The 50,359-nt window shown below is 65.0% G+C and carries 47 protein-coding genes; 20 read left to right on the top strand and 27 right to left on the bottom strand.

Annotated elements, in window-relative coordinates; genetic code table 11:
• The 4 genes from Y882_RS04350 to Y882_RS04335 form a co-directional block, all read left to right on the top strand.
• A partial coding sequence (locus tag Y882_RS04350; protein ID WP_046970664.1) for an efflux RND transporter periplasmic adaptor subunit occupies positions 1-1,027 on the top strand: 1,027 nt, incomplete at its 5' end.
• 270 nt (positions 1,028-1,297) lie between these two features.
• Positions 1,298-4,498, top strand: coding sequence for a multidrug efflux RND transporter permease subunit (locus tag Y882_RS04345; RefSeq protein ID WP_046970663.1), 3,201 nt, complete (start codon positions 1,298-1,300; stop codon positions 4,496-4,498).
• Between the two features lie 199 nt (positions 4,499-4,697).
• A complete protein-coding gene (locus tag Y882_RS04340) occupies positions 4,698-6,086 on the top strand; it encodes an efflux transporter outer membrane subunit (protein WP_046970670.1) in 1,389 nt (462 codons plus the stop codon).
• 71 nt (positions 6,087-6,157) lie between these two features.
• Positions 6,158-6,847 (top strand): SDR family NAD(P)-dependent oxidoreductase, encoded by a 690-nt coding sequence (locus Y882_RS04335; RefSeq protein ID WP_244466217.1) that lies wholly within the window; start codon positions 6,158-6,160, stop codon positions 6,845-6,847.
• 57 nt (positions 6,848-6,904) lie between these two features.
• Here Y882_RS04335 and Y882_RS04330 read toward each other — a convergent pair whose 3' ends face one another.
• A complete protein-coding gene (locus Y882_RS04330; protein WP_046970661.1) occupies positions 6,905-9,019 on the bottom strand; it encodes a phosphocholine-specific phospholipase C in 2,115 nt (704 codons plus the stop codon).
• A 415-nt stretch (positions 9,020-9,434) separates the two neighbouring features.
• Between Y882_RS04330 and Y882_RS04325 the strand changes: the two genes are divergently transcribed.
• The 4 genes from Y882_RS04325 to Y882_RS04310 all read left to right on the top strand — a co-directional run bounded on the left by Y882_RS04325 (position 9,435) and on the right by Y882_RS04310 (position 13,360).
• Positions 9,435-10,292, top strand: coding sequence for a TolB-like translocation protein (locus Y882_RS04325; RefSeq protein WP_162207388.1), 858 nt, complete (start codon positions 9,435-9,437; stop codon positions 10,290-10,292).
• A gap of 121 nt (positions 10,293-10,413) precedes the next feature.
• Entirely contained in the window at positions 10,414-11,490 is a 1,077-nt protein-coding gene (locus Y882_RS04320) for a sensor histidine kinase (RefSeq protein WP_046970668.1), read from the top strand.
• On the top strand, positions 11,487-12,254 hold the full coding sequence (locus Y882_RS04315) for a LytR/AlgR family response regulator transcription factor (protein ID WP_046970660.1): 768 nt from the start codon (positions 11,487-11,489) through the stop codon (positions 12,252-12,254). The genes Y882_RS04320 and Y882_RS04315 overlap by 4 nt, the downstream gene beginning before the upstream one ends.
• A 128-nt stretch (positions 12,255-12,382) precedes the next feature.
• Positions 12,383-13,360 carry a TolB family protein gene (locus tag Y882_RS04310; protein ID WP_046970659.1) on the top strand — a complete coding sequence of 326 codons (978 nt, stop codon included), beginning with the start codon at positions 12,383-12,385 and terminating at the stop codon, positions 13,358-13,360.
• Here Y882_RS04310 and Y882_RS18750 read toward each other — a convergent pair.
• The 13 genes from Y882_RS18750 to Y882_RS04245 all read right to left on the bottom strand — a co-directional run bounded on the left by Y882_RS18750 (position 13,354) and on the right by Y882_RS04245 (position 22,102).
• Positions 13,354-14,277, bottom strand: coding sequence for an alpha/beta hydrolase family protein (locus Y882_RS18750; RefSeq protein ID WP_052949669.1), 924 nt, complete (start codon positions 14,275-14,277; stop codon positions 13,354-13,356). The genes Y882_RS04310 and Y882_RS18750 overlap by 7 nt on opposite strands.
• A 34-nt stretch (positions 14,278-14,311) precedes the next feature.
• Positions 14,312-14,773: a GNAT family N-acetyltransferase gene (locus tag Y882_RS04300; protein WP_046970658.1), complete on the bottom strand. Its 462-nt coding sequence runs from the start codon at positions 14,771-14,773 to the stop codon at positions 14,312-14,314.
• Positions 14,770-15,861 (bottom strand): AI-2E family transporter, encoded by a 1,092-nt coding sequence (locus Y882_RS04295; RefSeq protein ID WP_244466219.1) that lies wholly within the window; start codon positions 15,859-15,861, stop codon positions 14,770-14,772. The genes Y882_RS04300 and Y882_RS04295 overlap by 4 nt, the downstream gene beginning before the upstream one ends.
• A 71-nt stretch (positions 15,862-15,932) precedes the next feature.
• Positions 15,933-16,244: a hypothetical protein gene (locus Y882_RS04290; RefSeq protein ID WP_046970656.1), complete on the bottom strand. Its 312-nt coding sequence runs from the start codon at positions 16,242-16,244 to the stop codon at positions 15,933-15,935.
• Positions 16,241-16,702 (bottom strand): ABC transporter ATP-binding protein, encoded by a 462-nt coding sequence (locus Y882_RS04285; protein WP_046970655.1) that lies wholly within the window; start codon positions 16,700-16,702, stop codon positions 16,241-16,243. Before Y882_RS04285 ends, Y882_RS04290 begins: the two co-directional genes overlap by 4 nt.
• A gap of 20 nt (positions 16,703-16,722) precedes the next feature.
• Complete coding sequence (locus Y882_RS04280) at positions 16,723-17,088, bottom strand: ElaB/YgaM/YqjD family protein (protein WP_046970654.1); 366 nt, start codon at positions 17,086-17,088, stop codon at positions 16,723-16,725.
• A gap of 84 nt (positions 17,089-17,172) precedes the next feature.
• A complete protein-coding gene (locus tag Y882_RS19140) occupies positions 17,173-17,328 on the bottom strand; it encodes a DUF1328 domain-containing protein (protein WP_046970653.1) in 156 nt (51 codons plus the stop codon).
• A 130-nt stretch (positions 17,329-17,458) separates the two neighbouring features.
• Positions 17,459-18,079, bottom strand: coding sequence for a YbhB/YbcL family Raf kinase inhibitor-like protein (locus Y882_RS04270; RefSeq protein WP_046970652.1), 621 nt, complete (start codon positions 18,077-18,079; stop codon positions 17,459-17,461).
• Between the two features lie 54 nt (positions 18,080-18,133).
• Complete coding sequence (locus Y882_RS04265) at positions 18,134-19,228, bottom strand: PQQ-dependent sugar dehydrogenase (protein WP_046970651.1); 1,095 nt, start codon at positions 19,226-19,228, stop codon at positions 18,134-18,136.
• Between the two features lie 58 nt (positions 19,229-19,286).
• Positions 19,287-19,676, bottom strand: coding sequence for a DUF3224 domain-containing protein (locus Y882_RS04260; protein ID WP_046970650.1), 390 nt, complete (start codon positions 19,674-19,676; stop codon positions 19,287-19,289).
• Between the two features lie 75 nt (positions 19,677-19,751).
• Positions 19,752-20,759: a YheT family hydrolase gene (locus Y882_RS04255; RefSeq protein ID WP_046970649.1), complete on the bottom strand. Its 1,008-nt coding sequence runs from the start codon at positions 20,757-20,759 to the stop codon at positions 19,752-19,754.
• Complete coding sequence (locus Y882_RS04250; RefSeq protein ID WP_046970648.1) at positions 20,756-21,574, bottom strand: lysophospholipid acyltransferase family protein; 819 nt, start codon at positions 21,572-21,574, stop codon at positions 20,756-20,758. Before Y882_RS04250 ends, Y882_RS04255 begins: the two co-directional genes overlap by 4 nt.
• Before the next feature lie 51 nt (positions 21,575-21,625).
• Positions 21,626-22,102, bottom strand: a complete 477-nt coding sequence (locus Y882_RS04245; protein ID WP_046970647.1) for an Lrp/AsnC family transcriptional regulator — start codon at positions 22,100-22,102, stop codon at positions 21,626-21,628.
• Between the two features lie 145 nt (positions 22,103-22,247).
• Here Y882_RS04245 and phhA point away from each other — a divergent pair, with 145 nt between their 5' ends.
• Both phhA and Y882_RS04235 read left to right on the top strand, forming a co-directional pair.
• Positions 22,248-23,138: a phenylalanine 4-monooxygenase gene (phhA, locus tag Y882_RS04240; protein ID WP_046970646.1), complete on the top strand. Its 891-nt coding sequence runs from the start codon at positions 22,248-22,250 to the stop codon at positions 23,136-23,138.
• Positions 23,139-23,303: 165 nt separating this feature from the next.
• Positions 23,304-23,921 carry an OmpW/AlkL family protein gene (locus tag Y882_RS04235; RefSeq protein WP_046970645.1) on the top strand — a complete coding sequence of 206 codons (618 nt, stop codon included), beginning with the start codon at positions 23,304-23,306 and terminating at the stop codon, positions 23,919-23,921.
• Between the two features lie 82 nt (positions 23,922-24,003).
• Here Y882_RS04235 and Y882_RS04230 read toward each other — a convergent pair whose 3' ends face one another.
• Positions 24,004-24,687, bottom strand: a complete 684-nt coding sequence (locus Y882_RS04230; RefSeq protein ID WP_046970644.1) for an RES family NAD+ phosphorylase — start codon at positions 24,685-24,687, stop codon at positions 24,004-24,006.
• Between the two features lie 162 nt (positions 24,688-24,849).
• Positions 24,850-25,242: an MbcA/ParS/Xre antitoxin family protein gene (locus Y882_RS04225; protein ID WP_046970643.1), complete on the bottom strand. Its 393-nt coding sequence runs from the start codon at positions 25,240-25,242 to the stop codon at positions 24,850-24,852.
• A 142-nt stretch (positions 25,243-25,384) separates the two neighbouring features.
• On the opposite strand from Y882_RS04225, the gene Y882_RS04220 reads away from it, so the two are divergent.
• Positions 25,385-25,927 carry an SRPBCC family protein gene (locus Y882_RS04220; protein ID WP_046970642.1) on the top strand — a complete coding sequence of 181 codons (543 nt, stop codon included), beginning with the start codon at positions 25,385-25,387 and terminating at the stop codon, positions 25,925-25,927.
• Positions 25,928-25,972: 45 nt separating this feature from the next.
• Here Y882_RS04220 and Y882_RS04215 read toward each other — a convergent pair whose 3' ends face one another.
• From Y882_RS04215 to Y882_RS04185, 7 genes are all read right to left on the bottom strand, one after another.
• On the bottom strand, positions 25,973-27,763 hold the full coding sequence (locus tag Y882_RS04215) for a DUF885 domain-containing protein (protein ID WP_046970641.1): 1,791 nt from the start codon (positions 27,761-27,763) through the stop codon (positions 25,973-25,975).
• The gene (locus tag Y882_RS04210; protein WP_046970640.1) at positions 27,760-29,430 is read right to left on the bottom strand and encodes a SulP family inorganic anion transporter; all 1,671 of its coding nucleotides are present in this window, start codon (positions 29,428-29,430) and stop codon (positions 27,760-27,762) included. Before Y882_RS04210 ends, Y882_RS04215 begins: the two co-directional genes overlap by 4 nt.
• Before the next feature lie 572 nt (positions 29,431-30,002).
• Positions 30,003-30,710, bottom strand: coding sequence for a helix-turn-helix transcriptional regulator (locus Y882_RS04205; RefSeq protein ID WP_046970639.1), 708 nt, complete (start codon positions 30,708-30,710; stop codon positions 30,003-30,005).
• A gap of 127 nt (positions 30,711-30,837) precedes the next feature.
• Positions 30,838-31,467, bottom strand: a complete 630-nt coding sequence (locus Y882_RS04200; RefSeq protein WP_046970638.1) for a glutathione S-transferase family protein — start codon at positions 31,465-31,467, stop codon at positions 30,838-30,840.
• Positions 31,468-31,491: 24 nt separating this feature from the next.
• Positions 31,492-31,896: a GFA family protein gene (locus tag Y882_RS04195; RefSeq protein ID WP_046970637.1), complete on the bottom strand. Its 405-nt coding sequence runs from the start codon at positions 31,894-31,896 to the stop codon at positions 31,492-31,494.
• On the bottom strand, positions 31,893-32,087 hold the full coding sequence (locus Y882_RS04190) for a hypothetical protein (RefSeq protein ID WP_046970636.1): 195 nt from the start codon (positions 32,085-32,087) through the stop codon (positions 31,893-31,895). Before Y882_RS04190 ends, Y882_RS04195 begins: the two co-directional genes overlap by 4 nt.
• Positions 32,088-32,110: 23 nt before the next feature.
• The gene (locus Y882_RS04185) at positions 32,111-32,728 is read right to left on the bottom strand and encodes a DJ-1/PfpI family protein (RefSeq protein WP_046970635.1); all 618 of its coding nucleotides are present in this window, start codon (positions 32,726-32,728) and stop codon (positions 32,111-32,113) included.
• Positions 32,729-33,057: 329 nt separating this feature from the next.
• On the opposite strand from Y882_RS04185, the gene Y882_RS04180 reads away from it, so the two are divergent.
• From Y882_RS04180 to Y882_RS04150, 7 genes are all read left to right on the top strand, one after another.
• Positions 33,058-34,071, top strand: coding sequence for a class 1 fructose-bisphosphatase (locus Y882_RS04180; RefSeq protein ID WP_046970634.1), 1,014 nt, complete (start codon positions 33,058-33,060; stop codon positions 34,069-34,071).
• A gap of 192 nt (positions 34,072-34,263) precedes the next feature.
• Positions 34,264-35,223 (top strand): patatin-like phospholipase family protein, encoded by a 960-nt coding sequence (locus Y882_RS04175; protein WP_244466215.1) that lies wholly within the window; start codon positions 34,264-34,266, stop codon positions 35,221-35,223.
• A gap of 101 nt (positions 35,224-35,324) precedes the next feature.
• Positions 35,325-35,843 carry a hypothetical protein gene (locus tag Y882_RS04170; protein ID WP_046970633.1) on the top strand — a complete coding sequence of 173 codons (519 nt, stop codon included), beginning with the start codon at positions 35,325-35,327 and terminating at the stop codon, positions 35,841-35,843.
• A 67-nt stretch (positions 35,844-35,910) separates the two neighbouring features.
• Positions 35,911-37,938 (top strand): S9 family peptidase, encoded by a 2,028-nt coding sequence (locus Y882_RS04165; protein ID WP_046970632.1) that lies wholly within the window; start codon positions 35,911-35,913, stop codon positions 37,936-37,938.
• Between the two features lie 115 nt (positions 37,939-38,053).
• On the top strand, positions 38,054-38,437 hold the full coding sequence (locus Y882_RS04160; protein WP_046970631.1) for a GntR family transcriptional regulator: 384 nt from the start codon (positions 38,054-38,056) through the stop codon (positions 38,435-38,437).
• A gap of 87 nt (positions 38,438-38,524) precedes the next feature.
• Complete coding sequence (locus Y882_RS04155) at positions 38,525-39,421, top strand: ABC transporter ATP-binding protein (protein ID WP_046970630.1); 897 nt, start codon at positions 38,525-38,527, stop codon at positions 39,419-39,421.
• Positions 39,418-40,908, top strand: a complete 1,491-nt coding sequence (locus tag Y882_RS04150) for a hypothetical protein (protein ID WP_046970629.1) — start codon at positions 39,418-39,420, stop codon at positions 40,906-40,908. The genes Y882_RS04155 and Y882_RS04150 overlap by 4 nt, the downstream gene beginning before the upstream one ends.
• Before the next feature lie 27 nt (positions 40,909-40,935).
• On the opposite strand, the gene Y882_RS04145 is transcribed toward Y882_RS04150, so the two are convergent.
• Both Y882_RS04145 and Y882_RS04140 read right to left on the bottom strand, forming a co-directional pair.
• Positions 40,936-42,027: a PA0069 family radical SAM protein gene (locus Y882_RS04145; RefSeq protein ID WP_082120912.1), complete on the bottom strand. Its 1,092-nt coding sequence runs from the start codon at positions 42,025-42,027 to the stop codon at positions 40,936-40,938.
• An 86-nt stretch (positions 42,028-42,113) separates the two neighbouring features.
• Positions 42,114-44,321 carry a hypothetical protein gene (locus tag Y882_RS04140; protein ID WP_046970628.1) on the bottom strand — a complete coding sequence of 736 codons (2,208 nt, stop codon included), beginning with the start codon at positions 44,319-44,321 and terminating at the stop codon, positions 42,114-42,116.
• Between the two features lie 191 nt (positions 44,322-44,512).
• On the opposite strand from Y882_RS04140, the gene Y882_RS04135 reads away from it, so the two are divergent.
• Positions 44,513-44,773: a GlsB/YeaQ/YmgE family stress response membrane protein gene (locus Y882_RS04135; protein ID WP_046970627.1), complete on the top strand. Its 261-nt coding sequence runs from the start codon at positions 44,513-44,515 to the stop codon at positions 44,771-44,773.
• Positions 44,774-44,834: 61 nt separating this feature from the next.
• Here Y882_RS04135 and Y882_RS04130 read toward each other — a convergent pair whose 3' ends face one another.
• Both Y882_RS04130 and Y882_RS04125 read right to left on the bottom strand, forming a co-directional pair.
• A complete protein-coding gene (locus Y882_RS04130; protein ID WP_046970626.1) occupies positions 44,835-46,493 on the bottom strand; it encodes an MFS transporter in 1,659 nt (552 codons plus the stop codon).
• Between the two features lie 173 nt (positions 46,494-46,666).
• On the bottom strand, positions 46,667-48,172 hold the full coding sequence (locus Y882_RS04125; RefSeq protein WP_046970625.1) for a carbohydrate porin: 1,506 nt from the start codon (positions 48,170-48,172) through the stop codon (positions 46,667-46,669).
• Positions 48,173-48,389: 217 nt separating this feature from the next.
• Between Y882_RS04125 and acs the strand changes: the two genes are divergently transcribed.
• Positions 48,390-50,330: an acetate--CoA ligase gene (acs, locus tag Y882_RS04120; protein WP_046970624.1), complete on the top strand. Its 1,941-nt coding sequence runs from the start codon at positions 48,390-48,392 to the stop codon at positions 50,328-50,330.
• Positions 50,331-50,359 lie beyond the last annotated feature (29 nt).

The raw sequence follows: 50,359 nt of genomic DNA, 5'->3' as shown, positions 1-50,359 counted from the left end.
CGGCCGCCTGCAGGCGGTCGACACCATCCAGCTGCGGCCCCGCGTCAGCGGATATGTGGACTCGGTGCACTTCAAGGAAGGGGCGATCGTGCGAAAAGGCGATCTTCTTTTCCGCATCGACCCGCGCCCGTACCAGGCTGAAGTCGATCGCCTGAGCGCCAACCTCGGTCAGGCCAAGGCCGAGCAGGTGCTGGCCCAGTCCAATGGCGAGCGTGCCCTGCGCCTGCTCGACCAGCATGCGATCTCCAAGGAAGAGTCCGACCGCCAGCAGACCGCCGCGCAGAGCGCCAAGGCCCAGGTCGCTTCGACCAACGCCGCACTCGACGCCGCCAAGCTCAACCTCGGCTTCACCGAAGTACGCGCGCCGATCGATGGTCGCGTGAGCAATGCCTTGGTGACGCCGGGCAACCTGGTGACCAGCAACGACGTGCTGACCAGCGTGGTAAGCGTCAATCCGATCTATGCGTACTTTGACGTCGACGAGCACAGCTATCTGAAATTCGACCGCCAGCGCCGCGAGCATGGCGCCTCGCCGCAGATCTCGATGGCACTCGCTGATGAAAAAGGGTTTCCCCACACCGGCCGCGTCGACTTCGTCGACAACCAGCTACGCGCCGGCAGCGGCACGATCCGCCTGCGCGCCGTGTTCGACAACGCCGACGCCAGCTACACGCCCGGCCTCTACGTCCGCATCCAGCTACGCAGCGACAGCCGCCAGCCGCGTGCCCTCGTGGACGACCGCGCGGTCGGCGCCGACCTTGGCAACAAGTACGTGTACGTGGTCGACAAGGACCGCAAAGTCGAATACCGCCGCGTCGTCACCGGCCCGCTACTGGACGGCCTGCGCGTGGTTACCGAAGGTCTGGACGCCAAGGACACAGTGATCGTGGCCGGCATCCAGCATGTGCGCCCGGGTGTGGAAGTGAATCCGACCAAGGTGGCGATGGAGACGCGCAGTCTGGATCCGAGCAAGCAGGTTGCGATGGCGGGTGGTGCGAGCGGAAACAAGGCCGCGCAGTCGCCGTAATGCTTTAGCTCGTCATTCCTGCGAGGCGCTTTTCAACAGCCGAAGGCTGGTCACGCAGGAATCCAGTGACTCTGCTCTGACCGCACAAAAGGCACTGGATCCCTGCCTTCGCAGGGATGACGAGTAGGAAAGGCAACGAGTAACTCATGAACGCCCTCGCTCTTTTGAGCCGAGGGCCAGGGACGCTTTGTCTCGCATCACGCAAGCAAAGCGCCGGAAGTCCCCGCCTCGCGCGGGCATTGGTGCCAGCGAGCAACCAGGACGAATGCAATGAAAATCGCACAATTCTTCGTGGACAGGCCGATTCTGGCCGGCGTCCTCTCCGTGCTGATCCTCATCGCGGGCAGCATTTCGCTGTTCAAGCTGCCGATCAGTGAATACCCCGAAGTCGTACCGCCCACCGTGGTGGTGCGTGCTTCCTATCCCGGCGCCAACCCCAAGGTGATCGCCGAAACCGTCGCCACGCCGCTGGAAGAACAGATCAACGGCGTGGAAGGCATGCTGTACACCAGCTCGCAGTCCACCAGCGACGGCGCGATGACGCTGACCGTCACCTTTGCACTGGGCACGGATCTGGACAACGCCCAGGTGCAGGTGCAGAACCGCGTCGCGCAGGCGCAGCCGCGCCTGCCTGAGGAAGTGCAGCGTCTTGGCGTGACCACGCAGAAGAGCTCGCCCGACCTCACCATGGTGGTGCATCTGATCTCGCCGGATCAGCGCTACGACATGCTGTATCTGTCCAACTATGCGCGCCTGCACATCAAGGATCAGCTCGCCCGCCTCGATGGCGTCGGCGACGTGCAGATCTTCGGTGCCGGCGAATACTCCATGCGCGTGTGGCTCGATCCGCAGCGACTGGCCTCGCGCCAGCTCACCACGGGCGACGTGGTGCATGCGATCCAGGAACAGAACATCACCGTCGCTGCCGGTGCACTGAATGCACCGCCGGGCCCGACCAACTCGGCCTTCCAGCTCAACATCAATACGCAGGGCCGACTGATCACCGAGGAAGACTTCCTCAACATCATCGTGCGCAAGGATGCCGATGGCTCCTTCACGCATCTGCGCGATGTGGCCCGCGTGGAACTGGGTTCGAACAACTACGCGCTGCGCAGCCTGCTCAACAACCAGCCGGCGGTGGCGCTGCCGATCTTCCAGCGTCCGGGTTCCAACGCCATCCAGATTTCCGATGAAGTCCGCGGCCTGATGGCGGACCTGAAGAAGGATTTCCCGCAGGGCGTGGATTACCAGATCGTCTACGATCCCACCGTGTTCGTGCGCGGCTCGATCGAAGCGGTGGTGCATACGCTGTTCGAAGCCATCGCGCTGGTGGTGCTGGTGGTGATCCTGTTCCTGCAGACGTGGCGTGCCTCGATCATCCCGCTGGTCGCCGTGCCGGTGTCGCTGATCGGTACGTTCGCGGTGATGCTGATGGCGGGCTTCTCGCTCAACGCACTGTCGTTGTTCGGCCTGGTGCTCGCGATCGGCATCGTGGTGGATGACGCCATCGTGGTGGTGGAGAACGTCGAGCGACATATCGAGCACGGCTTGTCGCCGAAGGAAGCAACGCGCAAGGCCATGAACGAAGTGACCGGGCCCATCGTGGCCACGGCGCTGGTGCTGTGCGCGGTGTTCGTGCCGGCGGCCTTCATCAGCGGCCTGACCGGTCAGTTCTATCGCCAGTTCGCGCTGACCATCGCGATCTCGACCGTCATCTCCGCCTTCAACTCGCTCACCTTGAGCCCGGCGCTTGCTGCGCTGCTGCTGAAGGATCGCGATGCGCCGAAGGACAAGCTGAGCCGCTGGATCGACCGCGGCTTCGGCTGGCTGTTCCGTCCGTTCAACCGTCTGTTCATCAGCAGTGCGAACCGTTACGTCGGTGGCGTGAAGCGCATCCTGCGTTCGGGCTCGATCGCGCTGGTCATCTATGGCGGCCTGGTGTTGCTGGGTCTGTTCGGCTTCGCCCACGTACCGACCGGCTTCGTGCCGCCGCAGGACAAGCAGTACCTGGTGTCGTTCGCGCAGTTGCCGGATGCCGCATCGCTCGACCGCTCGGAAGACGTGATCCGCCGCATGAGCGATATCGCGCTCAAGCAGCCGGGCGTGGAAAGCGCGGTGGCGTTCCCAGGTCTGTCGATCAACGGCTTCACCAACAGCACCAACTCCGGCATCGTGTTCGTGACGCTCAAGCCGTTCGAGGAACGTCGTGATGCGTCGTTGTCGGCCGGTGCGATCACCGCAGCCCTGCAGCAGAAGTACGCCGGCATCCAGGACGCTTACATCGCGATCTTCCCGCCGCCGCCGGTCAACGGCCTGGGCACGATCGGTGGTTTCCGCCTGCAGGTGGAAGATCGTTCCGATGCGGGCTTTGAGGAGTTGTACAAGCAGACGCAGAACCTGATCCAGGCAAGCACCAAAGTGCCGACGCTGGCTGGCCTGTTCTCCAGCTACCAGGTGAGCGTGCCGCAGATCGATGCGAACGTGGACCGCGAAAAGGCCAAGGCCGAAGGCGTGGATCTGGCCGATGTCTACCAGACCATGCAGGCGTACCTGGGCTCGCTCTATGTCAACGACTTCAACCGCTTCGGCCGCACCTATCAGGTGAACGTTTCCGCCGAGCCGGGCTTCCGTCATGAGCCGCAGGACATCCTGGGCCTGAAGACGCGCAGCTCGACCGGCGAGATGATCCCGCTGGGTTCGTTCCTCACGGTGAACCAGACGGTCGGCCCGGATCGCGTGCAGCACTACAACGGTTATCCGACCGCCGAAATCAACGGTGGTCCGGCGCCGGGCTTCAGCAGCGGTCAGGCCCAGGCGGCGATCGAAAAGCTCGCCAAGGACAACCTGCCCAACGGCATGACGTTCGAGTGGACCGAGCTGACCTATCAGCAGATCCTCGCCGGCAATACCGCGGTACTGGTGTTCCCCTTGTGCGTGCTGCTGGTGTTCCTGGTGCTGGCCTCGCTGTATGAAAGCTTGCTGCTGCCGCTGGCGGTGATCCTGATCGTGCCGATGGTGCTGCTGTCTGCCATCTCCGGCGTGTGGATGACGGGTGGCGACAACAACATCTTCACCCAGATCGGTTTGATCGTGCTGGTGGGCCTGGCGTGCAAGAACGCGATCTTGATCGTCGAGTTTGCCCGCGAAGCACAGATCATCGAAGGCATGGACCGCACGCAGGCAGTGTTGGAAGCCGCTCGCCTGCGACTGCGCCCGATCCTGATGACCTCGTTCGCTTTCATCATGGGCGTGGTGCCGCTGGTGACCTCGCACGGCGCCGGTGCGGAGATGCGTCACGCGATGGGTGTGGCGGTATTCGCCGGCATGCTGGGCGTCACCTTCTTCGGCCTGATCTTTACGCCGCTGTTCTATGTGCTGGTACGCGGCTGGGGCGAACGCATGAGCGAACGCCGCCGCGCCCGCAAGGCTGCACGCCTTGCGCAGGGCAGCAACCTTATCGAGGAGCATTGATATGTCGACTTTCAAGAACCTCATTGCATCACTTCTCCCTCTCCCCTCCGGGGAGAGGGCCGGGGTGAGGGGCCGCTCTAGCGACACCCTTGGTTCGGGCGCAGGCCATATGGACTTCGCGCTCGCCGATGACTGCGCCTGCGAACCCGCCTCCCGCCGCGGCACCGCAAAGAAAGTCACCGCCATCGCCGCCGCCATCATGCTGTCCGGCTGCGTGAGCGTTGGCCCCGACTATCACGCACCGCAGGAAAAGCCGGTGGCCCTGCAAGGCATCAACGCGCAGGAATCCACCCAGACATTCCAGGCCCAGTGGTGGAAGCAGTTCAACGACCCCACCCTGGATGCACTGATCCAGCGCGCGGCGGCGAACAGCCCCGACCTGAAGATCGCGTATGCACGCCTGCGTGAATCGCGCGCCCTGCTCGGCGTGGCGAAGTCGCAGCAGATTCCCGATGTGGAAACCGTCGCCAACTATTCGCGTGCCCGCGAACAGCAGCCCGGCTTCACCGAGCAGCGCACCACCATCACCAGCTACCAGGCCGGTTTTGATGCCAGCTGGGAGATCGATCTGTTCGGCGGCGTGCGTCGCTCGGTGGAAGCCGCGCGTGCCGATGCCGGCGCCAGCGAAGCCTCGCTGCAGGATGCGCAGGTGACGTTGTTTGCGGAAGTCGCGCGTTACTACTTCGATCTGCGTGGCGTGCAGCTGCGCATCGACGTGGCCAATCGTGACATCGAGAACCAACGCGAATCGCTGCGCCTGATCCACGCCCGCTCCGATATCGGCACCGGCTCGGAACAGGACGTGGCGAGCGCCACTGCCCGCCTGAACTTCGTCGAAGCACAGCTGCCCACGCTGCAAACGCTGGCGCAGAACGACACCTCGCGTCTGGCCGTACTGCTGGGCGAACGTCCGGGTGAGCTGGATATCGATGTCTCGCCGAAGGGCTTCAAACCGATCGATGTGGCGCTGGATATCGGCAACGCGGGCGACGTGCTGCAACGCCGCCCGGATATCCGCATCGCCGAACGCGAACTGGCCGCCGCCAATGCGCGCATCGGCGTGGCCAAGGCCGATTACTACCCGCATATCCAGCTGGGTGGTTTCCTCGGCTTCCTCGCCGGTCGCAGCAATGACTTCGGCGGAGCGCAGTCGCGCGCGTGGTCGATCGCGCCCAGCATCAGCTGGTCGGGTCTCAATGTGCAGCGCGTGCGTTCCAACGTGAAGGCCAGCGAGGCACGTTCCGACGCCGCCCTGGCGAGCTATCAGCGCACCGTGCTGCAGGCGGTGGAAGACGTGGACAACGCCATCGTCGGCTACAACCTGCAGCGCGATCGCGTGCTCAAGCTGCAGGATCAGGTGACCAACAGCCGCCATGCCGCCGATCTTGCCCGCATCCGCTACAACGAAGGTGCCGCCGACTTCCTGCTGTTGCTCGATGCCGAGCGCACGCAGCTGGAAGCGGAGGACTCGCTGGCCGATGCGCAGGCCGCGATCAACCTGCGTGCCGTGTCGGTCTACAAGACCTTGGGCGGTGGCTGGCAGGCTTGCGCCACCGAGCGCTGCGACCAGCTGGCCGCGACGCCATGAACGCGGTGGCGTTTCCGGGGAGGCCTTCACGACGTCGCGCGGCGGCGGCCGACCCGGAGCCGTCACAGCGCGTGGCGCTGATCAGCGGCGCCAATCGCGGGCTAGGCTTTGAAGTCTCGCGTCAGCTCGCCGCCGAAGGCGTCACGGTGCTGTTGGGTGCACGCCGCCCACTGGCCGGTGAAAAGGCGGCGCGGCAATTGCGGCGCGAAGGCGGCACGGTGGTATCCGTGCCGCTGGATGTCACCTCCATCGAGTGTGTGCGCGAACTGGCCGCGCGCATCGAGGGCGAATACGGCCGGCTGGATATCCTGATCAACAACGCCGGCGCGTATTTCGATGTCGACAACCAGGCATCGTCGGTCGATCTGAGCCTGGTACGGCAGGCGCTGGAAACCAATCTGATCGGTGCCTGGCAATTGACCGAGGCGATGCTGCCGTTGATGCAGCGGCATGGTTACGGTCGCATCGTCAATGTCTCCAGCGGCTGCGGCGCCATCGACAGCGACGGCGCGAGCTGTCCCGCCTATCGCGTATCCAAGGCCGCGCTCAACAGCCACACGCGCATGCTCGCGGCAGAACTCGCCGGCAGCGGCATCCTGGTCAACGCGGTATGCCCCGGCTGGGTCGCCACCGACATGGGTGGCCACGGTGGACGTCCCGTCGCCGATGGTGCCGCCGGCATTGTCTGGGCCGCCATGCTGCCGTCGCGACCGGCCGTCAACGGTGGTTTCTTCCGCGACAGGCAACGCATCGACTGGTAGGCATCTGCGAGCGATCAGCGAACCGTGTACGGTTCGCGCCGGTACTGCCGTGTGAGTTCAGGCCGCTGCGGGGTCGCTGAAGCTCGGCGCGCCAGTCTCTATGCGTCCGGCCATGCGTTGCTCCATGGCTGCTGTTTTCACGGTGATGTCGTACCAGAATCCGTGCTCCTGCGCCGGCCAAGTCGGCTGCGCGGTCTCCTGCGCAGCCACCACCAGCGTCCAGGCGTCGCGTTGAAGATAAGCATTGGGCTGGAACACGATCGTTACCGGGCTGCCTCCAAGATTGGCAACCTTCACGCCAGCCCATCCTTCGCGCACATTGTGGGTCAGCTCGAGCGCAAGACCCGTCTCGACGTGATCAGCGGTGCGCCCCTTGAACATGCGATAGAAGCCATTGGGCCCGAACACCTCCAAGTGGAAGTGACCATCGGTCGCCGTGTTCTCCCAGTAGTCATCGTCGAGCTGGCGACCGGATTGTACGGTGTAGCGCCTTGGCAGCTGTTGGAGTCGGTCGCGATCGTACACATGGAAGACCGCGCCCTGTGCGCCATCATTGCAGAACGTCAGCATCACCCGATCACGCTTGCCCGTCATTCGCACATCGAGGGCGTAAGGCAGTGCGCGGGAATAGCGTATCCCCGGTTCCTGGAAAAGCGGTTGTGGTACATCCGGGGCCTTGGCCGGTGGCATGGCGGTGGCACGCCGCTCGATCAGCGCATAGTCACTCGTGTCGGGTAGCGATATCTGCGGCGACCGATTCGGATTGGCAAAGTCGAAGGCTGAGGTGAGATCGCCGCTGACGGCGCGATGCCACGCGCTGATGGCATCGATCGTGATGCCAAAGCGCCGCTCAAGGAACATCCCTACCGAGGTGTGATCGAACACCTGTGAATTGACCCAGCCGCCGCGACTCCACGGCGAAATCACGTACATGGGCACCCGCGGCCCCATCCCCCAAGGGCGCAGATCGCTGCTGACCCGATCGGACGGATGAAGATGCTTCGATGGATCGGCCACGAAGTACATGCCGTTGACGTCGAGGGTGGATTTTCCCGCCAGGCTGCCATCACGGTAGATCGATGGCACTGCCGGCGGCGGAACGTGGTCAAAAAAGCCGTCGTTCTCGTCGAAGGTCACCAAAAAAACCGTCCTGCTCCAGACGGCCGGATTCGCCGTCAGCGCCTGCAGGATCTGTTCCACATAGTTGCCTCCCTGGGCAGCGCTCGACGGTGCGCCAGGATGTTCCGACTTCAGCGGCGGAGGAAGTATCCAGCTGACCGACGGTAGACGGCCAGCGAGCACGTCGGACTCAAGATCTCCCAGCGAATGATGGCGCATACCCTTTTCATACAGCGGCGAGCCTGGACGCGCATCGCGGAATCGGCTGGAGGCGAGTGCGCCGTGCATCAAGCCGCTCCAGTTTTCATTGGGATCCTGGTAGATCTTCCAGCTGATGCCTTCCGATTCGAGCAGTTCGGGGATCGTGGGCCAATGGAATGGCTCACCCGTGTATTGGTATCCGGGCTCTGGCATTTGCCCCGATATCACCGTGCGCAGATTGGCGACTTCCGCAGATCGTTCATCGCAATTGATGCCGCGATCGCGCAACGACGGATCGGCGTGGGTGCCGGACCAGAACACGATACGGTTGGGCCCGGTCGAACTGTGCAGCGAGCAATGGTAGGCGTCGCAAATGGTGAACGCGTCCGCCAGCGCATACTGGAAGGGCGCTTCCTTGCGGGTGTAGTAGCCCATCGATGCGTCCGTCTTGAACTGCGGCCAGGAGCTCAGCTGGCCTTGTCCCCATGCGGCTTGTGCATCGCAGAACGTGTGCGGCAACGAGGCCACGAGCGCAGCGTTCATGGTGTCGCCATCCAGATGAAACGGTGGGACCTCTTTTTCGCCGTTCCATTGAGACCAAACCGGCTTGCCACTCGCTGCGGGTATCGGAAATCTGTCCTTGAAACCCCGCACGCCGCGCAGCGTTCCAAAGTAGTGATCGAATGACCGGTTTTCCTGCATGAGAATGACGACATGCTGGACATCTTGAATACCGCCGCTGTCGACCTGCGCAGGGATGGCGAGTGCCCTTCTTATGCTGGTCGGCATGGCGACGAAACCAGCGGCAGCCGCGGCGCTGCCAGCCATCTTGATGAAGTCCCGCCGATTCATGTCGTCCCTGCTTGCGCTTTCTTGTCGTCGAACCACGAATGATCGATGTCCGAAATCACCGATCGATGACAGTGCTGTCCTTTCACTTACGACAGGACGTTCGAATGAGCGAAAACGGAAATGGGCAGCGCAAAAGAGGCTTTTGTGAACTGCATGCTTTCGCAAAACTGAAGTCATCCGCTAAACAGAACGCACATGCCACTCGTGGCGCCAGCGCTACCGGTTGTCACAAAAGCGGCGACACCTCCGATGCCTTGGCTTACGTTTCGCACTGTTCTTGCTGAGGCGACCTGGGATGGCCACGATGTGGCAGCAGATGATTTGCGTCGTGTTGATCGCGATATCGCCGTTGATGACGTCGTCGCCAACTGACTCTGCTCACGCGCCCTCGCCGTTCGTGCCAGGCGGCGATCTCATGGCCGCTGATGACGCCTCGCCTGCATTCACGCCGGATGGAAACACCGTGTACTTCATGCGGGGCACGGAGCGCGGCGCCGCGGTGATGGAATCGCGTCGCGTCGATGGCCAATGGAGCGCGCCGATGGTGGCGCCGTTCTCAGGGCGATGGCGCGACGGCGATCCCGCGATGGCGCCTGATCGCTCCTTCCTGGTATTCGCATCCAACCGTCCAGCCAGCGGCGTTGGCCAGGCATTGGATACGGTCCGCGGGGGTAAGCGGCTGGCCGGTCAAGGCATGAACCTATGGCAGGTGGAGCGCAGGGCCGATGGCTGGGGCGAACCCGTTCGCCTGCCCGACATCGTCAACACGTGCAACAGCACCTTTGCGCCCAGCATCGCCGCGGATCACAGCATCTATTACATCGGCTGCTCACCCGACGGCGTGCTCAGGCCGCTGCGCTCGGTATTCGAGCATGGCCAATACCAGCCGCCGTATCTGGTGACGGTGGGCGACAAGAATGCGCAGATCCGCGATGTGGCGATTGCACCTGATCGTTCGTTCATGGTCTTCAGTATCAAGCACGAGCCCTCGCAGCCGTATCGACTGGCCATTGCCTTCCACACCGACGACAACTGGAGCACACCGCAGGACCTGGGTGATACGGTCAACGGCGGCACGCACAACATGGGCTCTCAGCTGGGCTGCGACCATCGCACGCTGTATTTCTCCAGCGATCGCGCCCTGCCTGCGGCCCTCTCAGGGAAAACCTCGAAGGCCAACGCCGACCATATGTGGCGCGTCTCGCTCGCCCCGTGGCTGGCCCGATTGGGCGATCGCCTGGTGGCGGCTGCCGCGTCCTGCATGGCGGGTTGAGGATGCCTGAGCGCGGCGCACTAACGATGTCTTCAGGCACTGTTGCCGTACATTACGGGCGTCCAGACTGGGGGAGTTCACTGCAGCGGCTCGTGCCTGCGAGGTTCCGGTGTCCGACCTGATGACTGCGCCACGCTGGAAGATCTGGGCACTCGTGTTCGTCTTCTGGACCCTGCTCGGCCTGTCCTACACCGCCAGCTCGGTGATCTCGATGATCAGCGAGGGCGAGGTGTTCACTTGGACGCGCCCGTTCACCTGGAATCTCACCAACGCCTACCTGTGGATGCTGCTCACGACCGTCGTGGCATGGCTGGGAAACATGGGCGGTCGCGGCAGCTGGCGTCGCTTCTGGGCCGTGCACCTGCCCGCCAGCATCGTGCTCGCGACGCTGCAGGTGATGCTGGTGCTGTGCATCTACTGGACGGTGTGCGGCCCGCCCAGCTCGCGGCCCAACATCAGTTTCGGCGCGTTCTCGCGCATGCAGTTCGCCTATAACTTCCACCTGAGCTGGCTTACCTACGGCGTGATCCTGGTGGTGTTGCGCGCCATCGATTCGCAGCGCCGGCTGCGCGACGAACGCCTGCGCAATTCGCAGCTGGAAACGCAGCTGGTGCAATCGCAGCTGCAGACCTTGCGCGTGCAGCTGCAGCCGCATTTCCTGTTCAACACGCTCAATGCGATTTCAGCGCTGGCGCTGGCCAACCCGGTACAGGCGCGGCAGATGATCGCGCGGCTGAGCGATTTTCTTCGCCTCACCCTGGAGGAGCGGCACGCACAACAGGTGCCGCTGTCGCGCGAGGTGGAATTCCTCACCTGCTATCTCGGCATCCAGCAGGTGCGCTTCCAGGATCGCCTGAGCACCCATATCGATGTTTCCGCCGACACCCTGCGGGCACTGGTGCCCAACATGATCCTGCAGCCGCTGGTGGAGAACGCGCTGCGCCACGGGCTGCTGGAGAAGACGGAGCGCGGCACACTGCATATTTCCACGCGCCGCGATGGCGACAATCTCCTGCTGCGCGTGGATGACGACGGTATCGGCCTGCCACCCGACGGTCCCAAGGACGGGCTGGGCCTGGGCAATACGCGCACGCGGCTGGACATGCTGTTCGGCCACGACGCGACGTTGGAATTGCAGCGCAAGCCCGAAGGCGGCACACGCGTGGAACTGCGCTTTCCGTTCCGGGAGGCGGCATGAACGCGCCGCCCATCCGCACGCTGATCGTGGATGACGAGGTACTGGCGCGGCTGGCCATCCGGCAGGCGCTGGCATCGCATGCGGACGTGGCCATTGTGGGCGAGTGCGGGAACGCAAACGAGGCGCGGCAGGCCATCGAAGCGCTGGAACCGGACCTGATGTTCCTCGACATCCGTATGCCGGGCATGGACGGCTTCCGGCTGTTGCATGGACTCAAGCGCGACAGCCTGCCGATGGTGGTGTTCGCCACCGCGTACGGCCAGCATGCCTTGCGCGCCTTCGACGCCAACGCGATCGACTACGTGCTCAAGCCGATCGACCAGGAGCGCTTTGACCAGGCGATGGCGCGCGTGCGGCGCCATTGGCAGGGACTGCAGGCCCTGGCTGTCCCGGTCACGGCGGCCGCTGTGGCGCAGGCGCCCGCATCGCCTTATCTGCAGCGGCTGAGCGTGCAGCATGGCGAACATATCCGCGTGATCGCCGCCAGCGATATCGACTGGATCCGCGCCGATGGCAACTACGTGCATATCCATGCCGGCAGCGCGACGTATCTTCATCGCGAGTCGCTGCGCCATCTGCTTGCGGTGCTCGATCCCAGCTGTTTCCTGCGCATCCACCGCGGCATCGTGGTGAACGTGGAACGCATACGCGAAGTGCATCCGCTGTTCCAGGGCAGCGCCGAGGTGGTGCTGCAGGATGGCACGCGACTTAGCCTCAGCCGTCGCTTCCGCCTGCATGCGCGTCGCGCCCTGGGCATGGCCTGACCGCCGAAGCGTCCGCGCCGACCGCTCGTCACGTCGCTCTCGCCGCCAGTCACAAACCAGCTGCAGCTTGAACATGGGTGCCTCATGGTGGGGGCTGTCCACCGTCCCCCTCTGCTGGAGCATCGTGCATGGCGTCGAAGCTGTTGATCCCCGCCGGCTTGTTGGCGCTCGCCCTGATAGCCGCCAAGGCCGTTGCGGGCGAGCTGGTAGGACCAGGCGTCATCTCCACCGGCTTGCAGGAAACGTCGGCCGCCGTCAGTCCCGATGGCAAGACGCTGTATTTCATGCGCTCGGATTTTGCCGAGAAAGACGACACCATCCTCGTCTCGCATCGGCGCGGCCAGAGCTGGAGCACGCCTGAGGTCGTGTCGTTCTCCGGCCAGTGGCACGATTCGGAACCGGCGCTGTCACCGGACGGCAAGCGCCTTTATTTTGTCTCCAACCGGCCTGTGCATGATGGCGACGTGCCGGTGATGGCCGAGATGGGCGGCCAGACGTTCGCCGGCACCAACCTCTGGTACGTCGAGCAGCAGGCGGACGGCGGTTGGGGCAAGCCCGTGCATGTGGATGGCGCGCTCAACGATGGCGCGATGATCTACAACCCTTCGGTGGCGTCCAATGGCGACATCTACTTCTCGGCCCATCGCGAGGATTCGGGCAAGGCGTATCAGATCTACGTGGCCCACCGCACCGCCAACGGGTATGCGCAGCCGCAACGTGTCGAGCTGGGCGATCCGGATCACAACCGCATGGATCCCTGCGTCGATCCGGAACAACGTTTTCTCATCTATGCCGGCAACGAAGGCGATAGCCTGGGCAGCGCGGACTTGTACATCGCCTTTCGCGAGCCCGATGGACGCTGGGGCAAGCCGCTGCATCTGGCTGGCGAAGTCAACAGCAGCGCGCTGGAGAATGCGCCATCGCTGGGTCGTCAATTCGGCGAGCTATATGTCTCCAGCAGCCGGCAGAACGCGGTGAACTTTCCCAAGCCGAAGGACGATATCGCCTCACTCCAGCACCGGCTCGGCGAGCCGCTCAATGGTTCGCGCAACCTGTGGCTGTTCGACATCAGCGATGTGCTGAAGGCGCATGGCATCGATCATTGAGTCGGCGCGGAAGCGATGTCCATGAACCATGCGCCTACGGCCTTGCGTACCATCGCCAGCGAGGCAGCATCAGCGGACCATTGGTGCGACATGCCGGTCAGCTGGCGACACTGCAATCGTGATGTCTGCTCGCCATACAGAGGTTTGAGCTTTTCGCACAACGCCGGCACCGCTTGCGTATCGAGCACCGAGTCGTTTGCTCCCTGCAGGAACAGCAATGCTGGAAGATGTCGCGCGATATCGCCGGCGTGCGCGGCAGCATCAGTCTGACGGGCCAATTCACGCGACGCGGGCGACCACGCGTAGGTCCGCCCGGTCGCCTGTTCATAGGCCTGGACCGAGTCGTTCAGACCCGTGGATGGATTGAGCAGCACCGCCGCATCGATCTTCACCTTGCCTTGCGCCATTGCGTAAAGGGCCGCCGCGCCGCCAGCGGAAAAACCGACCACGCGCACTGGGCTGCCAGCCTTCATGCAGCCATGCTGTGCCAGCGCCGCGACCACATCGGACAGCTCATCCGCGGCGCCAGCGACCACGGGTTTGAAGACCTCGAGGCCGACATCCTCGCCCTGGCGACGCGCCAATTCCTTCATGCCGCCGGCGGGTGCGCGTGCGCCGAACAGTGGCAGGCCCAGATACACCTTCACCGCATCGACATCATCGAGCGGCAGCGCCTCCATCATGGCGCTCTCGCTGGCCGGCGGACCGAAGCCATGCCAGAGGATGATTGGCGCCTTGGTGATATGCGCGGGTATGCGCAGGATGGCGGGCACGCCGTTGAGTGTCGTGTGCGTGACCGTCGGAGTGGCCGCACGGGCCACCTCGCATCCCTGGTTTGTGTCGACCACCGACGTGGCGTCAACCCTGCCAGCAAGTAGCAGCGCCGCGGCGCCGAGGATCGCCCATGAAACGCGCATAGCGCCTACCCGCTTCGGTGAGTCAGCGGCCACGCTACAACGGCTTGCGGTAGACAATAAACCCTGACTTCTCGGCTAGCTGGTCGTAAAGCTGCATGGCCGTCGTATTGGTTTCGTGGGTTTGCCAGTACACGCGCGCTGCACCGGCGTCGCGTGCCCGGCTATACACCGCTTCGATCAAGGCGCGTCCGATGCCCATGCCACGCGACGCTGGCACCGTGAACAGATCCTGCAAATAGCAGCTGTTCGCGCGGTTGATGGTGCTGCGATGGAACAGGTAGTGCGCCAGGCCCAGCAACTGGCCATCGCACTCGGCGACCACTGCGTGCATCGGCTCATCGGCCGCGAGGAAACGCGACCAGGTCTCGCGTGTGATGTCTTCGGCCAACGCGGTTTCGCCGCTGCGGCCGTAGAACGCGTTATAGCCATCCCACAACGGCTTCCACGCACTGAAATCGCGCGCATCGACGGCGCGGATCACGTAGCCAGTCGTCAACGCTGCACCATCCGCGCGAACCAGCGCCAGCCGCGTACACGTTCGGCCACCAGCTTGGCGCTGGTGAGCATCGGCACCGCCAGCAGCGCACCCGGGATGCCCCACAACCAGCCCCAGAACAGCAGCCACAGCAGGATCGCGATCGGGCTCAGCCGCATGCGATGCCCCTGGATCAGCGGCGTCACCAGGTTGCCTTCGAAGGCCGTGATGCCGGCGAAGGTCAGCGCCGGTAGCAGGGCCGCGCCCGGCTCGTTGAAGTTGAGCAGGCCCACCACCGCAAGCACGGTCGTGGTGCTGATCGCGCCCACATAGGGAATGAAGTTGGCCAGCATGGCCACCGTGCCCCACAACAGGGGGTCGGGCATGTGGTACAGCCACAGCATGCCGGCGGTGACTGCGCCCAGGCCGAAGTTGATCAGCGTGGCGGTGAGGATGTAGCGCGACACTTCGTACTGGATGCCGCGCACCACGTGCACGGCATGTCGCTTGTAGCCAAAGTTGGGCGAGGCCTCGACCAGTCGTCGCAGCATCAGGTCGCCGTAAACCAGGAAGAAGAACACCAGCAAGACCACGGTGAGGACGCCGGCCAATACCTTCGGCGTGGTCGCCACGATGTCCCATACGGTGATGGAGAGCGGCGACTGCGCCGAGGCCTGCACCTTCGTGGGACCGGTGAGGCCCTGGGTAGCGCGGTTGGCCGCCTCGAGCGGTTGGGTAAAGGTGCGCAGCTTGGGAATAAAGCTGCGTATCGCCGTCGGCGCTTCGTGCACCCAGCCCAGGGCGGGCTGGGTCAGCGCGCTGACGCCAAAGCCGATGGCCGTGATCAGGCCGATCATCAGCACGCTGGCCGCCAGCCAGCGCGGTATGCCGATACTCTTGCAGCGCGCCACCACCGGATTGAGCGCCAGGCCGATGAACGAGGCGAGCACCAGCGGTATCAGGAGCTGCTTGGTGATGGTCACCGTATACATCAGCGCCAACGCCAGGAAGATATTGAGCACCACGCGGATGCCGCGCAAATGGCGTCGCGCACTCTGCGTGCGCTGCACGTGCAGCAGATTCAGCCGGGGCTCGCGGCTGGGCACCATCGCATCGACGGGTACCTCCGGTGGCGCCGCGTCACTTTCAGCGACGGGCGGCAGCGATGAGATCGGCGTGTTCATGTGAAGTCGCCGGTGTCCTGGGTGACATCGCCGGCGTTCTGCGAGAACTCGGCCACCAGCCGCATCGCCTGGCCGACGACTTCGGCGGCGGTGCCGCTCAACAGCGCGCCCAGGCCCGGTACTCGCAGCGGATGCACGTTGAGCTTGCCCAGCACGAAGCCCGCGCCCGCGGCCAGGCCCACGGTCGTGAGCGGATGGCGTTGTCCACGCGCCAGCAGGGCCTGGGCCGGTATGGCCAGCTCCTCGCGGGCATCCTGTGCACGGTCCTTCGCCACACGCACCGCATGCATTTGCTTGAAGAGGCTCACGGCACGTCCTCCGGGTTACTGCCCTGCGGACCAGGACGGCGCAGGGTTTCACGCATCATCGCACTCCACTCGCCCCGCGTGGCGGGCAAGGTCATCCAGTGCATGCAGCGGCGGAACAACAGCATCGCGCCAGCGAGAAACAGCAGCTCCACCAGCGACAGCGCGGCCAGGGCCCAGGCCCACGAGCCGAACCATTGCGCCAGCAGCCAGCCGATCAGGCCCAGCAGGGTCAAGCCCATGCCTACCGCGGCGACGGTGGCGACCAGGCCGGCGATCAGCAGCCAATGGACGGCGCTACGCGCCAGCCCCAGTTCCGCGGACAACAGCTTCAGCTGCGCCCCGAACAACCTTTGAAAAGCCCGACCGAGGCGGCCGATATCGTCCAGCAGGCCCGGTGGCGCAGGAGGTGGCGTTTCGTCAGGCGCGACGGGCGCGTCTTCGCGTCCGGTCTGGTCCATCCCCTGTCCTCAGTCGTGTATCAGCGACGGAGTATGCGGCCAAGCAGCCAGCCGGCGCCAAGGGCGATGGCTACGGACTGCACGGGCTTCTCGCGCACATAGTCGCGGGCACGGTCCAGCCATTCGTCGGCACGGTCGACGGCTTCGTCGTAGACCTCGCGACCACGCTGGCGATATTCATCGGCTTTCTCGGTGGCGCGGGTGGCGGTATCGGCCGCCTTGTCGGTGGCGCGATGCAGGCTGTCCTCGACCTTGTCGGCCGCACGATCCACCGCTTCCTTGGTGTTGGTCACGGCGCTGGTGGTCGCCTGCTTGATGCGCTCGGCGCGTTCCTCGATGCGCTCGGCCGCGGTGTTTTCCTCGTGCGCCTGGACTTGCTTGTTCATGACGTTCTCCGTTGAAGCGGACATGCAATGGTCTCAATCGGTCCCGCGAAGCGCATCGGGGTGGATGCCCCGATGCGCGCTCGCTCAGCTCGCGCGCCTGAAGAAGGCGATCACGGCCAGGATCAGGAAGACGATAAACAGGATCTTCGCGATACTGGCAGCGGTACCTGCGATGCCGGTGAAACCGAACAAGGCAGCAATGATGGCGATGACCAGGAATACCAGGGCGTAATGCAGCATGGGGCGATCCTCTCAGCGGACATGACATCGTCCTGCCGACCATTCACCCACAGCCCATGCCTTGCGAGCGTGAAAATGATCTCAGCTCCGGCCGCCCTTTGGTCGCCGTTCACGCTGGCGGCAAAGTCGTCTATACGGCTGCGGGATTGATCGTATAGCTGCCCATCAGCTCGGCTTCGGCCAGCACATGGCCGTCCATCGCCGTGCGCAGTTCGTTCACGGTGAAACCATCGGCCAGCTTGAGGCTTTCCACATCCAACGCATACAGGCGGAAGTGGTAGTGATGCACGATGGAATCGTTCCACGGCGGGCACGGACCGTCGTAGCCGAGGTATTGCCCGCGCATGTCGGCGTCGCCGGCGAACCAGCCGGTGTAGTCGTTCACACCTTGCACGCTGCCCGGCGGGCCATACGGCGCGCGCTTGCCGCGCGGCACGATGCCGTCGCTGCAGGCGCCTTCGGCCAGCTCGCCGCACTCGACCGGGATATTGGCCATCAGCCAGTGCACGAATTCCACGCGCGGAAGATCGGCCGGCACCGTGCGCCCTTCCTGGTTCACATCGTCCGGCTTGCTGGGCACGTCGAAATCGAACACCGCCAGCACGAAGGAACGCGTCGCATGCGGTGCATCCTTCCACGCCAGATGAGGACTGAGGTTGTCCGACAACGCGAAGGGCTCGCCGCGTTTGCCGAAAGCCAGCCGGGTCGGCATCGCCTGACCGTGTTCGAAACTGTCGCTACGCAATTGCAAGGTCGTTCTCCAAGTTCCAAGCGAGTGGGTGCAGCGTCGCGCAACCGCGCCGCGTCAGGGGTTTTGGTAAGTCACGCGGTAAATCGCGCCGGCCAGATCGTCGCTCACCAGCAGGCTGCCATCGGGTAGCGGCTGCACGTCGGCCGGGCGTCCCCAGGCTTGTTCGTTCTGCGCGAATCCGTCGAGCAGCGGCTCATAGGCGGTGACCTTGTCGCCGTTGAGGTGTACGGACATCACGCGATAGCCGGATTTCCTGGTGCGATTCCACGAACCATGCTCGGCCACGATGATCGCGCCCCGGTAGCTGGCCGGGAACTGCGAACCCTCGTAAAAGCGCATGCCCAGCGCCGCCACGTGCGGTCCGAGCTTATAGACCGGCGCGGTGTAATCCTTGCAGTTCTTGCCCTGGCCGAATTCCGGATCCAGCGTATCGCCCTGGTGGCAATAGGGATAACCGAAGTGCTCACCCACGCGCGCGATGCGGTTCAATTCATCGCTGGGCATGTCGTCGCCCATCAGGTCGCGACCGTTGTCGGTGAACCACAGCTGCCGGGTCTTGGGCTGCCAGTCGAAACCCACCGTGTTGCGAATGCCGAAGGCGACATCTTCCAGGCCGCTGCCATCGGCGTTCATGCGCGTGAGCTTGGCGTAGTTCTTGTCCTTGTCGCAGATATTGCACGGTGCACCGATCGGCACGTAGAGCTTGCCGTCGGGACCGAACGCGATGAATTTCCAGCCGTGGTGCGTCTCGGTGGGAAACTTGTCGTAGATCACTTCGGGCTTGGGTGGATCGTCGAGATGGTTCTCGATGTCGCGCAGCACCAGGATCTTGCTCACCGCCGAGATGTACAGGTCGCCATTTTTGAAGGCGACGCCCACCGGCAACTTCAAGCCGCTGGCGATCACGCGCACCTTGTCCGCGTGACCGTCGTGCTTGCTGTCGGTGAGTGCGTACACCTTGCCCGCGCTGTTGGAGCCGACAAACACCGTGCCCTTGGCGCCCAGTGCGATCTCGCGCGCGTTGGGCACCTGGTCCGAGTACACGGCGACATGGAAGCCCTTGGGCAAGGTGAGCTTGTCCAGCTGGGGTGCTGCCGCGGCCGTGCAGGCCACCAGACATCCCAACAAACCCAGCATCAACTTGCGCATGACGGCACTCCGGCGGGAGTGTGGAAGCGTAGCGCCATCGTGGCGACGGGGAAACGTTTCACGTCAGGCTGTAGTGGAGGTCGTAGGAATGCGCTCCGTTGGCGACGGTGATGGTGAGCGCGCCTTCGATGCCTGCCAGGTCGTCAGTGCCCGAATCGGGCACGATGGTTACCGACAGCTGCGGCGAGCCGCGATGCATGCTGCCTGAGTGTTGCAGTGCGAAACGGCCGTGACGCCCCTGCAGGCTGCCTTCCACCCATTCCATCGCCACATAGCCGGCCGAACCGTCGATCGGCGTGCCGACCGCAAGCATCGTTCCCCTGCTATGGCCCTGCAGATCGCCCTGGAAGTGCTTGGCTATCACCAGGCGACCGATGCCGGGATCGTCCACTCCGTCCTGCGGCGGCTGCGGCGTGATCTTCACTTCGAACGTGCCCTTGGCATGCATAGCCGGATCTCCAGGCAGAACGTGGGTGGGGCGGATGATGGAATGCCCCTGTGACAGCCACAAGGCCGCGCCGCTTTAGCGCTGCGCCACCACGGCATTGAAGCGTGCAGCGATGTACTCGTCAGTGAAGCTGGTCATGTCCCAGCCGCGGATATAGCCGCAATGGCCGCCGTAGTCGGAGATGTCCAGCTCCACGTTCGCCGGCAGATCGAGTCGCTCGAATGCCGCCACAGGAATGACCGGATCGTCGCGCGCAGTGAGGATGGTGCACGGCACATGCATGCCTTCCAGTGCGCGACCGGCCACGGAATAGCCGTCCAGATAGGCTTCGAGCGAACCGAAATCGGTATGACGCGAAACCAAGGAAGCGGTCAGTCCGCGCAGACTCTGCTTGAGTTCGGCCAGTTCGAAATACTGCACATGCGGAAACGCCGCCTGCTTGGCCTGCAGCGAGCGCCGCCACTTGTGCATGAAATACGCCTGGTAGAACCACGGCGCTTGGCCTTCCAGCGAAAACAGGCCTTCGCCCGGATCGATGATCGGACACACCGCCAGCGCATAGCTCAACGGCAGGCCGGCTGCCGGCGCGTGCATGGCCGCGCGCAGTGCAAAGTTGCCGCCGAGCGAGAAACCCGCCAGCACCATCGGTCGCGACGGAAAACGCTGCGCGATGTCGCCCAGCGCATGCACCACTTCGTCGATGCGGCAGGAATGGAACAGCGCTTCGTTGAGATGATGGCTGTCGCCGTGGTCGCGAAAATTCAGTCGAAACACGTCCCAGCCATCGGCCAGCAGGCGGCTGCCGGTCTGCAGCACATAGGTGGAATCGACGCTGCCTTCCCAGCCGTGGAACAGCACCGCCAGGCCACGCGACGGCGAGCCGGTCTTCTGCATGGTGTAAGCGCCGGTGAGGCGCACGCCATCACCGCCATCGACCACCATCGGCTGGGAGTCCTGCAACACCGTCTGCGCCGCCTTGGGCAGCATCAGGCGCCGCACGCCGCTGGAAGACAGCATGGTCTGGATATGGCCACTGCGCAGCGGCCACGGTGGCTGAAAATCCTTACCCCGGGGCAGCGTCATGCGTGTTTTTCGTGTTCCGGCTTGTCTTCCAGCGCCAACGCAATGCGCTCGCGCGAGGTTTCGGCCATGCGGCGGCGCGCATCGGGCGCGGCCGGTACGGGTTCAAGGAAATGCACTTCGGCGTCGAGCGGCGCCTCGCCCAGCAGGCGCAGGAAGTTCTGCATGAAATTCTCGTGCTCGCGGAAACCCGCATCCAGCACGCGGCGACCGTCGCGTGCAAAACGCAGCGCCACCGGCTGCACCGGCACTTCGGCGTCAAGCGCCGCCTGGAAAATGCGCGCGTGGAAAACACGCAGCACGCCGTTGTGCCCGGTGCCGCCTTCGGGGAAGACCGCCACCGAACGCCCGGCGCGCAGCCGATCGACCATCACCTGCATCACCGCCGCCAGCGAATGGTTGCTGCCGCGCCGATGGAAAATCGTGCCGCCGGCCGAGGCCAGCCAGCCCACCAGCGGCCAGCTGGCGATTTCCGCCTTGGCCACGAAGCAGGCGGCGCGCTGGCTGTGCAGCAGCTCGATATCGATCCACGAGGTGTGATTGGCGACGAACAGCACCGGGTCGGCCAGCGGCTGGCCCACGCGCACCGAGCGCAGACCGAAGATCCGCAGCAAGGCCGTCGACCACCAGCGGATGGTGCGATGCGCAAAGGGCTCGCGACCGTTCTTCATCACCACGTCACGGCGCCAGGTCAGCACCAGGGCACACAGCAGCACGCCCAACACGATGTGCAGCAGCAGCAGCGGCACGCGCCAGAGGTAGCGCAGGGGCCGGATGACGTCCCGGCGGGCTGGGGCGGAGAGGGATTGGCTATTCATCAGTCCGGTTAGTTTAGCGTTAGTCGACCCCTGCGTCCCCGCGTCGCAGCATCAATGTTCCAGCTGCGAGAGGGGCAGCGCCGAGGACCGCTTCACGGTCCGCAGCACGAAGCTGGAATTGACATCGGCCACGCCTGAAGCGTTCAGCAGGCGATCCAGCAGGAAGCGCGAAAAATCCTGCAGGTCAGCCACATAGACATGCAGGAGATAGTCCATGTCGCCGGTCAGCGCATAACAGGACACCACTTCGGGCCAGCCGTTCACCAGTTCCACGAAGCGCTCCACGGCGACGCTCTCATGCTTGGTCAGCTGCACGCGGACGAAGGCCTGCAGGCCCAGCCCGACGGCCTGGGGATCCACCTGGGCGGTGTAACCGGTCAGCACGCCATCGCTCTCCAGGCGCTGGAGGCGGCGCAGACAGGCCGAGGGCGACAGGCTGACCTTCTCGGCCAGCTCGGCATTGGTGATGCGGCCGTCGGACTGCAGCACGGCCAGAATCCGCAGATCGGTGCGGTCCAGAGTAGCCATGGCAATAAATCTCCATAGATACGAAAGGGGGAACACGATTATTGCGCAAGCGAGCTGAATCAATGCAACAAAACAAGCATCGTGCGCGGCAATCGCCCTATGCTGAGCCGTCAAAGCACGATGGCCTTGTTGCCAGGAGTACGCCATGAACACCCCTCCCCGCCGCGTTGAACACCATCAGACCGACCGCGGCTATGTGCCGGTGTATGCCACCGGCGTGGTGGAGCAGCCGTGGGCCGAGTACTCCGCCACCGACCACCAGGTATGGGACACGCTCTACCAGCGCCAGCGTGATCTGCTGCCCGGCCGTGCCTGCCAGGAATTCATGGACGGCGTGGCCCGCTTCGGCCTGGGCGACGGCGGCATCCCGAAGTTCTCCGAGCTCAACAAGGTGCTGGGCGCCGCCACCGGCTGGGAGCTGGTCGCGGTCGAAGGCCTGCTGCCGGACGAGGTGTTCTTCGACCATCTCGCCCACCGCCGCTTTCCGGTCAGCTGGTGGATCCGCAAGCCGGACCAGCTCGACTACCTGAGCGAGCCGGACCTGTTCCACGACTTGTTCGGCCACGTGCCGCTGCTGCTCAACCCGGTCTTCGCCGACTACATGCAGGCTTACGGCCGCGGCGGCATGAAGGCCTTCGCGATCGGCCCCGAAGCGCTGATGAACCTCACGCGCCTGTACTGGTACACGGTGGAGTTCGGCCTGATCAACACCAAGGATGGCATGCGCATCTACGGCGCCGGCATCGTGAGCTCCAAGGGCGAGTCGATCTACTCGCTGGATTCGGCCTCGCCCAATCGCATCGGCTTTGGTCTGGAGCGCGTGATGAGCACGCGTTACCGCATCGACACGTTCCAGCAGACGTACTTCGTGATCGACAGTTTTGAACAGCTGTTCGAGGCGACGCGTCCTGACTTCACGCCGATCTACGCCAGCCTGCGCGAGCAGCCGGCGCACGCGGCCGGTGACGTGCTTGAGGTCGATCGCGTCTTCACGCGCGGCAACCGCGAAGGCTGGGCGACCAACGCCGACACCTGATCGTCGGCTCATCGATGAACACAAGCAAAGGCCCGCCCAGTGCGGGCCTTTCTCTTGCGCGCCTGCGTCCGAATGCCCTACGGGCGCATGACCTGGATCAACAGCGAGCAACGACTTCCTAACGACCATGACGTTGTCCCCACGAAAACATGATGGAACAACGCCATGAAAGTCCTGCTTCCCTTCGTCATCGCCGCTGCACTGGGCACGCTCGCCGCTCCGATCGTCCACGCCGAAGGCACTGATTCGTGGGTGCTGCGCGTCGGTGGCGCCGTGGTCGCGCCCAAGGACAACAACGGCACCCTGGCCGGTGCACGCGCGACCGTGAGCAGCAGCGCGCGACCCACCATCGACCTCGAATACATGTTCACCCCGAACTGGGGCGTGGACGCGCTGGGCGCGTGGCCGTTCCTGCATGACGTCAAGCTCGCCGGCCTGGGCACGGTGGCGCGCACCAAGCAATTGCCGCCGACCTTCGGCATCAACTATCACTTCATGCCCGATGCGGCCTGGTCGCCGTTCCTGGGCGTGGGCGTCAACTACACCAACTTCTTCGGCACCCACGCCACCGGCGCGCTGTACGGCAACAGCGTGAGCATCGCCAACAGCTGGGGCGCCGCCGTACGCGCGGGCTTCGACCTGAGGATCTCGGACAAGTGGCTGGCCACGGTGGACGTGCGCTGGGCTGATATTGAGAGCGACGTGAAGGTCAACAACACCAAGGTGGGCACCGCCAAGATCGATCCGGTGGTGTTCGGCGCCAGCGTCGGCTATCGCTTCTGAGGAAGATCAGCAAGGGGAGACCAGTCGGCAAGGAAGCCGCGCGGGCCCTTCGCAAGAGGGGCCCTGTTTTTTGCGCGAGCGCTCAGCCGCGCTTCCACTCATCCACGGTGAGCACCTGGCCGATGCGCTTGCCGTCCCAGCGATACATCAGGTGCTGCGCCTGCACGCAGGGCGCCACGCGATCGGGATAGAACACGGCGACGCATTCGCCGCCGGCATGCCGCACGCTGTCGTAGACCAGCCCGTCGGAACCTTGCTCGCGCAGCTTGCGCGCCAGCGCGACGCCTGCGGCGTAGTTGTCCGGATCGTGCTCCGGCTTCCAGCCGCCACGCAGGTCGTGCAGCTTCGCCTGGATGCTGGTGCTGTAGCAGCGCATCTCGATGTCGCACGGCGGCTCGGCCGTCGCCGCGAGAAACAGCTCGCGGTGATAGACCGTCTCTTCGACCGCCGTGGCCACGCTGTGCGCGGCATAGAACACGCCCCAGCTGCCATCCGAAAAACGGCTGCCTTCGGGGTTGAGATGGGTGAACGCGGCCATCACCGGCGTGCTTCCGGGACCGCTGATGCGCCGCTCCGGCGGAACCAGGTGCAGGTCGCCGATATCGTTGCGCAGACGCGGATTGGTCATCGCCTCGATCGCGTACAGCGCTTCCAGGTCGCCCGGATCGGCAATGCGATCGAACACGCCGATCGGCGGAAAGCGGCTGGGCACGATGCGATAAGCGTGACCCCAGCGGACGCGTTTGAGCGGTGGAATGTCGGCCATGACGTGAAGCTCTCGCGCGGTCTGCCAGAGGGAGGAAGTATGGCCTGACTGTGTATCGGGGGTTGCGACGTGGGGCGCAGGGCTTTGGCTTGGCTAGATGACTGAGGAAGACCGCAGCGCTGCGGTCGCGCACAGGGTGCGCTCCTACAACAGGGGTTGGGGTCAGCCGCGTTGGGCGTCCAGGTACTGGCGCACCACATAGAGATCGGCGACGTTGCCCGAAAGCATGCGTTCCAGCGCCGACCGGCCGCCGAACAGGCTGGCGCGGTTGGCCCGATGGACCCAGCCGTCGGCCTGGTCGGCATCGGGAAACAGGATCTGCAGATCCTTGAAGATGCCCAGCAGGTAGCTGATGCGCTCGAGCGTGTCGCGCCCCAGCGTGCCGCTCTGCAGCCGCTTCCACTTGTAGAAGGTCGATTCCGGCGGATCGCCCAGCAGGCGGCGCTGGTCGGCAATGCGCAGGTTCCAGCGCTCGGCGATATTGAAGAACGCGCGCAGCGCGGGGCCGCCGAGATCGGCGACGGGATGGGTTTCAGGCTGGAGATGAGCCGCCATGGTTCAACTCTCCCAGTGAAGTTAGGAGTCAATTTACTCCACTGATGCATTTTTCGCCAGTGGGCCGGTCATCTTCCGTTCGGCCAGTACAGACCGCGTACGGGCCGACGCATACTCGCCCCGCCTTGTCGGGAGAAAACCCATGCGCATTCAAGCCATTGCCGCCGCCACGCTGCTGTCGTTCGCTGCCCTCGCCGCCCACGCCGAGGTGAAGGAAGCCGCGCCCGATCATCTGCTGATCCAGGACGCCCGCACCGTCCACGCACCGCCGCAGAAGCTCTACGCCGCCCTGATCGACGTGGCCAAGTGGTGGAACGGCGAACACACCTACTCCGGCGATGCCTCGCACCTGAGCCTCAAGGCCGAGGCCGGCGGCTGTTTCTGCGAACACTGGAACGACCAGAGCGTGCAGCACGGCCGGGTGATCTGGGCCGCGCCGGGCCACCTGCTGCGCATGGATACCGCGCTCGGTCCGCTGCAGGCCATGGCCGTGGATGGCGTCATGACCTTCACCCTCAAGCCCGCGCCGGAAGGCACGGCGCTGCAGCTGGAGTACCGCGTCAACGGCTCCGGCGCCAGCGGGCTCGACAAGATCGCACCCGCCGTCAACGGCGTGCTGATGGAGCAGCTGCAGCGGCTGCAGGGCTATGCGGAAACCGGCAAGAGCGCGCCGGCGAAGCCCTGAGCCAAGGTCACGACCCCGGCATGGCCGGGGTCGTGGTGAGGCGGCTTACTTCTTCGCGTCCTTGTCCTTGGCGCAATCGCAGCCGAAATCCGGCGCGGGGCCGCCTTCGGCGATGAAGCGATCGATGCGCTGCTCCAGCACCGGCAGCGGCACCGAACCGATCTGCAGCACGGTGTCGTGGAAGTGGCGGATGTCGAACTTCGAACCCAGCGCCTGCTCGGCCTTCTGGCGCAGCTCCAGGATCTTCAGGTAACCGAGCTCATAGGACAGCGCCTGGCCCGGCCAGCTGATGTAGCGATCCACTTCGTTGGCGATCTCGCGATCGGACAGCGCGGTGTTCTGCGTCATGAAATCGATCGCCTGCTGGCGCGTCCAGCCCAGGTGATGGATGCCGGTGTCGACCACCAGGCGGCACGCACGCCACATCTGGTAGGTCAGATAACCGAAGCGGTCGTAGGGCGTCTTGTAGATGCCCATCTCGTTGCCCAGGTATTCCGAATACAGGCCCCAACCCTCGCCGTAGGCCGAGATGTAGCCCTCGCGACGGAAGTCCGGCTGGCCGTGCTGCTCCTGTGCCAGCGCAATCTGCAACGAATGACCCGGCGCCGATTCATGCAGCGTCAGCGCCGGCATGTTGTACAGCGGGCGCGACGGCAGATCGTACGTGTTCACCAGATAGGTGCCGGCACCACCGCGGCCGGAGGTGTAGTACGGCGCGATATCCGCCGGCACCGGCACGATCGCGAAGCGCTGGCGCGGCAGGCGGCCGAATTCCTTGCCCAGCTGCGCGTCCACCTGCTTGGCCACCCACGCCGTGCGCATCAGCAGCTCGTCCGGCGTCTTGGCGTAGAACTGCGGATCGGTGCGCAGGAAGTGCAGGAAATCGTCGAAGCTTCCCTTGAAGCCCGTCTCCTGCATGGTCTTGACCATCTCGGCGTGGATCTTCGCCACCTGCTCCTGGCCGATCTTGTGGATGGTGTCCGGATCCAGATCGAGCGTGGTGTATTCGATGATCTGCTGGCGGTAGAACGCCTTGCCATCGGGCATCGCTTCGGCGGCCAGCGTGGTGCGCGCCTTGGGCACGTAATCGTTGCGGTAGAAGTTGAGCAGCTTGGCGTAGGCCGGGATCACCTTGCCGCTGATCGCCTTCTTGGCGGCATCGCGCAGCTTGATGGCGTCAGCGTTCGGCACGGTCGAGGGCATCTTCTCGAACGGCTTGTAGAAGCTGCTCTGGGTCGGGTCCTTCAGCTCCGATACCGAGCTGATCGACGCATCGCGGCCCTTGAGCACTTCGCGCGGCACGGTGAAGCCGCGTGCCAGGCCGTCGCGCATATTGTCGATCTGTTGCTGGAAGTACGCCGGCACCTGGTTGAGGCGATCGATGTAGTGCTGATAGTCCTGCGTGGTGCGCAGATGATCGCCTTCGAGCACGTAGCCCAGATCGCTCCAGAACGCCGAGTCGCTGTTGAACGGCATCTGCCACTGCTTGAACTTCTGCGCGGCGAGCAGGTTCTGGATCTGCGCCCGATACACGGCGTAGTTCACCTGGCCTTCCGGCGACAGCTGCTTGGCGTCGATGCCATCCAGATCGTTGGACACCTTCTGCCAGTAATCCTGGCGCTTCTGCTGGTTGGCCGCATCCACGTTGTCCAGGCGCGAGCCATTGGGCTGGGCCTCGCCCGAGCTGGCAATGCCGGACTGGCCATTGCGCCACGCCCACTCCTGCTCGTAGATCTGCTTGAAGCGCGTATCGGCGTTGGTATCGGCCCAAGCCGGTGCGGCCAGCGCGAGCGTGGTGGCCGCGGCCAGCCAGGTGGTGCGTAGAGCTTTCTTCACTGCGGGTTTCCCTTTGCCAAAGAGGTCGTGAGCGGCGATGCCGACACGGCATCCTCCACGCTCCAGTCATCCAGCGCCTGTGGCGGAAGCTGGGGTAGCGCCATCCGGGACAAGGCGTCCCGGGCGTCGCCCTTCAATCGTGCCACGCGCAGCTCGATGCCACGAGCGGCCAGCCAGGTGGCGAAATCGGCCAGGGATTCGAGCGAGGTGCCATCCAGGTCCGGGCTTTCCTCCAGGCTCAGCACCACTCGGCGCAGCTCATGGCCGGCTTTGACGCGCTCGCGGGCCTGGGCCAGCATGGCCTCGGCGTTGGCGAAGAACAGCGGTTCCTCCGGCCGCACGATCAGCATGCCGGGCACCTGCAGCGCCTCGGGATGCTGCGCCATGTCCACGAAATCGTGGCCTTCGGCCAGTCGGCCCAGCACGCCCAGCCGCGGCGTGGCGAGCTGGCGCAGCAGCATCACCAGGCTGAAGGCGATGGCAAACAGCAATCCATTGAGGATGCCCAGCGACAACACCGCCACCACTGCCGCCAGCAGCACCAGCCGGTCGCGTTGCCAGCGGAAATACGGCGCGAACACCGACACCCGCAGCGATTTGCTCACCGCGTGGATCACGATGGCCGCCAGCACCGGCTGGGGGATGCGCTCGATCCAGCGCAAGGCCAACCACACCAGCACCAGCACGCTGGCGGCGCCGATAAGGCCGGCGAGGCGTGAACGCGCACCCGCCGCCTCGTTCGCCGAGGTGCCGGAATATCCTGCGCCTACCGGCATCCCGTGCAGTGCGCCTGAGATGACATTGGCGACGCCGAGCACCAGCAGGTCGCGGTTGGGATTCACCGTGTCGCCATGCTTCAGCGCAAAGCCGCGGATGGAGCTGTAGGACTCCGCATAGAGGATCAACAGCAGCGCCGCCGCCAGCTCCACGCTGGGCAGCCATTGATCACTGCGTGGCCACGTCGGCCAGGCCAGCTCCGCCGCCAGCTGGATGGTTCCCGTCAACGCCACGCCATGCGCCGCCAACCAGGCCGATGCCATCACGCCCAGTGCGATGGCGACCAGACTGCCCGGCAGTCGTTGGATGCGCTCGCAGGCGAACAGCAGCAGCAACGCGACCACACCGGCACCCAGCGCCGCCGCATTCACCTGCGGCAGCACCCTGGCCAATTGCACGATCAGGAGCGGCACGAAATCGCCGTGCACGCTCGCCACGCCCATGAGATGCGGCAGCTGCTTGAGCGCGATGACGCAGGCCAGCCCGAAGGTGTAACCGCGCAACACCGGGCGCGCGATCAGATGCGACAACCCACCCAGCCGCGCCGCGCCAGCCACCAGAAAACAGCCACCCGCCAGCACCACTAGCGTCCCTGCCAGAGCGAGCCGCGAGATGCTGTCGCCACCGGACAGCGCCATCGTTCCCGCCGCCAGCACAGCCGCCGACGACGACGTAGCCGACACGATGGCGTAGCGACTACGCCCCAGCAGCCAATACGTGGCCAGGCCCACAAACAAGGCGATGACGCCCGCCTGTGGCGGCAGGTTGGCGATGCCCGAATAAGCGACCGCTTCGGGTATCAGCAGGCCGGCAATGGAGAGGCCGGCGATCAGATCGAAATGCCAGGTGGGTGGCGCTTTGGCTACGACGGTTGGGTTTGTCGTGGGCATGGAGCGCCTCCGGCGTGGATGGGAGGAGGGTAGCGGATTGGGAAGAGGGTTCGTCGCCCATGATCCACCCGCGCCCAAGCCCTTCTGTAGGAGCGCACCCTGTGCGCGACAACCTTCCGAAGCGGTGCACCTCAGCGTGGCAGTCGCGCACAGGGTGCGCTCCCACAAGGGCACGGCATCACGGCTCTTGGCTCTCGAGGGTCCCCGTATGACGCGGCGGGCGGGTGGAGGAAAGCCCGAAGGGTGGCCGCATGGATGCGGCCAGTTTTTCGACAGGACAAGGATGTCCTGTCGAAAAACCCCGGAACCCGCACGCGCACCTGGAGGGNNAGCAAAGAAAAGTGACCCGGCCTCCGGCAGGAGGTCGGAAGCCCGCGGCAGGCGAGCCAGATCGCGATATCGCGACAACCAAGCGCAAAGTCACTGGATGACCAGCCATTCGGCTGTTGAGAATCGCCTCCTGCCTTCGCAGGAATGACGAGCAAAAGAAGCTAGCGTCACCACCGCACAATGAGGCTAGATTGGCCCCTCACCCCAGCCCTCTCCCCGCAGGGGAGAGGGAGTAAAAGGCGTCAGCTCTCCATCCCCTCGTAATACCCCCGCATAGCCTGCAAATAGGCGTCCAAATCACGCCCTTGCACACCTTCAAACCGCTCCCCCGTAATCGAACACCCCTGAATCCGATCCGGCCGGAAATTGCGAAACCCCACGCGCAGCCGGCACCAACTGCCCAAGGTCCAGGCACCACCCCAGAATGCCAGACACAAGGGCTCCACCTCGCGCGTACTGGTGCGGCCAGCTTCATCGCTGTATTCCAGGCGCAGCACTTGGTTGTCCGTGATGGCCGCATTGAGCCGGTCGATCAGCGCCGCGAAATCGGTCTTGGTCTGATCGCGCCAGATCGGCGCATAGATGCGTGTACGCGTAGAGCGCTCGCGCAGCTCAGCCGGCAGCACGGCTTCGATCTTCAGCAGCGCGGCCTGCGCGCTCTCGGCCAGCTTCTGCCCGGCGAAGGCACGCACGAAGCGCGTGCCAACCACCAGCGATTCGAGTTCGTCGGCGGTGAACATCAGCGGCGGGATGTCCGAGCCTTTGCGCAGCACGTAGCCGACACCGGCTTCGCCCTCGATGGGCACGCCGGAGAGCTGCAGGTCGGCCACATCGCGATACACGGTGCGCAGCGATACACCGAGCGTGCCGGCGAGCTGGCGCGCCTGCAGCGCGGTACGGCGACCCCGCAAGGCGTGGATGATGAGGAACAACCGGTCGGCGCGACGCATCCGTGGATGATGGCGGAGCGGCGCGCCCGCGAACAGCGCCGGGAGTCATGGTTTGCCCGGTGGCTCACGTCAGGTCCACTCAGCGTGATCCCAGCGAGGGCCACAGCAAACGGCCGGCCATACACTTTCACGCCGCCTGCGCTTCCGCCAGGGTCGCGTCCAGTTCCGCTGCACGCTGCATGGCCGGCCGCGACATCACGCGAGCCACATAGGCGCCGATCACCGGCACTTCGGGGATCAGCTTGAACATCGTCATCCAGTGCAATGCGCAGCCCCACAGCACATCGACCGCAGTGAAGCGCTCGCCCAGCATGTAAGGGCCACGCTCCAGCTGCGCCACCAGCGTGCCGAACATGGTCTCCCAGTCGCCATAGGGGCAAGTGGACGGCGGCACCGCCTCGCGCTTCAACGCGCGATCCACCGCGGCCGGTTCGAAGCACGAGCCGTAGAACACCATCCAGCGCAGATAGGGGCCACGCAGCGGATCGTCCAGGCCAGGCGCCAAACCCTTATCCGCGTACAGATCGGCGAGATAGAGATAGACGGCCGGTTGCTCGGTCACCAGTTCGCCGCGATGCCAGATCGCCGGCACCTTGCCCATGGGATTGACCGCCGTGTACGGCGTTTCGCGCTGCTCGTTCTTGCGCAGGTTGAGCACCTGCATGTCGTATTCGACGCCCAGTTCTTCCAGCAAGGCGCGGGCGCCGCCGGAGCGGCTATTGGGTGCGTGGTAGAAGGTGACGCGTGAGGTGGTCATGGCATGTTCCCCGCTGCGTGATGCTCAGAGATGGCTGGTGATGGCGGGCGCGTTCCACCAGTTGTTGTCGCGCCCGTCGGAATAGCGCACAGGTGCGGCCGCCCACTCCTCGTCGCTCACGTCATCGAGGCAGGCCACGTTGACGGAGACGAACTCGCCGCCGATCTGTTCCACATAGCCGCGGTGGAACGAATGCGTGCCGCAATGGCGACAGAACAGGTTGTGCGTGCTGTCGGTGCCGAAGCGGTAGTCGACCAGCGCGTCTTCGCCGCTGAGCACGCGAAACGTCTTGAGGTCGGCCATCGCGCCCCAGAAGCGCAGCTTGCGGCAGATCGAGCAGTTGCAGCGTCCGGTGCCGGCGGACAGGTCCAGATCCGCTTCGTAGCGGACGGCGCCGCAGTGACAGCTGCCGTGATAGGTGCGAGTCATGCGCGTGCTCCACGCAGCGGGCGCGGCGTCAGCGGCACGCGCTCGGCAGCGACCTGCTTGCTGACGTCTTCCTTCTTGCCCGCTGCCGGTTCCGGCGTGGTGACCGGCAGACGGTATTGGCCATCCATCAACAGCCCGCGCAAATACAAGGGCCGGTATGCCATCAGGATCTTTCCGATCGACAGTGCCATGACATTCTCCTCGTCGCGTTCGTTTAGGCCGCCACGGCGGTGGCGGCGTCGCCCGCGCACCACGGCGGCGGCAGGGCGTGCTTGAACATGCGGTACCAATGTTCGCGATCGCTCGGGTTGTAGAGGTCGAGCGTGCGGATTACTTCGCGGGCAAATTCCACGCTGCCCAGCTGGCTGGCGGTGATCACGCCCTGGTCGCTCACGGCGAGCGCGTTGGCGTCGTACTGCTCGGCGCCAGCGTAAGCGGGCACATGCGTGCCGATGTGGCCCGGCCAGCTGCCGGTATGACGGCAGGCATCCAGCAGCCCGGCCCGGGCCAGCACCAGCACACCACTATCGACGGCCGCCACCGGCACACCGGCCGCGTGCAAGCGACCCACGGCTTGCACCACCTCATCGCCGTAGCCGTGTTCCCATAGGTAACCGCCCGGGACGATCAACAGCGCCGCGCGGCGCAGGTCCAGCTCATCCAGGGTGAGCTCGGGCACCACCCGCAGCCCGGCCATGGAAAGCACCGGCTGCATGGAAAAACCCACCGTCTTCAACTGCCAGTCGCCCGGCCGGCGGATCTCGCAGAGCGCATGCGCCGCATGCCAGTCCGCAAACCCGTCGAACGCCAGGAAATACACCGTATCGCGCATGAGAGTCCCTCCTTATGACGGAGGCCAGTGTGGTTACCCCCTGCTGCCAACGTGTTGTCAGTAGGGACGCCTCGCCGCCCCTCTTCACCTGTGGGAGCGCACCCTGTGCGCGACAGGCGCCTGGGCGCTTCCTCGAAGACCGGTTCTGGCGGGGCGCTCGGGCGCCTGTCGCGCACAGGGTGCGCTCCCACAACCGGGGGGCGCCCCTCCAACGTGGCTTGTCCGAAAAGGTTTTCAGCACCGATAGATGAACCAACTGGTCACACTTTGAGCTGACAAGTATCGATATCAACCGGGACAATAGGCGTCCCTTTGCTTGCGGGTTCGCCATGAAGTCCATTTCGCTCATCCAGTTCCTGATCGAGGAACGTCGCGCCGGCCGCATGAACGCCGAGCTGTCCCTGCTGATCGAAGTGGTCGCCCGTGCCTGCAAGCGCATCGCGGTGGCCACCAACAAGGGCGCCCTGGGCGGCGTGCTGGGCGAGGCGGGTACCGGCAACATCCAGGGTGAGGCGCAGAAGAAGCTGGATGTGATCTCCAATGAGATCCTGCTCGAAGCGAACGCCTGGGGCGGACAGCTGGCCGCCTGTGCCTCGGAGGAAATGGAAGATCCGCAGCCGATCCCCGACATGTATCCGAAGGGCCATCACCTGCTGTTGTTCGATCCCCTCGATGGCAGCTCCAACATCGACGTGAACATTTCCGTCGGCACCATCTTCTCAGTGCTGCGTTGCCCCGATGGCATCACCGAACCCAAGGCCGAGCACTTCCTGCAGGAAGGCACCACCCAGCTGGCCGCCGGATACGTGGTGTACGGTCCGGCCACGGTGCTGGTGCTGACCTTCGGCCACGGCACGCACGAGTTCACGCTCGATCGCGAAGTGGGCAGCTTCATCCTCAGCCGCCGCGACATCCGCATCCCGGAAGAGACCGCCGAGTTCGCCATCAACATGTCCAACCAGCGCCACTGGGAAGCGCCGATGCAGCGCTATATCGGCGAGCTGCTGGCCGGCAAGGACGGCCCGCGCGGCAAGGACTTCAACATGCGCTGGGTCGCCTCGATGGTGGCCGACGTGCATCGCATCATCACCCGCGGCGGCGTGTTCTTCTATCCGCTGGACGCCAAGATCAAGTCCAAGGGCGGCAAGCTGCGCCTGATGTACGAAGCCAACCCGATGGCCTTCATCGTGGAGCAGGCCGGCGGCGCCGCCACCACCGGCCGCGAACGCATCATGGCCCTGCAGCCCACTGGCCTGCACCAGCGCGTACCGGTGTTCCTTGGTTCGAAGAAGGAAGTGGAAGTGGCCACGCACTATCACGTCGAGGCGGACGCGGCAGGCTGAGCGCCACCACCTTCACCCTCGTCATCCCGGCGCAGGCCGGGATGACGAGCCGTTTGCTGACCATTGCACAACGCGCGCAGCAATCGGCCATCGTGCCGCCCTCTGGCGGTCGTACACTCGCTCGCCAGTGACCGGCCCGCCGAAGGATCAGCGGGCCGACCCTTCCTCTACGAGCCGCCCGCGCCCATCGACATGACGTCCACCCGTAGCTCCACGTCCCGTTTCGGGACTCGCCCCTTCCTGCCCCTGCTTGCCTGCCTGTTGCTGTCCGGTTGCTTCGGCAGCACCAAGCCCACGCCGCCGCCTGCGCCGATCGCACCGCCGCCGGTGGTGAAGCTGCGCATTGGCCTGGCCTTGGGCGGCGGTGCGGCCAAGGGTTTTGCGCATATCGGCGTGATCAAGATGCTGGAGGCCAATGGCATCCGCCCCGATGTGGTGGCCGGCACCAGCGCGGGCAGCGTGGTCGGCGCGCTCTATGCGAGCGGCATGGACCCGTTCCAGCTACAGGAGACCGCCATCGCGCTCGACCAGGCCAGCCTGCGCGACGTGCGCCTGTTTTCCGGTGGCGTGGTGCAAGGGCAGAAGCTGCAGGACTACGTGAACACGCAAGTGAAGAACCGGCCGCTGGACAAACTCAACGTGCCGTTCGCCGTGGTGGCGACGCAACTGGAAACCGGTCAGCGCACGGTGTTCGTGCGCGGCAATACCGGCCAGGCCGTGCGCGCCTCCAGCAGCGTGCCCGGCGTGTTCGAACCGGTGGAGATCAGCGGCAAGCATTACGTCGACGGCGGCGTGGTGAGTCCGGTGCCGGTGGATGCCGCGCGTCAGCTGGGCGCCGACGTGGTGATCGCGGTGGACATCTCCAGCAAGGCCAGCGGCAGCAATCCGCAGGGCATGATCAATATCGTCGGCCAGTCGATCAGCATCATGGGCCAGAAGCTCGGCGAGCAGGAGCTGGCGCGGGCGGACATCGTGATCCGGCCCAAGGTGAACCAGATCGGCGCCGCCGACTTCGAACAGAAGGACCAGGCCATCATGGAAGGCGAGCGCGCCGCGCTGGCGGCGATGCCGGCGATCAAGGCGAAGATTGCCGCGATACAGGTGGCGCGACAGCAGGCGGCCAGCACTACCGCAACGACGGCTGCGCACTAGCCCCAGCAGTTTCTCCCACGGCTGTCCAGACGGCCATCCGGACGATTGGCCCCCGAGGCGGCGGCGCGCTAGCTTGCGCGCGGGGAAAGCCAGGGGGTTTCATGAGCGCGTGCAGCCAGTGCGGCAAGTCGATCCTGTTCGGTGGCCGGCAACTCGACGGCCGACGTTATTGCAGCGCGGCCTGCGCCCAATCCCATCCGCTGCATCTGGCCGCCGACCAGGTGCCGCAGGACATCCTGCAGCGCCAGGTGAGCGAGTGGCGCCAGTCGCGCTGCCCACGCTGCAAGCGCCAGGACGCGGCCATCGACGTCTACGAACACCACCGCGTGCATTCGCTGCTGCTGATGACGCAATGGAGCACGCGCCGCAGCGTGTGCTGCCGCCGCTGCGGCCGGCGCGATCAGCTGCTGAGCACGCTTTACTGCCTGGGCTTGGGCTGGTGGGGTTTCCCGTGGGGTCTGCTGGTCACGCCGGTGCAGATCATTCGCAATATCGTGGGCCTGTGCCAAGGCGAGCCGCCGCGGCCAACCACCGCCTTCGAACAGATCGTGCGCCGGCAGATCGCCAGGCACTATTTCGAGGCCCAGGGCCCGCTGCCGTCGTTCTCCGCACAGCGCTGAGCGACTTGGCGGCGCGCGGCTTCGCCTGCTAGCGTGTGGCATCCCCACCGCAATCCAGGCGTTCGCCATGCAACACCCTGCCCGTCTGCTGCTGCCCCTGCTGGTGGCGGCGTTTGTTCCCGGCCTCCATGCGGCAACCCGCACCGATCCGCGCATCGAACAATTGCTGAGCGACCTCGGCAAGACGCGTGCGATCAGCGCCGTGCAGCTGTCGCCCGACGGCAACCAGCTCGCCTGGGTGGTGCGCACGGACGGCAAGGACGCCATCGAGGTGGCCAATGCCGACGGCAGCGACGCCCATCGCATCGGCGTCGCCAAGCGCGGCGACTGCAATGAGACCGATCCGGCGTGGGCGCCCGATTCGCATCATCTGGCCTTTCTTTCCAACTGCGCCAACGGCGGCAAGCAGAAAGACCTGCTGGTGGTCGACATGCAGGCCAAGGAATCGCCCAAGCACATGGCCTCGCTGCCCGGCGTGGCGCAGGGCCTGAGCTGGGCGCCGGACGGCAAGTCGCTGGGCTTCCTCTATGTCCCCAACGGCACGCGGCGTGCCAGTGCGGTGTACGCCGCCAAACCCGCCTCGGGCGAGATCGGCGTGGACGGCATGGAAGTGCAGCGCGTGGCGAGCGTGGATGCTGCCGGCGGCAACGTGCGCCTGCTCACGCCGGAAAGCACGTACGCGTATGAATTTGCGTGGTCGCCGGACAGCCAGCGCATCGTCTTCACCGGTGCGCCGCCGCCGGGCGACAACAACTGGTGGGTCGCCAAACTGTATGTGCAGAACGCGCAGGTCGATGCGAAGGCCACGGCGATTCTTGATCCGGCGACCTCGAGGGGCTCGCTGCATGGCCTGCAGATGGCCTTGCCGCGCTGGTCGCTTGATGGTCAGCGCATCGTCTTCATCGGCGGTCTGATGAGCGACCAGGGTTCCACCGGCGGCGATCTGTACGCGGTGTCCGCCAGCGGCGGCGAGCCAGTCAATCTCACCCCGAACACGCACGTGACGCCGGCCTGGTTTGCCTGGAGCGGCGCGCAGCAGTTGCTCGTCGCGCAGGTCAGCAATGGCCAGAGCCAGGTGGCCGAGTACGCCATCGATGCGGCCAAGGCCGCGCCAACGCGCGTGCTCTTCACGCTGCCCGCCACCATTGGCGACGGCAGTGCGGAGATGGCGCTGTCGCTGTCCGCCAATCGCGGCAAACTCGCCTACGTGCAGAGCTCGTATACCGAGGCGCCCGAAGTGCACGCCGGCGCCTTGAGCGAGACCGCGCCGCCGGCTGTCACCCGCTTGAATACCGCGCTCAAGCCGCAATGGGGCAAGGCCGAATCGGTGGAGTGGGATAGCGAAGGCCGCCACGTGCAAGGCTGGCTGCTATATCCGGCCAATTACGATGCGAAGAAGTCGTACCCGATGATCGTCACGGTGCACGGTGGTCCGTCGAGCGCGGTGATCCCGCGCTGGCCGCGCATGGGTTTTGCGGGTGAGCCGTTCTCGGCGCTGGGCTACTTTGTCTTCATGCCCAATCCGCGCGGCAGCTTCGGCCAGGGCGAGGCGTACGTGCAGGCCAATCGCAAGGACTTCGGTCACGGCGACCTGCGCGACATTCTTGCCGGCATCGACACCATCGAAAAGAAACTGCCCGTCGACGACAAGCGCCTGGGCCTCACCGGCTGGAGCTACGGCGGTTTCATGAGCATGTTCATCCCCACCCAGACGACGCGCTTCCGCGCCGTGGTGGCGGGCGCAGGCATCTCAAACTGGCAGAGCTATTACGGCCAGAACCTGATCGACCAGTGGATGATCCCGTTCTTCGGTGCGTCGGTGTATGACGACCCGCAGGTGTACGCCAAGAGCTCGGCGATCAACTTCATCAAGCAGACCAAGTCGCCGACCCTGATCGTGGTGGGCGATCGCGATGCCGAATGCCCGGCGCCGCAGTCGTTCGAGTACTGGCATGCGCTGCGCGCACAGGGCGTGCCGACTTCGCTGGTGGTGTATCCGAACGAAGGCCATCACTTCGTGGATCCGGATCATCAGCGCGATGTGTTGCAGCGTGCCTTGCTGTGGTTCGAGAAGTATCTGCCGGCGTCGAACTGAGTCTCGCCGCACTGCCCAAAGCCTGAGCCGCCGATGTCCGCATCGGCGGCTTTTTTTGTGCCCCTGCCATCCGGCCTATTGCATCGGACCCAAGTGTATTGTTGTATTAATACACATGGATGCCTCGATGTTCGCCATACAACCCAGCTCCGCCGAGCCGATCTACCGGCAGATCGTGGAGCAGCTGCGCCGCCTTATCGCCGGCGGCCAGCTGGCGAGCGGCGACCTGCTGCCTTCCGTGCGCGATGTTGCAGGTTTTCACGCGATCAACCCGATGACGGTCTCGCGCGCCTACGGCATGGCAGAGACGGAAGGCTTGCTGGAGCGACTGCGCGGCAAAGGCATGGCGGTGGCCGTGACCACCCGCAGCACGGCCACGCAGGCGCAGCGCATGGCGCTGCTGGAGGCGCAGCTGCAGGCACTGGCGCGCCATGCGCGCGAGCTGGAACTGCCGGGCGACGCCGTGCTGCGCCGGTTGGGCAAGCTGCTGGACGAATGAGATGGGCGCGAAGGGCGACCCGTCCCTTCGCATCGCCGGCGGCACCGCGCCGCCCGGTTCAACAAGCGTCTGACGTGAGGTAGTCCGATGAATGCCGTACTGCGATCGATCAACGACAAGCATGCCGCACCGCTGGCCGTGCGTGGCCTCTCGCATGGCTACGAGGATGGCCAGGTGTTGTCCAACGTTGATCTGGCGATGGAACCGGGCAGCGTATTGGGCCTGATCGGGCGCAACGGCGCCGGCAAGTCCACGCTGATCCGCGCCATGCTCGGCCTGCTGCAACCGCACGCCGGCGAATGCACAGTGTTTGGCGAAGCGGCGCTCAAGCTGTCCGATCGCAGCAAGGCGCGCATCGCCTATGTGCCACAGCAGCCCGACGCCCTGGCGTGGCTGAGCGCACGCCAGATGCTCGATTACGTGGGCCGCTTCTATCCCACCTGGGATGCGGCCTATGCCAGATCCACGCTGGAGCGCTGGCTGATATCGCCGAACAAGCTGCTTGGCAAACTTTCGCCGGGCGAGCGCCAGCGTGTCGACCTGATACGCGCACTCGCTTCCCGGCCCGAGCTGCTGGTGCTCGATGAGCCGGCCGCCGCACTCGATCCGGTGGCGCGTCGCGATCTGCTGCGCGAAATTGCCTTGCGTGCTGGCGAAGCCGGTACAACGGTGCTGTTTTCCACGCACATCGTGTCCGACCTGGAGCGCGTCGCCTCGGACATCGCCTTTCTGCATGAAGGCAAGCTGCTGCTGCATTGCGCTGTGGACGAAACCAAGGAGCGCTTTGCGCGACTGTGGCTGCCTGCCGCGATGTCGGCCGCAGCGCCGGCGCAGGTGTTCGGGCGTCATCGTCATGAGGACGGCAGCCTGAGCCTGGTGGTGGAGCGCGATCCGAACGGCCGCTGGCCCGAGGCCGCGTCATTGCCGGGCGCGCGCATCGATGCGCTCGGTCTGGAAGATCTTTTCGTGGAGATCGCGGGATGACCATCCAAGGCATGTTGATCGCACCCTGGTATGCCATGCGCCAGACGACGCGCTGGATCGTGCTGGCGATCAGTGTGCTGCTGGCCGCTGGCGCCTGCGCATTCGCCCTGTTCGGCCTGCACGGCGCGGAGCGCGTCTATTGGGCGCCAATCACCGGCATGCTGGTGGCGACGGGCGTGTTCATGCTGACCCTGTTTGGGCTGTCGCCCTGTCTGCTGCTGGCCATCGACGGCAGAAAGATGCGCCTGCCCCGCGTGGAACATGAAGCATCCGGCGCGGTGCTGCTATACGGTGCCTTGCTGGTGGTCGTGCCCAGCGCGGTGATCGGCAGTCTGGGCGGCTACATCTTGAACGTGATGGCGGCGCTGGCCGCTGCCGTGACGGCAGGACTTGCCATGGCGCTGCTGCCGCGCGTCCTGAGTTTCTTCATCTGGTTGTTGCCGGCCGCGTTCAACATGCTGCAGCCGGTGTTTCATCTGCCGCGCCCCGTCGAGCCGGGCTTTCCGTCGTTGGGCGGTTCCCTTGCCCTGGTCTTTGCCTTGATCGCGTTGGGCTGCTGGCGTCGCGTCGCGCGCTCGGATCAGCCATACGGCGGCATGGGCGCACCGATGATGATGCAGTTCGGTGCTGCCTCACGCGGCGGCTGGGGCAGCTGGGGCGGCGCCGGTGTCGATGCCAGCACGCTTATCCGTCGCAATCCGGCATGGCTGCAGCCGCGCGTGGAGTTGCGCCAGAGCGGCCCGGCGCATCCTGTCACGAGTCTGCGCATCGGACTCGGCGGCGTGTTCGCACCGCTCACCATGGGTGGGCGCGCCATGCAGCTGAGCATCGTGCTCGGTGCAGCGCTGTTCTTTGTCCTCCAGCTTGGCGTGCAGGCGGCGCAGCGTCATCCGGGCCACTTCAGCGAGAGCTTTGTGCACAGCGGCCTGGTCGGCATGCTGATGTGGGGCGTGGGCTTCGGCGGAACCATGCTCGCACTGCTGCCGATCGCCCAGCTGGTGCAGCGCTGGATGAAGCAGAACGCCGAGTTGCCGCTACTCGCACTGATGCCGGGCCTGGGCGATGCCGCGCACGTGAAGCGTCGCCTGTTGTGCGCCTCGCTGCTGCCGCCGCTGGCCGCCCTGGCTGGGCTGATGGTGTTGGCGCTGGTGCTCGCGACCTTGCTGCACGCAAGTGCGATCGGCACCTGCGCACTGATGCTCACGCTCTGCGGCGCGATGGCCTTCGTCACCGCCTTCGTGGTTTCCGTGCTGGGTGGTCGCCCGCTGGGACGCTGGTCCAGCATCGGCCTGTGCCTGTTCGGCTATGTGCTGTTCTCGGTCAGCATCATGGTGCCCCTGCTGAGCTCCGGCGACCAGGTGCATGGCTATGTCGCCTGGTTCGTGGGTGCGTGGGGTGTGCTGCTTGCCGTGCTCGCGTGGCTGGCTCTGCGCGGATGGCGTGGCCTGGCCCAACGGCCGCATCCGTTTCTGGCCAACTCCGTCTGACGCGAGCCCTCAACGAACGACAGCGATTCAGAACAGCTGACCTTGCGGCGACGGCTTGCGTGGCGGCACGAACTTGGTCGTATCCAACTGCAGCTCGCGGGCGCGGCCGAAGCCGTGCTTGCGGCAGGCCACGTCGAAGCGGCGGCGGATCAGGTCGGCGAACACGCCCTGTCCGCGCATGCGCGTGGTGAAGTCGCTGTCGTAATCGCGGCCGCCGTGCATCTGCTGCACCAGGCTCATCACATGGGCGGCCCGCTGCGGCACGTGCAGCGCCAGCCATTCGCGGAACAGCGCCTTCAGTTCATAAGGCAGGCGTAGCGTGGTGTAGCCCGCGCAGGTTGCACCGGCATCGGCGGCTTGATCGAGCACGGCTTCCATGTCGCTGTCGTTGAGCGCGGGAATGATTGGTGCCACCAGCACACCCACCGGGATGCCTGCCTCGCGCAGCGCGCGCACGGCCTGGATTCGCCGGTGCGGCGCGCTGGCGCGCGGTTCGAGTTTGGCGGCGAGATGGTTGTCCAGCGAATTGATGGAGACGAATACCTGGACCAGGTTGTCGCGTGCCATCGGCGCGAGTATGTCGATATCGCGTTCCACCATCGCGTTCTTGGTGACGATGGTGCACGGATGCCGGCACTCGGCCAGTACTTCGAGCGCAGCGCGCGTGAGTTTCCAGCGCCGCTCGATGGGCTGATAAGGATCGGTGTTGCTGCCGATATTGATCGGGCTCACCGTATAGGAAGGCCGCGCCAGCTCATGGCGCAACACCTCGGCAAGATTGCTCTTGGCGCGCAGCTTGGTCTCGAAATCGAGTCCGGGCGAGAGGTTGAGATAGCTGTGCGACGGGCGGGCAAAGCAATAGATGCAGCCGTGCTCGCAGCCGCGATACGGATTCAAGGCCTGGTTGAAATGGATGTCCGGCGAATCGTTGCGCGTGATGACGCTGCGCGCGCGTTCTTCGGTGACCTCGGTGCGCGGCCGCGGGGCCTGCTCGTCGAGCAGCAGGCTTTGCCAGCCGTCGTCCTCGGCGTGGTGGCGGATCGACTCGAAGCGTCCTTCCGGGTTGGAGGCGGCGCCTCGGCCCTTGAGCGCTTGGGGAGGGATGAAGGATTCGGCCATGCGGGAAGTTTGCGCCTGGTGGGTCTCAGGTGGCGCGACATCTTGGCGAGGCCTTCGCATGTTGTGGTCGCGCACAGGGTGCGCTCCTACAAGGGTGCCAGTTGGCTTTTCAGTGCGTTGCCCATGGCGTTCAGGGGATAGCGGTTCAGTTGGTCGGACATCTCGGTGAATACCGGCGTGGAGATGGTCCAGCCCATGGGGATGGGGTAGTTGCCTGGACACAGGCGGAAGTGCCACAACATGTCGCCATTCGATGGATCGGCGGCATCGGGGCGCAACGCATTCAACAGTTGTACGCGCGCGTAGTCGCCCCGCGCGCTGCGTGTATCGAGCAAGGCGTCGAGCGGAGCGGTCGCCTCGCCTCGAACATGCGCGGGCATGGCGCCGGGTACGGCCGGACACGCGGCGGAATAGAACGGCAGCGGGTGGCTGGCGTCGTGTTGTTCGATGAAATCACTCATCAGCGGATCGTTGCTGATATGGATCACGATGAAGCGCATCGACACGCCGTGCTGCCTGGCCTTGCTGCGCAGCAGGTGCATCAGTTCGAGCAGGGTGGTGGTGCCTGAGTTCTCGAAGTAGCCACCATCAACCAGCTGCACGCGATCGGGCACGGGCGGGTTTGCCAGATGCGCCTCGAGCGTGCCGGCCGGGCTCACATAGGTGAAGCGCGCGCTGTTGAGCACGACTTCGCTCAGCGGCACCCGTGGATCGAGCCAGCTCGAACCGTCCAGGCCCGCGGTCCACGGCTGGCGTTGGGGCGTGGCCATCGGCTGGAAGGGATGCTGGATGAAGCGCTTGCCCTCGGCCACCGTCGTGCTGTTGAGGAATAGTGCCGGCAATGACGGCGTGACCTGGGCTCCCTCGTAGAGTCCGGAAAACGCTTGCTCGAAGGCGGGCATGCCTTCCTTGCGTGCCGCCGATTCCCAGGCACGGGTCAGCGCACGCGCGCGATCGTCCAGCCAGGCGCCGGGCAACCAGCGCTGGGTGAAGTCGACGAAAAACGTGTTGGCCAGCGTCGGTGCGAGAAAGTCGTGGCTCAGCATGCGCTGCGCGCGCGGTTCGAGCGCCGAAGTGTCCAGTGGATGCGCTTGCGCCAACGCGCTCACATAGACGGCCAAACCAAGACTGCCGCCGGAGACGCCGCTCGCACCGAACAGATAGCGTGCAAACAGCGGCTCGCCGGTTGCCGGCTGTCCCTGTTGCGTGATCGCCGTGAGGCGACTGAGTACCTGCGCCGTCCACGCCGCGCCGCGGATGCCACCGCCTTCGGCAGAGACGAGAATGACCGGGCATGGCGCATGGCTGGCGCAGCGATCCTGGATCCACGCATCGGCATAGGCATCGAAATTCGGCCGTGAATCCCGCGGCTGCATGGCAGGACGCTCATGCGTGCTCATGCCGGGATACTGCCGCACCTGATGGTTGTCGTTCAGATGCAGCCAGTGCAGCGACGCGCTGAGCAGCAGCAGCAGGCTCAGCAGCGGCACGCCGCGCCGATCGCCAATCATGCACAACAGGCCACCGCTGTAGCAGAGGAAGGTGGCGGACAGCAGCAGGATGGCCAGGGGCCCCATACCGTCGAGCAATTCAGGCATGAACGCGATCAACACCGTGGCCAGCACGTTGAGCGTCACCACCACGACGTACATGATCACCGCGAAGCTGCCGAGGTCACGCACACGCCACACACGTCTCTCATCGCGTGGACGCGCATGTGGCGCGGCCAGTCGCGGCATGCGGCGGCTCAAGGCGCTCCACAGCCGGCGGCGGGTGGTGAAGAACACGATGAAGAACGCCGACTCCGCCAGCAGTCCCAGCGCCCGCCAGCTGCGTTGTGCGCAGTGTTCGGTGATGCCGCACGGCCCATGCGGCAGCTTGGCCAGGGCGAGCACATAGCCAAGGCACACCAGCAGTGGCACCGACGCGCCGAGCAGCCGCGGCAACCAGTCGCGCAGGAAGGCCGCGCGCTCGTCCTGCAGGGCGGGCCAGCGTGGATAGCGCAGGCGATAGGCCTGCCGGGCCGCATGCCACATCGCCAGGCCTGCCAGCGCGCTGCAGAGCAGCAGGGCGAGATAGCGCGCCACGCTGGGATCCGTCCACAGTGCGATGAGGAAGAGTTCGGCCGCCTGATCGACGCCGACCGCCACCATCACGGCTACCGCCAGCACCAGCAACGACACGCGCACGGGCTTGAGATGATCGAGCACCAGGGCCGTCCAACCGAGCAGCCGGCGCCAGCGGCGGCGGATGGTCGGCTTTCGCGGTGCCGTTGCCTGTTCGATGCCGGGCATGCGCTGTCCTCCACCTGCCGTGGGTCGCAGCAAGCATAGTAGGCCGCGACGTTGCGCTCACCCGTGACGGCCTTCGCATGCACGTTTCGCCGACGTCGCCGACTCGACGCTGAAGGGAAGATCTTGCGTCACGCCTGGGCGACGCCCCGCTGTGGATACTGCGCGCAACGCCTCAGGGCAAGGAGTATGCGATGACCGTCGAAGGCCTGCTCATCTTCCTGCTGATCGGCGCCATCGCCGGCTGGCTGGCCGGGTTGATCGTGCGCGGCTTTGGTTTCGGCCTGCTCGGCAACATCGTGGTCGGCATCATCGGTGCGTTCTTTGCCGGATGGTTGCTGCCGCGGCTGGGCGTGCATTTCGCCGTGGTCAGTCCGTTCGTCAACAGCGTGCTGCATGCCTTGATCGGCGCGGTCGTGTTGCTGGCCATCGTCGGCGTGATACGCAGCGTCTGATTCGCGCAAAGGAAAGGCGCGGCGGTTGCCCGTCGCGCCTTTTGTTTGCCACCCGCTGGACTCAGCCGCGGATATCCACGTCCTTGGTCTCTCGCAGGAACAACAAGCCGATGAAGAACGTGGCAACCGCCACGATGATCGGATACCACAGGCCGTAGTAGATATCGCCCTTCCACGCCACCAGCATGAAGCCGATGGTCGGCACGAAGCCGCCGAACCAGCCATTGCCGATGTGGTAGGGCAGACTCATCGAGGTGTAGCGGATGCGGGTGGGGAACATCTCCACCAGCCATGCCGCAATCGGTCCGTACACCATGGTCACGTAGAACACGAGGATGGCCAGCAGCACGATCAGCATCGGGTAGTTGCTCTTGGCCGGATCGGCCTTCTCCGGATAGCCCGCCTCCTTCAACACACCGGTCAGTTGCGCGCCGAATGCCTTGTTCTGGTCGGCAAACGCCTTGCTGTCCAGTGACGTGCCTTCGAACGAGGAGATCGTGCGGTCGCCAATTTTTACCTCGGCGATGCTGCCGGGCTCGGCAGCGACGTTGGAGTAGGGAATGCCCTTTTTCGCCAGCGCACTCTTGGCCACATCGCACGAGCTGGTGAATTTCGCCTTGCCCACCGGATCGAACTGGAAGCTGCAGCCATTGGGATCGGCCACCACCTTTACCGGCGACGTGGCGGCTGCCGCTTCGATGGCTGGATTGCCGAAATGGGTAAGCCCCTTGAAGATCGGGAAGTAGGTGAGCGCGGCCAACAGGCAACCGGCAAGCACGATGGTCTTGCGGCCGATGCGATCCGATAGCCATCCAAAGAACACGAAGAACGGCGTGCCGATGGCCAGACCCGCAGCGATCAGCAGGTTGGCCGTGGTGCCGTCGATCTTCAAGCTCTGGGTGAGGAAGTACAGCGCATAGAACTGGCCCGTGTACCACACCACGGCCTGACCGGCCGTTGCACCCAGCAGCGCAAGGATCACCAGCTTGAGGTTCTTCCACTGGCCGAACGCTTCCGTGAGCGGTGCCTTGGAGTGCTTGCCCTCGGCCTTCATCTGCTGGAACACCGGCGACTCGCTCAGCTGCAGCCGGATGTAGACCGACACGATCAGCAGCAACAGCGAGATGCCGAACGGAATGCGCCAGCCCCAGTCGTCGAACTTCTCGGTGCCCAGCCACAGGCGCAGGCCGAGGATGACCAGCAGCGAGAGGAACAGGCCGAACGTTGCGGTGATCTGGATGAAGCTGGTGTACAGGCCGCGCTTGCCTTGCGGTGCATGCTCGGCCACATAGGTCGCCGCGCCGCCGTATTCGCCGCCGAGCGCCAGACCCTGCAACAGCCTCAGCGTGATGAGGATCACCGGCGCGGCCACGCCGATCGCCGAGTAATTGGGCAGCACGCCGACCAGGAAGGTCGACAGGCCCATGATGATGATGGTGATGAGGAAGGTGTACTTGCGACCGATCATGTCGCCCAGGCGACCGAACACGATCGCGCCGAACGGACGCACCGCGAAACCGGCCGCAAAGGCCAGCAGTGCAAAGATGAATTGACTGGTTTCGTTGAGCCCGCTGAAGAAGTGCTTGCCGATGAGCGCGGCGAGCGAACCGTAGAGGTAGAAGTCATACCACTCGAACACGGTGCCCAGGCTGGAAGCCAGGATGACGCGGCGGTGGCCGGTGTCGAGCGATCCCCGCATATCGACGGCGGTCGTAGCCATGATGTAGCCCTCAGTTTGTGACGCCCCATCGGACCGATGAAGGCGGTTTCAAGGTGCAACTCGCTGGAGCGGCGGTGGCCTCTCGCTGCGTCTTTCTCGATCCGGTTCGGGCGCCTCCCGTCGCCCCACCCGGTGGTGGCGGCGGCAACGCCGTGGCGTGCCGCCGTCGGTGCCTAGAACTTGTACATGCCGCTGAAGCTGACCTGGTTGCCGTTGACGGTCTGGCTCGAAGCCGAATTCTTCAGCTGGTAACGCAAGTCGTCGTAGATCCACTCCACCCCAAGCTCGTAGTTACCCGAGGCATATTGCAGGCTCAAGGCAGACATGTTGTTGCGCAGGAGTCCCACGCCCGGCGCAGCCGCGGTGCCGGCGGCGGTCCAGGCCATCACGTCGTCGCGGTTGGGGCGCGCGGCGGCATAGAAACCGTTGACGCTCCACTTGGGCGTGAAGTTGTAGCCGGCCTGCACGAAGCCACCCGATTCCTTGATGTTGCCGAACTGGGACATCGCACCGAAGATCTCGCCCAGCGCCTTGCCGGTGTAGATCAAGCCCTTCAAGGTCCACGGACCGGGCTTCCACTGGCCACCCAGGTCGTAGCCAACGCTGTTGAGCGTGTCACGCGGCGGCTTGGGTGCGATGTCGCCCACACCATGCAGATCGATTTCGGAGTAATGCGCGGTGAGGTAGGCCAACCAGTCCTTGCCCTGCGCATGCAGTCGCGCTTCCACCTGCGGATTGAAATGCGCCGCGCCGCCGTTGAGGTAATTGGTGGTCACGTTGCCCGCGGGGTTTTGCGGGCCGCTCCAGTTGCCCTCGAGCACGGCCACATCGAAACGCCACTTCACGCCGTCCGAGCCGTGGTTGAGGTCCTGCATCACGATCACGCCCGGATAGCGCCAACCCACGATGCCCGAGCCATAGCCCAGCGGGAAGGCGATATGCGAAAGTGAGGTCGGCGTGTTTTCCAGCGGGAACATCAGATCCCACATCTGGCCAATGCGCACCGTGGTGCCCCAGGTGGGATTGTTGATGTCCATATAAGCCTGGCGCAGTCGTGGAACCGGTTGCTGACCGGCATAGGCGCCGGTCCCGTTGTTGCCGCCGAAGAAGTCCATCTCCAGCCGGCCGCTGCCGTTCCAGTTGTCGTTCAACTTGGCGCCGGTGAAGTCCAGCCAGAAGCGCGTGTTGCGCACATCCGCGCCGCTGAGCGATCCGGTATAGCCGTTGGCCTTGTTGGCAGCGGTCGGAGGCGCGGGAATCTCCGCGTTCTGGCCGTTGCCGTAATTGATGAAGGTGCGGTCCTGGCCGAACACCGTGGCATCGATAAAGCCATGCAGCGCCACCGACAGCCCCGGCGCGGTGGTGAACTGCGGCTTGGGCGCCGCCTCGACCTTGGTGGAGGTCGCCTGCGCCGTGGTCTGCGCTTGCGTGGCGGCCACCTGTGCCTGCTGCGCCGTCTGCGTGGCCTGCGTGGTGGCGGCCTTCTGTTCCTGGATCATGGCCTTCAGTTCGGCCAGTTGCTGTTCCAGCTGGTTCACACGCTGCTCTAATTGTTGTTCGCGCGTGCTGCCTTTGCTCTTGGTGGTGCTTTGCGCGTGGGCAGCCAGCGGCAGGCTCAGCGCGCAGGCAATGCTGAGTGCCAGCACGGCATGGCGGCGGGCGGTGGTGGTCAATGTCATGGCAGGCCTCCCCAGGTCGATGACCACCCGAGCATGTCCATGCTGCAATGCGGACGCCTATTCACCATTGGTCGAACCTCGACCAAAGTCGAAAGTGGGGCGAAACGTATCGATCACCGGCCAGCCGGTACACTCGGTCGTTATCGCCGACCGTTGGTGCGGCGGCGGCATTCAACGCATTGAGGAGGCCGGCTGGGCCGGCCGCAGGAGCCCCACGATGACCAAGCTCTACCCCGTCAAACCCGATTTCGCCGCCAAGGCGCGCATCCGCAAGGACGATTACCAGCGGCTCTACGCCGAGTCGGTGAAGGATCCGGAGGGTTTCTGGGGCAAGGTCGGCCAACGCCTGCAGTGGACCAAGGCGCCCACCAAGATCAAGGACGTCTCCTTCGACCCCAAGGACTTGCACATCCGCTGGTACGCGGACGGCGAACTGAACGTCGCGGCCAACTGCCTGGACCGCCACCTGGCCGAGCGCGGCGACAAGACCGCCATCATCTTCGAAGGCGACGACCCGAACGAGTCGCGCCACATTACTTATAAGGAACTGCACGCCGAGGTGTGCAAGTTCGCCAACACGCTCAAGCACCTTGGCGTGGCCAAGGGCGATCGTGTGGCCATCTATATGCCGATGATCCCCGAAGCGGCCGTGGCCATGCTGGCCTGCGCGCGCATCGGCGCGATCCATTCGGTGGTATTCGGCGGCTTCTCGCCAGACTCGCTGGCCGGCCGCATCGCGGACTCCGCCTGCAAGGTCGTGGTCACCGCCGATGAAGGCGTGCGCGGCGGCAAGAAGATTCCGCTCAAGACCAATGTGGACGCCGCGCTGGAGCGCCCCGGCACCAACAGCGTGGAAACCGTGATCGTGGTGCGCCGTACCGGCAGCGCCGTACCGATGCAGTCGCCGCGCGACCGCTACTACCACACGCTGATGGAAGGCCAGTCCGCCGACTGCCCGCCGACGCCGGTGGAAGCGGAGCATCCGCTGTTCATCCTCTATACCTCCGGCTCCACCGGCAAACCCAAGGGCGTGCTGCACACTTCGGGCGGTTACCTGGTCTATGCCGGCTACACGCACGAGCTGGTGTTCGACCTGCGCGAAGACGACGTCTACTGGTGCACCGCCGACGTGGGCTGGGTCACCGGCCACAGCTACGTGGTCTACGGCCCGCTCTCCAACGGCGCCACCACGCTGATGTTCGACGGCGTGCCCAATTACCCGGACACCAGCCGCTTCTGGAACGTGGTGGACAAGCACAAGGTGACCTTGTTCTACACCGCGCCCACCGCCATCCGCGCACTGATGCGCGAAGGCGAGGGCCCGGTGAAGAAGGCCTCGCGCGCATCGCTGCGCCTGCTGGGTTCGGTGGGCGAACCGATCAATCCCGAAGCCTGGGAGTGGTACTACCGCGTGGTGGGCGACGAACGCTGCCCGATCGTGGACACCTGGTGGCAGACCGAAACCGGCGGCATCCTGATCACGCCGCTGGCCGGCGCGATCGACGCCAAGCCCGGTTCCGCGACGCTGCCGTTCTTCGGCATCAAGCCGGCCATCGTCGATGCCAGCGGCGCCGTGCTCGAAGGTGCGACCGAGGGCAACCTGGTCATCACCGATTCCTGGCCGGGCCAGATGCGCACGGTCTACGGCGACCACCAGCGTTTCATCGACACGTATTTCAGCGCCTATCCGGGCAACTACTTCACCGGCGACGGCGTGCGCCGCGACGAGGACGGCTACTACTGGATCACCGGCCGCGTCGACGACGTGATCAATGTGAGCGGCCACCGCATCGGCACCGCCGAAGTGGAGAGCGCGCTGGTGGCGCATCCCAAGGTGGCCGAAGCCGCCGTGGTGGGCGCGCCGCACGACATCAAGGGCCAGGGCATCTACGCCTTCGTCACGCTGGTGGCCGGCGAGCAGGGCAGCGACGAACTGCGCAAGGAACTGGTCGCCTGGGTGCGCAAGGAAATCGGCCCGATCGCCACGCCCGATTTCCTGCAGTGGGCGCCGGGTCTGCCCAAGACGCGCTCGGGCAAGATCATGCGCCGCATCCTGCGCAAGATCGGCGAGAACCAACCGGACCAACTCGGCGACATTTCCACGCTGGCCGATCCTGGCGTGGTGAAGAACCTGGTGGACGAACGCCTCATCAAATAATCAAACCCACATGTAGGAGCGCACCCTGT

The organism is Dyella japonica DSM 16301 (assembly GCF_001010355.1).
Lineage (GTDB): Bacteria > Pseudomonadota > Gammaproteobacteria > Xanthomonadales > Rhodanobacteraceae > Dyella > Dyella japonica.
This window is presented reverse-complemented; position numbering and strand designations above follow the sequence as displayed.

Coding starts and splice junctions, on each gene's coding strand:
- Y882_RS04175 (WP_244466215.1), top strand. CDS start 34,264: ATGACGTCCACCCGTAGCTCCACGTCCCGTTTCGGGACTCGCCCCTTC.
- Y882_RS04130 (WP_046970626.1), bottom strand. CDS start 46,493: ATGGCTACGACCGCCGTCGATATGCGGGGATCGCTCGACACCGGCCAC.
- Y882_RS04330 (WP_046970661.1), bottom strand. CDS start 9,019: ATGAATCGGCGGGACTTCATCAAGATGGCTGGCAGCGCCGCGGCTGCC.
- Y882_RS04230 (WP_046970644.1), bottom strand. CDS start 24,687: ATGGCCGACATTCCACCGCTCAAACGCGTCCGCTGGGGTCACGCTTAT.
- Y882_RS04165 (WP_046970632.1), top strand. CDS start 35,911: ATGCAACACCCTGCCCGTCTGCTGCTGCCCCTGCTGGTGGCGGCGTTT.
- Y882_RS04285 (WP_046970655.1), bottom strand. CDS start 16,702: ATGGACCAGACCGGACGCGAAGACGCGCCCGTCGCGCCTGACGAAACG.
- Y882_RS04200 (WP_046970638.1), bottom strand. CDS start 31,467: ATGACCACCTCACGCGTCACCTTCTACCACGCACCCAATAGCCGCTCC.
- Y882_RS04210 (WP_046970640.1), bottom strand. CDS start 29,430: ATGCCCACGACAAACCCAACCGTCGTAGCCAAAGCGCCACCCACCTGG.
- Y882_RS04320 (WP_046970668.1), top strand. CDS start 10,414: ATGACTGCGCCACGCTGGAAGATCTGGGCACTCGTGTTCGTCTTCTGG.
- Y882_RS04265 (WP_046970651.1), bottom strand. CDS start 19,228: ATGCGCAAGTTGATGCTGGGTTTGTTGGGATGTCTGGTGGCCTGCACG.
- Y882_RS04205 (WP_046970639.1), bottom strand. CDS start 30,710: ATGCGTCGCGCCGACCGGTTGTTCCTCATCATCCACGCCTTGCGGGGT.
- Y882_RS04220 (WP_046970642.1), top strand. CDS start 25,385: ATGCGCATTCAAGCCATTGCCGCCGCCACGCTGCTGTCGTTCGCTGCC.
- Y882_RS04315 (WP_046970660.1), top strand. CDS start 11,487: ATGAACGCGCCGCCCATCCGCACGCTGATCGTGGATGACGAGGTACTG.
- Y882_RS04155 (WP_046970630.1), top strand. CDS start 38,525: ATGAATGCCGTACTGCGATCGATCAACGACAAGCATGCCGCACCGCTG.
- Y882_RS04345 (WP_046970663.1), top strand. CDS start 1,298: ATGAAAATCGCACAATTCTTCGTGGACAGGCCGATTCTGGCCGGCGTC.
- acs (WP_046970624.1), top strand. CDS start 48,390: ATGACCAAGCTCTACCCCGTCAAACCCGATTTCGCCGCCAAGGCGCGC.
- Y882_RS04180 (WP_046970634.1), top strand. CDS start 33,058: ATGAAGTCCATTTCGCTCATCCAGTTCCTGATCGAGGAACGTCGCGCC.
- Y882_RS04150 (WP_046970629.1), top strand. CDS start 39,418: ATGACCATCCAAGGCATGTTGATCGCACCCTGGTATGCCATGCGCCAG.
- Y882_RS04295 (WP_244466219.1), bottom strand. CDS start 15,861: ATGGTGCCCAGCCGCGAGCCCCGGCTGAATCTGCTGCACGTGCAGCGC.
- Y882_RS04195 (WP_046970637.1), bottom strand. CDS start 31,896: ATGACTCGCACCTATCACGGCAGCTGTCACTGCGGCGCCGTCCGCTAC.
- Y882_RS04225 (WP_046970643.1), bottom strand. CDS start 25,242: ATGGCGGCTCATCTCCAGCCTGAAACCCATCCCGTCGCCGATCTCGGC.
- Y882_RS04185 (WP_046970635.1), bottom strand. CDS start 32,728: ATGCGCGATACGGTGTATTTCCTGGCGTTCGACGGGTTTGCGGACTGG.
- Y882_RS04310 (WP_046970659.1), top strand. CDS start 12,383: ATGGCGTCGAAGCTGTTGATCCCCGCCGGCTTGTTGGCGCTCGCCCTG.
- Y882_RS04125 (WP_046970625.1), bottom strand. CDS start 48,172: ATGACATTGACCACCACCGCCCGCCGCCATGCCGTGCTGGCACTCAGC.
- Y882_RS04325 (WP_162207388.1), top strand. CDS start 9,435: ATGGCCGCTGATGACGCCTCGCCTGCATTCACGCCGGATGGAAACACC.
- Y882_RS04340 (WP_046970670.1), top strand. CDS start 4,698: ATGCTGTCCGGCTGCGTGAGCGTTGGCCCCGACTATCACGCACCGCAG.
- Y882_RS04160 (WP_046970631.1), top strand. CDS start 38,054: ATGGATGCCTCGATGTTCGCCATACAACCCAGCTCCGCCGAGCCGATC.
- Y882_RS04235 (WP_046970645.1), top strand. CDS start 23,304: ATGAAAGTCCTGCTTCCCTTCGTCATCGCCGCTGCACTGGGCACGCTC.
- Y882_RS04250 (WP_046970648.1), bottom strand. CDS start 21,574: ATGAATAGCCAATCCCTCTCCGCCCCAGCCCGCCGGGACGTCATCCGG.
- Y882_RS04170 (WP_046970633.1), top strand. CDS start 35,325: ATGAGCGCGTGCAGCCAGTGCGGCAAGTCGATCCTGTTCGGTGGCCGG.
- Y882_RS04145 (WP_082120912.1), bottom strand. CDS start 42,027: ATGGCCGAATCCTTCATCCCTCCCCAAGCGCTCAAGGGCCGAGGCGCC.
- Y882_RS19140 (WP_046970653.1), bottom strand. CDS start 17,328: ATGCTGCATTACGCCCTGGTATTCCTGGTCATCGCCATCATTGCTGCC.
- Y882_RS04255 (WP_046970649.1), bottom strand. CDS start 20,759: ATGACGCTGCCCCGGGGTAAGGATTTTCAGCCACCGTGGCCGCTGCGC.
- Y882_RS04260 (WP_046970650.1), bottom strand. CDS start 19,676: ATGCATGCCAAGGGCACGTTCGAAGTGAAGATCACGCCGCAGCCGCCG.
- Y882_RS04135 (WP_046970627.1), top strand. CDS start 44,513: ATGACCGTCGAAGGCCTGCTCATCTTCCTGCTGATCGGCGCCATCGCC.
- phhA (WP_046970646.1), top strand. CDS start 22,248: ATGAACACCCCTCCCCGCCGCGTTGAACACCATCAGACCGACCGCGGC.
- Y882_RS18750 (WP_052949669.1), bottom strand. CDS start 14,277: ATGCGCGTTTCATGGGCGATCCTCGGCGCCGCGGCGCTGCTACTTGCT.
- Y882_RS04140 (WP_046970628.1), bottom strand. CDS start 44,321: ATGCCCGGCATCGAACAGGCAACGGCACCGCGAAAGCCGACCATCCGC.
- Y882_RS04245 (WP_046970647.1), bottom strand. CDS start 22,102: ATGGCTACTCTGGACCGCACCGATCTGCGGATTCTGGCCGTGCTGCAG.
- Y882_RS04190 (WP_046970636.1), bottom strand. CDS start 32,087: ATGGCACTGTCGATCGGAAAGATCCTGATGGCATACCGGCCCTTGTAT.
- Y882_RS04280 (WP_046970654.1), bottom strand. CDS start 17,088: ATGAACAAGCAAGTCCAGGCGCACGAGGAAAACACCGCGGCCGAGCGC.